This window comes from Francisella sp. SYW-9 (assembly GCF_008711465.1).
Classification (GTDB): Bacteria; Pseudomonadota; Gammaproteobacteria; order Francisellales; family Francisellaceae; genus Francisella.
Genome location: NZ_VXKQ01000007.1, coordinates 1 through 57,671 on the forward strand (window position 1 = coordinate 1; position 57,671 = coordinate 57,671).

Below are 57,671 nucleotides of genomic sequence, written 5' to 3' on the forward strand. Positions count from 1 at the left end.
TATTGATACTAATTCTGATGCAGTTCGTGCTGTACTTCCTGCTATAAATAACTCTATTAATTTGTCTTGTTTATATGAACTTAACCTACTTTTTCTCATCAAAACCATCCTAACATAACTTAGTTATCTAGGACAGCCCCAATAATAATATTGACTTTGAGATTATAAATTTATCACGAATTCATGTGTATTCTTAGTTTTTTTTAGCTTGGTACAATTTTTATCAGCATATTACTAAATAAAAGACTATACATCTTGAAATATACAAGTTCATATCAGTACTATATATCTCGACTGAATGCCATATTCCCAAAAACTTTATTGATAAAACCAATCTTTCTAGCCAAAAGTATAATAAGTGGATTAAAAACTTTTGTAAGATATGTCTTTTTACCTATATTTTTTCGATATTCTTTAATAAATTCAGAAGTACAAAAATACCTCTCATCTTGAGGCATAAAAGTACCATAACACTCATTTTCAACTATACTTTTAAAATGTTGAGATAGATTATCAATATGTAAAACACTCCGCTGGTTTTTTATATTTGGAAAAATAAAAGCATATTTTGCAAGCTTAACAAGCTTAGGATAATTTCCTTTTGAACCTTCACCATATATCATTGGTGGCCTAACTATTGCAACTCTAAAAGATTCTGATTCTAATTGCATTAATTTAAGCTCAGCTTGCAGCTTACTATCACCATAAAAATCATCCGGTTTAGGTTGAGTAAACTTATCTATGATTTTTTCTTGGCCAATAGGAGCACTATCTCCATAGACAATAATACTACTCATAAATATAAATTGTTTAACTCCATCAGATTTAGCCTTCTCAGCAATATTAAAAGTTAGCTCAGTGTTTACTTTATAGTACATGTCTTTTAATGCTGGATCTTTTGAAGTATGGGCAATACCTGCAACATGAAGGATTGAATCATATTTTGAAAAGTCTAAATCTTGCCACGCATCATCTTTTAAAGAAATTTTATCAATATCAAACTCATCCTTACAAAAAGATACAAATGAATTGCCTACATAGCTACTTAGCCCAGTTACTAAAACTCTTTTTTTCATTTCTAATCCTTCTTATCGCCTAAGGATCCTGTACCACCTTCAACAACCCCCCTCTTAGCAAAAACTGAAAAAACTGTTAGAAAAATGCATTTAAAGTCCAACCAGGTGCTTTTATTTTTAACATAATCACCATCAAGTTGTGCTTTTTTAGGAATTGGTAATTCATCACGACCATTTATTTGAGCCCATCCTGTTAAGCCAACAGGTATATCATTAGCCCCATATTTATCTCGCTCAGCAATTAAATCATCTTGATTCCATAAAGCAGGCCTTGGCCCAACTATACTCATTTCACCTTTTAATATATTTATAATTTGAGGTAGTTCATCCAAGGATGTTCTACGTAAAAAGCTCCCCACTTTAGTTATACATTTCGTAGGATCTTGAAGTAAATGTGTTGGCATATCTTTAGGAGTATCTATATACATAGTCCTAAACTTATATATCATAAAGTGTTTCTTATGCTGACCAACCCTTTTTTGTTTAAAAAAAATTGGCCCTTTAGAATCTATCTTTATGAAAATAATCAACAAGATAAAAACTGGACTCAAAAGCACTAGCCCAATAAAAGATAAAACAATATCTAAAAACCTTTTTAGAACTTTATATAACATAACTATTACCCATTCAATTTATGATCAAATTCCGGAACAACTTTCTTTAATAACTTTATCTGTCCTTCTGTCTGCTCAGCGAACAATTCATCAAGAGTTTCTTCTAATATTTTTATATCATAGAACGTCCGTCTACCAATAAAAATATCTCTATATTCAGTACTAATGTCATTTTCATCAACAAGCAGCTCTTCATAAAGCTTTTCACCAGGGCGCAACCCTGTTATTTTAATATCAATATCATCTCTTCCTGATAGTCTTATAAACTGTTTAGCAAGATCTAATATCTTAACTGGTTGACCCATATCTAATACAAAAACTTCTGAATTTTTAGCAATTGCACCAGCCTGTAAAACCAACTCACAAGCTTCTGGAATAAGCATAAAATATCGAGTAATCTCTGGATGTGTTACAGTGATAGGACCACCTTTCCTAATTTGTTCTTCAAACTTTGGTATAACACTTCCACTACTACCAAGAACATTACCAAAACGTACTGCTGCAAGCTTAGTCTTTTTTGACTCAACATTCTGTAAATATAACTCACAAATCCTTTTAGTAGCTCCCATAACATTAGTTGGGCGTACAGCCTTATCTGTTGATATTAAAATAAATGATTCAACTTCTGCAGCAATAGCTAAATCTATAGCATTCTTAGTTCCAAATATATTGTTTCTAATAGCTCTAGAGATGTTTTCCTCAACTAAGGGAACATGCTTGTATGCTGCAGCATGAAATACTATATCAGGAGAGTAGTTCTTAAAAACTTTAGCAAAAGATTCTTTATCACATACTGAGCATAAAACACTTTTAATATTGTAGTCATTACACTCTTCTGTAATCTTATACAAATTAAACTCACTATGATCAAGCAAAATTATCTGTTTTGCCTCGTATTTAACACACTGTCTAACAATTTCAGAACCTATACTTCCACCAGCCCCTGTAATTAAAATGATTTTATCCTTAATAAATCTTGAAATAGATTGAGCATCTAAATTCTTAGAATCTCTAGATAGCAAATCATATACAGAAACTGGCTTTAACTGAGACATAAAACTCTCATCTTGAAGCACATCCTCAAGAGGGGGCATAATTCTAATTTGATTAAAGTTTTTTTCTAATTTTTTATAAATTTTCTTAACTATATTATTAGCACTTTTAGGTAATGCAACAACTAGTAAATCAAATCGTGAAGAGCGTAACTCTTTACGTAATCTTGAACTAGATAAAACTCTTTTCCCATCGATACTTCTTTTCTGCAAAGCCTTATCATCATCAACGAAAAACTTTATGCGATAACCAGTAGTTGATAACTCTTGAGCTATTTTAGTTCCAGCCGCTCCAGCTCCATAGATAACTGCTGTTTTTGTTTTTTGTATCTGACTCCTATTTGTTAGATACCAATAGAAATATACACTTAAATTAATCAAAAAAACATAAGACAAGAATTCAGAGAAGGTAAGTGCAAATCTAACCTTTCCATAAAAAGCAAAAGCTACTATAAAAAATACTGGGACATTTATAAATACTTTACGTAAGAATGTTTTTTGTGTTGATTTTCTCCAGCTCGCCATATAATCACGTAAAAGCAAGAAAGATGATAAACATCTTAGAAAAAGAATAGAAACTAAAAAATATATATTAACATCTTGCTTAAAAATATAAGAGGTCCAATTCACAGTTATAATAGTAAGAACTATAATAACTGCAAAATTTAGAACTCTTTTATCATAAAAATATTTCATAAAGCAAAAACAATACCCACAGTTAATTAATTATACCAAAGTATCTTAACTATATCTCATTTATGTAAGCTAAAATCTTCTTATATGACACAGACTCACTAGTTCTAATACTCTGCAAATACCAAGATATCCATAACTCTTGTATTAGATTATAGATCTTCATAATAACGAATTCATTTTTATTAAGGTGCTTAGCTTTAATTTTCTTATCTAGTTTCGATCTAAGTTCATCTATTTCTATTTGATACCCTTTATCTCTTTGCAAATTTGATTTAGCTTTTTCCAGCCTATTTTCTAGTGCTTGAATATAATGTTTGTAGCGTTGTAAGAATTTAACTGGTTGAGATAGATAATCATCAGGAAAAAGCTCTTGCAACTCACTTTTAATATCCGTATAAAGTTGAATAAAATTAAAAGGTACTTTTTTAATGTTAAGCTCTTTTTCAAGCTGACCTTTATATTTAATTATTTCTGAAACTAACGATTCAACTTTAGATTTATTTAAGTCAAAACTTTCCAATCCATTACTATAAAGCTTTTCAAATCCAGCTTTTGTATAAGGCAGTTCAATATTATCAAAAAAACTTAAATCTATCGCCTTATCGAGAATATCATCTTTTGAGTTACTGAGTTTTAGTGACATTGATAAACTCGCTAAATCATTACTTTTAATATTTTTTGACAAATGATCATGCAAGCGTAACTTTATTAATTTCTTTAATGCTTTCTGCATACAGCTTTTAGCTTCTTGTTCAGTTGCTTTGTAAGAAACCTTTACACCATCATTATACTCTTCAAGACAATTATATACTTTTACATTTATACCATATTCTTTGATCTGACTTGTATATTTAAAATCGTTAAACTCCCAGCCATAATAAGTCCTATCATCTATCGTTTGCTTTGGTTTTTGGACTTGATACTGAAGCTTTTGTTTTAAAGTATTTACGTCTTTATCTATAGCTAATGCTTTACCGTTCTCATCGACTACTTTAATATTTAGTATTAAATGCTTTTCTAACTCTTCGCTTTGCCAAACAGTTTCATCAACTATATAACCAACTATTCTTGTAATATGTTTTGCAATAACTGACTTTAATGGCTTATACCTATCTGTCTCAAAATCTATTGACTCAAATATAGCTTGAGCATAAGTTGGTACTGGTACACAGTTTTTACGGATATTTTTTGGTAAAGCCCTTAACAACGCAACAATTTTATCGTATAAAAAACCATATACCCCCCACTCTAATACATTAGGGTTCATGTCGTTTAGAAAAACAATTGGTACTATAACTGTTGCACCATCCTTTTCATCCAGAGGATCAAAGTGATACTCTAACGGTAAGTGCATTTCCCTAATAGCTAAAGCATCTGGAAACTTTTGTTGCGTAACATCTTTTGCATCATGTTGCATCAGACTATCTAAATCAAAAACTAATTTTTGCTGTTGATCGTTTGAAATAGTTTTTAACCATTTATCAAAAGTCACACCATTACAAACATCTTCTGGTATAAGCTTATCATAATGCTCATACATTACTTGTTCATCTACTAAAATATCTTTTCTACGCGATTTATTCTCAAGATTTTCGACTTGATCTATTAATTTTAAGTTTTGCTGATAGAAATATGCCTTTGATTCAAAATCACCATTTACTAGAGCCTCTCTAATAAATATCTCTCGCGCCTCTTGAGGGTTTATTCTTGAATATTGAGCAGATCTTTTTGAGATTATTTCTAAACCGTAGAGTGTAACTCTTTCATTTATCACTACAGATCTTCGCTTTTTACTCCATATAGGCTCATCATAATGTTTTTTAACAAGATGTTTAGCTAAAATCTCTAGCCACTCTGGCTCTATTTTTGCAACATTACGTGCATAGGTTTTTGTTGTCTCAACAATCTCAGAAGATAACATCCACTTTGGTTTTTTCTTAAACTGTGAAGATCCCGGGAATATAAAAAACTTAAGTCCTCTAGTTCCTAAATACTCCGCGTTTTCATAGTTAAAACCAATATTACTTAAAAAACCACTTGCTATAGCTTTGTGTAGATTTTCATATTTAATTCCATCACCACTATCGCTTAACTTCCATCCAAATCCATGAATAACTTCAATAATTTGTCTATAAATATCATTCCACTCATTAAATCTAACTGGTGAAATAAAATTCTTTTTGAAATATTCTTTCTTCTCTCTATTTGATAAGTCTTTTAGTTCAGCGTTGAGCCTATTGGCTAAATTTAATATTGCGATAAAGTCAGAAGATTTATCTCTATCAACAGAGTGCTTTTCATCTGCTTTTTGTTGGAAGTTCAAAGGTCTTTCACGAGGATCTTGGACACTTAAAAAACTAACAATTGAAACTATTTCTTTAAGCGTTTTTTGTCTATATCCTTCGATAACTATCTTTGCCAACTTTGGATCTAAAGGCATAATAGCCATTTTCATTCCATCAGCTGTGATTTTAGGTTTTGAGTAATTAAGCTCTGATATAGCTTGTAATTCAAACAGCAGCTTAAAACCATCCTTAACAAATCTTGAGTCAGGAGGATCTATAAATGGAAACTCTTGAATGCTACCTAATCTCAAAAACAACATTTGTAGAATAACTGATGCTAGATTTGTACGCAAAATTTCAGGATCTGTATGCTCTTTACGATTATTAAAATCTTCTTCACTATACAGTCGCATACACACACCAGCTGATAATCTTCCACAACGCCCAGCTCTTTGATTTGCACTAGCTTGGGATATTTTTTCTATAGGTAAGCGCTGCACTTTAGTACGATAACTATATCTACTAACTCTAGCTAAACCAGAATCAATCACATATTTTATCCGTGGAACAGTTAAAGAAGTCTCAGCAACATTAGTAGCTAAAATAATTCTTCGCACAGAACCTTCAGGATTAAAAATCTTATTTTGATCCTTATTTGATAACCTTGAAAATAAAGGTAAGACTTCTGTAAATCTAAGATCTTGCTTATTCAAATATGCTAAAGTCTCATGAATATCTCTTTCTGTTGGTAAGAAAACTAAAACGTCACCTTTTCCCAGTTCATCAATTGCATATAAAATTCTTTCTTGCATTGAAAACTCGTCAAAATCTTCATCGTCTTGATAACGAATCTCTACAGGATAAGTTCTACCACTTACTGTGATTTCTTTAGCTTTCTCAAAGTAACTTGTAAACTTTTGATGATCTATCGTCGCTGAAGTTATAATAACTTTTAAATCAGGTCTAAATGGTAAAATTTTCTTTATGCAACCTAAAAGAAAATCAATATTCAAACTTCTTTCATGTGCCTCATCAATTATAATGACCTCATATTGAGATAAAAATCTATCGTTTTTAATTTCAGACAGTAACACACCATCTGTCATCACTTTAATCAAAGTATTTTCAGATGTCTGATCAGAAAAACGTATTTTAAAAGATACTTTTGATTGATCCCCTATCTCACTAGCAACTCTATTTGCTATAGATCTAGCAGCAATTCTTCTTGGTTGAGTATGGCCTATTAAGCCTCGTTTACCCAAACCTAAATCTAAGCAAATTTTAGGTAACTGTGTTGACTTCCCTGAACCAGTTTCACCAGCAACAACTATTACTTGATTCTCATCAATAAGCTTTTTAATATCATTAACTTTATCTGCAACTGGTAAATCAGGGTAAGTTATCTTAGGTAATTGCTTTTGATCTACTTCCTCTATTATTTTTTCAAGCTCAAGAATCAAATTTTTTTCAGGTATTTTTTTACTCCTGAAAAGTGATATATATTTACCACGTAATTTAGTTGGGATTTGATTAAGATAATCCGCATATTTTTTCTTATCTACAGTCATAAGCTATTGCATTAAACGCTTTTTTATACCTGTCTTTTTTAGAATTGCATTAATTATCCGCATAAGAAACATAATACATTTACTAACTAACACAAAAATAGCTAAAAAGAATAAAATGAAAATATCTAAAAATATATTCCAGAAAAGCTCTGCTAAAGAGAACAATGTTTTTATTTTCATAAAAATTTGAATAGACTTCTATACTTAAAAGTTAATTATAGCATAATTTAAGAATGATTTTTGACGAAAGAAATTAAAGCTTTGCTATGATGCTATTCAAAGTTTTACTAGGACGCATTACACTACTCAGTTTAGCTTTTTCTGGATAGTAATAACCACCAATATCAACTTTTTTGCCTTGAACATTTGCTAGCTCTTTAACAATCTTATCTTCATTAGCTGCTAACTCTGCATAGACTGGTTCAAACTTAGCTTTTAGCTCAGCGTCACTTGTTTGTTCAGCTAAAGCTTTAAACCAATAAAATGCTAAATAAAAATGACTACCACGAGTATCAAGCTCACCAACTTTACGTTTTGGAGATTTATCATTGTCTAAAAACTCTTGGTTTGCTTGAGCTAAAGCCTCAGCTAAAACTTTAATCTTAGCATCTCTAGTTTTAATAGCTAAATCTTCTAATGATGCTCCTAAAGCTAAGAATTCACCTAAAGAATCCCATCTTAGATGATTCTCATTGATAAGTTGCTCAACATGTTTAGGAGCAGATCCACCTGCACCAGTCTCAAATAATCCACCACCTGCTAAAAGAGGTACAATTGAAAGCATCTTAGCAGAAGTACCAAGCTCTAAAATTGGGAAAAGATCTGTTAAATAATCTCTTAAAACATTACCTGTAACAGAAATTGTATCTTTTCCTTCTTTCATTCTCTTCAATGAATATTTAGTTGCTTCAACAGGAGCTAAAATTTGAATATCTAAACCTGTAGTATCATGATGAGTTAAATACTCATTTACTTTAGCAATTAGATTTCTATCATGCGCTCTATTTGAATCCAACCAGAAAATGGCAGGATTCTGTGTAATTCTAGCTCTATTTACTGCTAATTTCACCCAGTCTTTTACAGCGATATCTTTTGTTTGGCATGCTCTCCAAATATCACCTTTTTCAACCTGATGCTCAAATATTACATTACCTTCAGCATCGATAACCTCTATTTTACCTTCAGCTTGGATTTCAAAAGTCTTATCATGAGAACCATATTCTTCTGCTTTTTTAGCCATCAGACCCACATTGGAAACATCTCCCATAGTAGCAACATCAAAAGCACCATTTTCTTTACAGAAATCGATAGTTGCAGCATACACACCAGCATAACATCTATCTGGAATCATTGCCTTCATGTCTTGAAGCTCATTATTTTTATTCCACATCTTACCAGATGAACGAATAGCTGCAGGCATAGATGCATCAATAATTACATCACTTGGCACATTAAGGTTTGTGATACCTTTATCAGAGTTAACCATCGCAATATCAGGCTGCTTAGCAAAGACTTTTTCAATATCAGCATTAATCTTATCTTGAACATCTTGAGGAAGCTGCTTAATTTTCTCAACAACATCACCCCAACCATTACGAGGATTTACACCTAGCTCTTTGAACTCTTTAGCATATTTCTTGAAAACATCTTCAAAAAATATCTCTACAGCATGACCAAATAATATTGGATCAGAAACTTTCATCATTGTTGCTTTTAAGTGAAGTGAAAGTAGAGTTCCTTCTTTTTTAGCTTTTGCAATTTCAGCATTATAAAACTCTCTTAAAGCTTTTACAGATATCTTAGTAGCATCTAAAATTTCCTTTTCTTCTAAAGTAAGGCCTTCTTTAAGAACTGTTTTAGCTCCTTTAGGACATGTATGTACTACTTTTACAGTAGTTGCTTTTGGCACAATATAAGACTTCTCATTAGCATAAAAATCATTATCAGCCATACTAGCTACGTGTGACTTTGAGTCTTTCGTCCACTCACCCATTGAATGAGGATGTTTCTCAGCGTATTTCTTAACAGCATCAGCAACTCTACGATCAGAGTTTCCTTCTCTTAACACAGGATTAACTGCACTTCCTAAAACTTTTGCGTAGCGTGCTTTAATTTCTTGCTCTTTATCATCTTTTGGCTCAAATGGATAATCAGGTATTTTATATCCTTTTGACTGAAGCTCTTTAATAGCTGCTGTTAATTGAGGTATCGAAGCACTAATATTAGGAAGTTTAATAATATTAGCATCTGGAGTTTTTGCTAGATTTCCTAATATAGCCAAATCATCTGAACATTTTTGCTCATTTGAGAGGTAATCACTAAAATTAGCTAATATACGTGCAGCAAGAGATATATCTTTAGTTTCTAATTCTATATCTGCTGTTTTTGTAAAACTCTCAACAATTGGTAAAAAAGATCCTGTTGCTAAAGCAGGCGCTTCATCTGTGAATGTGTAAAATATTTTATGCATAAAAAAATCTCCTATAAATAGAATTTAATATTTGAAATACTAGCACAAAACTAGTAAGTATTTAATATTTCTGTAATTTTATCATCAGATCTTGCTACTACAGCAAAATCATTATGCTCAATTATTGGGCGCTCTAGAAGTTTAGGGTTCTTAGCAACTATCTCAATAAGCTGGCTATCAGTAAGCTTTTTACCCTTAAAACTTTCCTTCCAAATATCTTCTTTAGTGCGAATAATATCTTTTATAGAGAGTTTTAATTTTTTAAGTAAAGATGCCAAGTCTTTCTCTGATAGGGGATCATCTAAATATAGATGTGTATCGTAGCTTATATTACTTTGATCTAAGGCTTGTTTAGCCTGTCGAGACTTCGAACATTTTGGATTATGATAAATTTTCATAACAATACTAAATAGACTATTTCTTGTTAATATGCATAATTATAAATGAATTGAAAAAGAAATGATAAAAAAGTTTCACCACAATCGCACACTAAATTAATAGAAACAACAACATTAAAATAATTTAATAATTTACATGATTAAATTTGTAAAAAAATTTGCGGGTAAGATTAAATATCTAATATAATAAAATTGTAAATATAGATATTTTAAGTTAGTAGCCATAATACAGGAGGATTTAAGTAGGGGGTTAAAAAAGTTCAGTAAGTAATAGGAGATTTAAAATGCCTAAACCATGGAAAGAAAACTACCCAAAACAAGTAAGTCCTGACATAAGCATACCTAATATTACTCTAAACGATATGCTTAAAGAAACCACTGAAAAATTTTCCGCTAAAGATGCTCTTACCTGTCACGGTGAAAAACTAACCTTTAAAGAAATTGATAATTACTCAGATCAATTTGCCGGATTTATACAGAACAAATGGAGTATCCAGAAAGGTGATCATATCGCAATTATGCTACCTAACATCCTGCAATTTCCCATTATTATATTTTCACTAATAAAATTAGGTTGTATTTTCATAAATGTAAATCCTCTATATACAAGTAGAGAAGTCAAAGGAATACTTAGAGATTCAAAAGCAAAAGCAATAATTGTCCTTTCATCTTTAGCTCATAATGTTGAAGTTATTGCTGATGAATGTGAAGACCTACAACACAAGATGGTTACAGGTATTACTGATCTATACCCTTTCCCTAAGAAACAACTAATTTCTTTTGTTATTAAATATATTAAAGGTATGAAAGATAGATTCTCAAAAGATAAGTTTGATACTTTTGAAAACGCTATAAACTCAGGTGACAAACCTGACTACTCTAAAATTAAAATCAGCCCCGATGATATTACAGCACTACAATACTCCAGCGGTACTACAGGGACACCCAAAGGAACAATTTTACTTCATAAAAACATCGTTGCTAATATATATCAAATAAAAGCTTGGACAGAAGGTTTTTCTATAAACCTTAGCGAGCAAGTTGTCATAAACGCCCTACCGATCTACCATATTTTTAGTCTTACTGGAAACTTATTTCTTTTTTACTTCTCAGGTGCTTTTCAGGTTCTAGTTCCAAACCCTAGAGATATAAAGTCATTAGTTAGTGAGATGAGAAAAAATAGCTTCTCTACTATCTTTGGTGTAAATACACTCTATATCGCGCTTCTACATGATAAAAAATTTAGAAATAGTAAATTCCCTAACTTCCAGCTTTCTATAAGTGGTGGAATGTCAACTACAGAGGCTGTAGCCGATGAGTGGAAAAAAGTTACAGGAGTAAATATTAAGGAAGGATATGGTCTATCTGAAATGTCACCAGTAGTTACCGTTAACTCTTTAGAAGATGAGCCATTCAATGGAACTGTTGGTTTTCCTTTACCTGGTACAGATATAAAGATCTACGATAATAACGGTAAAGAATTACCTCAAGGTGAGACTGGCGAGATTTGGGTTACAGGCCCACAGAAATCTCCCGGATTTTGGAGTTTGCCAGAGATAAATAAAGAACACTTTACTGATGATGGTTGGCTTAAAACTGGTGATATGGGCTACTTAGATGAACTTGGTCGTTTAGTAATATCTGGGCGTATAAAACATATGATTATTGTCTCTGGTTTTAATGTCTTCCCTAAAGAGATTGAGCTTGTACTTATTGAAAAAAATGAGATAGCGGATGCCGCTGTTATAAAAGGCCACTCTAAAGAAACTGGTGAGATACCGGTAGCTTTCGTAGTTTTAAAACCAGATGCAAAGATAACTAAAAAACAAATATTCAAATACTGTGAAAGTAAACTAGCCCACTACAAACTCCCACGTAAAATAATTTTCATAGATGAACTTCCTAAAAATACTGTAGGAAAAATTGATGTGAATGCCTTACAAAAAGAATATACTGAGAAATATGAACAAGAGTAACTAACTCACTGCTTAAGGAGCTAAAAATGTTCAATAAGATTTATAAAATGGCAAAAAAATCAACTCCAAAAATTTCAAAAACTGAACAAACGGCCCTTAATGCAGGTGATAACTGGTTTGAGCAAGACTTATTCCAAGGAAAACCAGATTTTGACAAACTTCATAGTCTTAAAAAATTTGAGCTATCTACTGAGGAAAGATCTTTTCTAAATAATGAAACTACTGAACTTTGTGCTATGATTGATGACTGGAAAATCAATTATGAGGATAAAGATCTAACGATAGAAGCTTGGGATTTTATCCGTAAGAAAGGATTCTTAGGCTTAGTAATTGGTAAAGAGTATGGCGGCAAAGGTTTTTCTGCAGCGGCCCACTCAGAGATAGTAATGAAGCTAGCTACAAAAAGTGTCACCGCAGCAATTACTGTAATGGTTCCTAACTCTTTAGGTCCTGGTGAACTTCTAGTTCATTACGGTACAAATCATCAAAAAGATTATTATCTACCTCGTCTAGCTTCTGGAGACGAAATACCTTGTTTTGCATTAACAGGACCTACAGCAGGCTCTGATGCGACTTCTCTACCTGATAAAGGAGTTGTCTGCTACGAACAATATAACGGTGAAAAAACTCTCGGGATTAAACTAAAAAATATCAACAAACGTTATATAACTTTAGCTCCTATTGCAACACTTGTGGGCTTAGCATTTCAGCTACAAGATCCTGATGGATTATTAGAAGATACAGGCTCAGAAGGTATTACATGTGCTTTACTCCCTCATGATCATAAAGGTCTAGAGATAGGTAAACGAGGCTTTCCCTTAGGCCAAGCATTTATGAATGGCTATATAAAAGCTACAGATGTTTTTATACCGATGGATTGGGTCATAGGTGGTCAGAAAATGGCTGGAGAAGGTTGGCGTATGCTAGTTGAATGCTTATCTATCGGTAGAGCAATATCGTTACCAGCATGTGGAACGGCAAATACTTTAATGTCTACCGTAATCACATCAGCATATGCAAGCGTCCGTGAGCAATTTAAAGTTCCAATTGCACAATTTGAAGGTGTTCAAGAGAAACTAGCTCAAACAGCTGGTCTTGCATATATAGCTAATGCTACTCGCCAATTTACAGTAGCTGCTGTTGATAGTAATATTCGCCCTTCTGTTGCTTCTGCAATTGCAAAATATCATCTAACTGAAATGGGACGCACAACAATTAACAACTCAATGGATGTTCATGGTGGTCGAGCAATTATTATGGGGCCAAATAACTATCTTGCTATTCCATATATGGCTACGCCAATAGGCATCACTGTAGAAGGTGCAAATATTATGACGCGCAACTTGATGATATTCGGGCAAGGAGCTATGAAATGCCATCCATATATACGCAAAGAAATAGAAAGTCTAATGAATGATGGTGAAGAAAGTTTTACTAGTAACTTTAAAAGTCACTTTAAATATATGGCTCTTAATGGTTCTCGCACGTTATGGTATGGCCTAAGCGGAGGCTTTACAGCTACTAGCTATAGTTCAAAATTCAAACGCTACTATAGATATATTTCTCATATGAGTACTGCATATTCTTATGTTAATGATATATCTGTTACAGTTCTGGGAGCTGGTATAAAACGTAAAGAAAGATTATCAGCACGTCTTGGTGATATTATGAGCTATCTATACATGGCTTGTGCTGTTCTAAAATACTATAAAGATGCTGGTGAACCAATGAGTGATGATATTTTTGTTGATTGGAGTATTCAGCATTGCTTATACCAAGCCCAACAAGCAATGTTAGATCTATTCAGAAATTTTCCAAATAGAATATTTGGTACAAAAATGAAACTTTTTGTATTCCCTTACGGTAAGAAATTTAGAAGACCTTCCGATAAGCTTGAAGCACAAATATGCAAAGCCTTAAGCACAAACTGTGAAACTAGAGAAGCTATGAAAGCTTACTGCTATATACCTAATAATGATAATGATCCAACTGGTAGAGTTGAAAATGCATATTTAGCGGCTCTAAAAGTCACAAACATTAAGAAAAAAATTATCGATGCTATTAAAGCTGAAAAATTACCTAAAGTGAACTGGTCAGAATGTCTTGAAGAAGCTTTGGAAAATAAGATCATATCTGAAGAAGAGGCTCAAAATGTCAAAGAGATGTTAACTAAGGTTAATAATATCATCCAAACAGATGAGTTTGATGATTATGTATTAGGCCCTAAAAATGCTCACCCAGAATGGCAAACTAAAGGAGAAATTTAGATAAAAATACTCTGTTAAATGTTTTATACAAAAAATCGATAGTGATATCGACCTCAAGGAGGAAAAATGACTGAGTTAGAAAAAAAATTTGAAGAAATGCTTGTAGCTGTCCGCGATGCAACTATTGATTTCAAGCCAGATAATAGTCAAAAGCTCAAATTATATGCCTTCTACAAACAGGCTAAAGAAGGCGATAACAATACAAAAAAACCTTCGGCACTAAAGATGGTTGAGAAAGCTAAATGGATGGCTTGGGATGCTATCAAAGGTATGTCAAAAGAAGATGCCATGCGCGGTTATTTGAAGGTTTTTGGTGATGAATATCTTCCTGATAGCGAAAGTAATAGTTCTCAATCAAATATTGCAAAAAAACTAGAGCCTGTCGATCGTAAACCACAGCGCCAAGATATCGATAAAATAGCAGTACTTGGTGCTGGAACAATGGGGGCTCAAATAGCTGCTCACTTTGCAAATGCAAAATTTCCTGTCATTCTTTTTGACCTAAAATCACAAGATGGGCAACCAAATAAGACCATTGAAGATTCTTTACAGAAACTTACAAAACTTAATCCTGCTCCTTTTGGCTCAAAAGAATCAATCAAATATATTACTCCAGCCAACTATGAGGATAATCTAGAGTTACTTCAAGACTGTGATTTAGTTATTGAAGCTGTAGCTGAGCGTTTGGATATAAAAGAGAGTTTATATACAAATATCGCAAGTCATTTAAAAGAAAATGCTATATTAGCATCTAACACATCTGGACTAAGTATCACAACACTTGCAGAAGTTCTACCTGAAAATTTAAAAGTAAACTTCTGTGGCGTACACTTTTTTAACCCTCCTAGATATATGCCATTAGTTGAGTTAATTCCTTATAAAGATACTAATCTTGAAATTGTTGATAAATTGGAAACTTTTTTAGTAGAAAAACTTGGTAAAAGTATAATAAGAGCAAAAGATACACCAAACTTTATAGCTAACCGCTTAGGTGTGTTTTCTATGCTTGTAACTTGTCACTATACTGAGAAAATGAATATCCCACTAGAAATAGTTGATGAGCTTACAGGTAAAAAGTTAGGACGCGCTAAAAGTGCTACCTATAGGACTGCTGACTTGGTTGGACTAGATATATTATCACATGCAGTAGAAACAATGAAAGATAACCTAGAAGATGGCTGGCAGGATTTATATAAGACTCCTAGCTGGATCCAGAACCTTATTGATAATGGATCTCTTGGACAGAAAACTAAAAAAGGTTTATATATAAAAGAGTCTAATGGTATTAAAGTACTTGACTTAGATTCTAAAGAGTATCGTCCATCTGATAAAAAAGCAGACAAAGAAGTATTAGAAATACTATCTGAGAAGGATTGGGGCGACAAACTTGAAGGCTTACGTAATAGTAATAATATCCAAGCTCAATTTATTTGGGCAACATTTAGAGAAATGTTTCTATACGCTGCTCATCTTGTTGGAGATATCTCAAACTTCCCTAAAGATATGGATCTAGCAATTCGTTGGGGATTTGGCTGGAAACAGGGAATCTTTGAAATCTGGCAACTAGCTGGTTGGCATAAAGTAGCTAAATGGTTAAAAGAAGATATTTCCGCAGGTAAAGCTCTATCACAAAATAAACTTCCTGACTGGGTGAATGATTTAGATATTGGCGTCTATGAAAATAACAAAGAGTTTAGTTTTAATGATAAAGAACTTATATCTCGCGATAAATTAAACGTCTATGCTAGACAACTTTTCGCAGATACTGTTATTGAACATACAAGTGAAGTTAATACTGAAACACTCTATGAAAATGATGGTGTCAAACTATGGCAAATAGATGATTATAAAGGTATCGGTATCTTATCATTTAAGAGTAAAATGTGCTCAATTGGCGATGATGTACTAGATGGCATTGCTGAGGCTATAAATTATGCTGAAGAAAACTTAGATGGAATGGTTATATGGCAGCAACAAGATATATTCTCCGTTGGTGCTAACCTAGAAGAGTTCGGTATCAAATTTACCATGAATGGTGAAGCTGCAATTGAAGAAGTTATTCGTAAAGGTCATCAAATCATTACTCAAAGACTTCGTTATAGCAAGATACCTGTGGTTGCAGCTGTCAAGGGATTTGCCTTTGGTGGTGGCTGTGAAACTATTTTACATAGTGATGCTGCCGTTGCTGCGCATGAAAGCTATATTGGTCTAGTTGAGGCAGGTGTTGGAATTATACCTGGTTGGGGCGGCTCAAAAGAAATGGCATTCCGAGCTTCCAAAGCCCAAGATCCATGGAAAGACTTTGAAAAACGCTATAAAAATTTAGCTCTAGCACAAGTTGCTAAAAGTGGCTATGAAGCAAAAGAAATGGGCTTCTTACGCGAAAGTGACACTATCGTTATGAATAGTAAAGAAATACTTACTGTTGCTCTTAAAAAAGCTCAACTACTAGCATTTAGTCAATACCACCCTCCTCTTAAACAGAAAATTAAAGTATTTGGTGAGACTGGTATCGCAACAGTCAAAGCTTTGCTTGTAAATATGCGTGATGGCAATCAAATATCCGAACATGATTATAAAATTGCAGTAAATCTTGCAGATACGATGTGTGGTGGAGAAATTGAAAAAGATACTGAAGTTTCAGAAGACTGGATTCTTGAAAGAGAACTCATAAACTTCAAGGAACTTGCTATGTCTGAGAAAACCGAAGCTCGAATGAAACATATGCTAGAAACAGGCAAACCACTAAGAAACTAAGGGAGTACTGTCATGAGTGAAAATGTATATATAGTTGCTGCAAAACGCTCTGCGGTTACAAAAGGTAAAAAAGGTGGTTTTGCAAAAAAACGTCCTGATGAGCTACTAGCAGATGTTTTAAGAAAGACTGTTGCTGAGTCAAATATTAATCCTAATGATATCGGTGATATAGTTGTTGGCTGTGCTATGCCAGAGGCTGAACAAGGTTTAAACGTTGCTAGAATATCATCACTTCTTGCTGGTTTACCAAATACTGTGCCAGCTTTTACTATTAACCGTTACTGTAGCTCTGGGCTACAATCAATTGCTATTGCAGCAAATGAGATTGCTCAAGGTAATATGGATGTAGCTATAGGTGCTGGTATAGAAAGCATGAGTATGATTCCTTTTGGTGGTAATAAAATGTCTTTTAGCAAAGAGGTATTTGAAAAAGATGAAAATGTCGCCATAGCTTATGGTATGGGTATCACTGCAGAAAATGTTGCTAAAGACTGGAATATATCACGTCAAGATCAAGATGCTTTTGCTCTTAACAGCCATAAAAAAGCTGTTAATGCTATTGAAAATGATTACTTTAAAGATGAAATACTACCAATAAATGTTGATCATCGTAAACCAGATGAGCAAAGTGGTGAAATCATCAATCATAAGAAGACTATAGCTACTGATGAAGGTGCACGTAAAGATACATCTGCTGAAGCTTTAGCTAAGTTAAAACCTGCTTTTGCAAATGGTGGTTCTGTCACCGCTGGTAATAGCTCACAAGTATCAGATGGAGCTGGTGCTGTAATTCTTGTTAGTGAGAGATATCTCAAAGAACATAATCTAAAACCTTTAGGTAAATTTTTAGGCTTCTCAGTTGCTGGTGTTGATCCACGTATTATGGGTATAGGCCCAGTTGCTGCTGTACCTAAGATACTTAAGCAAACAGATCTAACAATCGATGATATTGATTGGATCGAGCTAAATGAAGCTTTTGCAGCACAATCATTAGCTGTAATAAATGATCTTAAACTTAATCCAGAAAAAGTTAATCCATGCGGGGGAGCTATTGCCTTAGGTCACCCTCTTGGTGCTACTGGTACAATCTTAACCGTTAAAGCACTACATGGACTAAGACGCACTGGTAAAAAATATGCTATGATTACAATGTGTATTGGTACAGGAATGGGTGCAGCAGGCATTATCGAAGCTTGCTAAAAATTGTTATATCCTCCTCTAGTAATAAATATTTTTTAAGCTAAACTACAAACTTATAAAAAATATTAGGTTAGCAACCTCTAATTTAATAGGTATAAAAAATGATAAATTTAGATAACCACAAACCAGTTGATTTTCCTTGGGATTTTACTTGTTTTAGTGATATAAAAAGAAATCCTCTAGGTGTTAAACTTCCGTTGTATCATCTTGGTGAACACATGTATACTAAGTTCAAATGTTTACCTAATCATGTAGGTTGGGATAATGTCATCCATGGAGGTGTTATTGCTTTAATATGTGATGATATTCTTGGTAAGCATGTTTTAAGTGTTAGTAAGTCATTTTGTATGACTCGTAACCTAAACATTAAATATCTTAAGCCAACTTATAGTAGGATTTCGCATATTTTTAAAACTAGTATTATTAGAAAAGGTCGCACAACAGTTTGGATAAAAGTTGATATTTATAACGAAAAAGGTGATCTATGTGCTTATGCAGATGCTGATTTTGCCCTTCTAGAAGAGCATCATGCAAAACAAAAAGATATAGCTAGTTATGCTTTAAAAGATCTAACTGCACATCTAAAGTAACTCGTCTAAAGAAGTTCCTTATTTGTCATTTCTGGCAAAAATTTATAAACTACTACTATAAATACAACTATGCAAACTCCCATAAAATATAGTATAGGTGCATAACCGTAATCATTGATAAGATCTAAAAAGCTCGAAATAAACATACTCTCAATTAAGGCTTTAGAAACAAGAGCAATAGATATACCTGTTGCTCTTATATGTACAGGTAAAACCTCTGATAAAACCAACCATATACAAACGCCTGGACCAACTGCTCCACCAAATACAACTATTACAAGCATAAACAATGCCATGTTATCAGAGCTACCAGTTATAAAGAAAACTGTCGCAAATATTGATAGAAACGATATAATTAGTCCGCCTATGATAAGTCTTCTTCTACCAATAACATCAACCAAAAACAATCCGATAAACGTAGCGATTAAGTTAACCAAAGTCATAGCTGATCCATAGTAAGTTGGATCACAGCTAGAACAGTTCGTAAGCTGTCCAAAAATAGTCGGACCATAGCTGATAAAAACATTTATACCAACAAATCCATTTAAAACAGCCATCAAACTAATTAAAGCTATTGAAAGATAATATTTCTGCTTAATTACAATCTTTATAAACTCGATAAATCCTATTTTATTTTTTTCCTTAAGAGATTGTTGAATCTTTAAGTCTAACTGCTCACCTATGATTGAAGCCTGATTATTTCTACCTTTTAAAACAAGCCATGATGGTGAAAATGGTGCCAAAAAACTAACTACAAATAAAGCTATTGAAAATGGAATAGCGCAAGCAAAAATAAATCTCCAACCGAAATCATTAACAAATATGCTAGCAAATAAATTAGCTAAAAATATCCCTGAAACTAAAGATAGTTGGAATATTGCCATAGCTCTACCTCTAAATCTTGCAATACTTGTTTCAGAAATATATACAGGAACTACTGTTAGTAAAAAACCAACTGAAATCCCTTGTAAAAGTCTTGAGAGCATAAGAGTTACAAAAGTATTTGAAAGCATCATTAATACCATCGATATGGTAAATAGAAATGCTCCAAAAGCTATAACATTTTTTCTACTCAAAAAATCCATTAATGGCCCAGATATTAACTTTGATAGTAAAGCTCCAAAAAAGACTATTCCTGCTATCTGTGATAACTGACTGAAATTTAGTGATAGCTCATCTTTTATAACAGGCAAAGTTCCTGATATAACACCTATATCAAACCCAGAACAAACTCCCGTAAGAACAATTAAACTAATCACTAATTTTTGATATCTTGTTACTAGCATTACTAAACCCTTATTAAATATCCATAAACTTGGACTATAACCTATAAGCTCTACTAAATTTGTAACAAAACTTCGTAATTACTAAATACGTTAGCTTAAAACGGTATATATAAAAAATAAAAATATATAGAAAATATACTAGATAAAGATAGTTATTACTAGAAATTAGATTTAAAAAATACGTATAAGATAATTATAAATTATTAAGATTATTTTGAATATTAAGATTTTAAAGCTTTGTAGATTACGTCTTTAGCTTCTAAACGTTGTTTTTTAAGATTCTCTAATTCAGAATCTTCAAACTTACCAGTACTTTCCAGATTAAATATTTTCTTATCTAATTCTTCATAATGCTTCATTTGCTTACTGATATGATGATCCTCTTTAATATTATGAATTTGATCTTTAAGTTCAGGGAACTCTTTTACTAATGGGTGATGTTCTAACATAACTATTTCCTTAATTTTATTAATGTACTAACAATACCATTTATATGACTAAAAAATCAATATTTTATTACATATTACGAATTTGTTTTAAGCTTTGCTCAAAGAGTATTTGCCCATTTTCATAATATGTCTTTAGCTGACTTTGTGGATGATACTCTCCCAAAGAATAATTTTGGTCTAATTTAATTGTTTTATAGTCACCATTTTGATCTTTTATAAGATCTAGACGACCCTCTTTTGATTTTTTAGATAAATCAGTAACAGGTTCTTTCTTAACTCCGGAAATAGTATCCGCTCTTCTAATAGCAGAACATTTAATCGCAAATTTAAAACTATCTCTATTAATAGAAGATTCAAAATTTCCTTGCAACAATGCTCCACCCATACCAAAGGCAATATTTTCAGCTGAAAAACCATTTTCTTTCATAGCATTTAAGATCTTTTTGGCTAAGCTAATACTCACACCATCACCTTGAATCAAAGCAACTTTTTCTAACACTTTATAGCCTTTTAAATTAGTTATGCTACCATATGCTTTCTCAAGTTCTTTTAATGCATAGATAATATTATCTACAGCATCACCAGAGTCCGGACGAATAACTAAGTTAGCTTTTTTTGCTTTAACTTTATCTTTTAGATCAATCCAAGTTTGAATAGCTTTTTTAAAATCCCAACTATCAGAAACACAAGCATATAAAACACTATTATCACCAAACTGCTCTACCATATTTTCAAAAGCTTGCTTCTCGCAATCTGATCCTACACCCCAGCTAGTAATCGTTGAGTGCTCACTCGCAGGGATTGAAAAGCCTGCCATATCTTCATTATAATACTCTTTACAAAAACGTAGTGTTGCTAAAGTATCAGTTCCTAAAAAATTAGTTAAATGAGCAGCTCCGCCAATTGCAGCAGACTCTTCTGAGGAAACTCCCCTATAACCAAAGTCATGCAACATAAAGCCAAGTTTATCAAGGCTATCTGCGGTTTCTAGGAGATATTCTTTAATAACTTTTTTAATATTAAAACTAATAGTTGCTACAGTCGTTGGATACCATACTTTTAAAAGTAAAGTTTCTAGCATACCAGGCAACCATGCCAACTCAGCATCTGTACTTTCAATAGTCATTAAGGCATTCTTTAATGGAATCATACTTCCTTCAGCTACAGCTCTTATTCTAACTGGAAAGAAGCCGTTATGTTTTTCTATGATCCTTTCGAAACCTGATCTATAAAATGTTAAACCATGAGCTTTTACAATACTTTCAGCCTCATCTATCATTTGATACGTTAGAGGTTTAGAAAGATATTTTTTTATATAATACTGCAAGCCAAAAAACCGCGTATAAGAACCAAGAACAGAATTTGCCGCACCACGGCTTTCTAGATAAAAGTGAAGATAATTAGTATCATCCGGATATTGAAAAGGATGAGAATGCTTATAACTATCAGTCATCAAAAGAATATTGCTATCACAATTCATTAGGATGATAAGTTTGTAGAGATTTAATAAATATAATATTAACAGAAGTTTTGTATATAAACTATTTTTGTGGAAGATTTTTTATGCTACTTTCTACCAACCTTAGTAGTTTTGTCATATAGTTTAGAGATACTTTAGTTTTGTCAATTAAAGGATTATATTCAGCAACCTCAAAACATACTAAACTATGGAAATTTATTTTTTCGATAGTCTTATAAAATACTTGTGGATCTATACCATTCTCAACAGGCGTACCTACAGCATCAAGATTAGTTGGATCTAATCCATCTAAATCAAAACTAATACCAACATTACCTTCTGTTGCTCTCTCTAGACGTTCAAATTCTTGTAAAAATAAATCTTCAAAATTTCTATCAGTTAAATCTGATTGATAATAAACCTTAACACCTAATTTTTCTAAAAGTTCTCTTTCAGGTTGCTCATACGAACGAATCCCAAAAAATACAATATTCTCAGGCTTTAATTTAGGATTTTTATTAAGAATACTTTTTAGCTCTTCATAACCATAACCCAAAAGATGAGCTACAGGCATACCATGAATATTTCCCGTATCAGAAGTATCTGGTCTATGACTATCCATATGAGCATCTATCCAGATTAGACCTAAATCCTTCTTTTGATCTTTTAAGTAATCATAAACACCACTCCATGTAGCTATCGCACATGAATGATCACCACCAAGAGCTAAAGGGAATTTACCTTCATTAAGAGTTTCTGATACTTTTTTAGCAATCTTGCTAAAATATTTACTCATCGTCTCTACTTCTGCTCTACCACCAATATAATTATAAATCTGAGCATCTATTCTTCTATCTTTAAGCTCATTTAGAAGAGTATAAGGAGCTCTACCGCACCCTATTTCTCTACCAGCATTACCAATTCCAATACCAATAGCTTCTACTTTTTTCATTAAAATCTCCTTTTAAAACCTAAACTTATAATGCCGAAAATAAATTTTTTGGATCTTTTATCGGTGGGACCATATCCATTTGACTACCAATATCATACCTTTCAGCTAAATCTAAAGTTAGGCGTAAAGCTGAGAAATCTTCTACGGCAAAACCAACAGAATCATAAATAGTAATCTCATCATCATTCTCACGCCCCTTCTTCTTACCTGTTAAGATTTCCCAGACTTCTGCATGTAAAACTTTTTCAACCTCTTGAGGAGATAAGTTTTGTATTTCACCTTCAATCATTGATTGTTCTTTATATTCAACTACTACTTTACCTCTAAAGAGAATACTCATATCTAGTTCTGTCTTACCAGGACAATCGCCACCTAGACCACTAATATGCACACCTTCTTTAACCCAGTCATTTTCAATAACAACAGCATGAAGTTTACAAGCAGTACAAACGACTATAATGTCAGCATCTTGGCAAGCCTCTTTAGCACTATCACATGCTACAAACTTAAGATCTACATCTTTCATATTATTAGCATATTTTTTCATAGCTTCAGGATCTGTATCATAGTATTTAACTGTATCTATAGGTCGTATTAACTTATGGGCTAATGTTTGGAACTCACTTTGTGCTCCTGTTCCGATCAATGCCATAGTTTTACTATCTTTACGAGCAAGATAATCAGTTGCCAAAACAGTAGCCGCAGCTGTTCTTAAAGCAGTAAGAACAGTCATTTCAGATATTAACAAAGGATAGCCATATTTAATTTCATTTAGCTGACCAGTTGCTACAACAGTCTGCTTGCCATCAAAAGGGTTTGCTGGATGTCCATTAACACACTTGTAAGTAAAAAGCTTATTATCCGCTGTTGGCATAAGCTCTAATACACCACCTGGTACATGAGCAGCATACCTAGGAGATTTATCAAACTCATTCCATCTGACAAAATCTTCTTTTGTATAATCTACAAGGTCTTTTATGAAATTGTTAAACCCATGTTTTTCTACTATTTTAGCCATATCTTGGACTGATAAAATTCTCATACTTTTCTCCAAAAATATTTTTTTACTTTTATATTTGTTTAAGTTTTAGAAAGTTTAATTTGCAAAGCACTAGACTATTGTATTTGATCAAAAGACACAACAAACCTCTTCGCAAATTCAGCTTCAGATAAAGGTTAAGCTTATAACTTTCTTATTCCGAATAAAGAAATAATGTTTAACTTTATTATACTTCTAAGATAATTTAAAGGTAAAGTTAAAAAATAGCACTATTTATTAGAAGTTTTTATAGTTTTAATAAAAAATTTAACCAGACTTATAATACTCCATTAAATAAAACTTTCTCAAACTTTTGCTCTTTAACAACCCAAACTAAAGTAACTCTTTGAGGTTTAACTGAAACCTTTTGTGTTTTATTGCCAATCTTTATAGTATATAGGCCTTGATCTAGATCTGTTGAGTATAGATCAACACTTCTTGGTAAAAGGTTCCAACTTCTTTGATCTGCTTGAGTAGTAGCTAAGTTATATATCGAAGTTCCTATAGCTGCTAAAGCTCCATAATCACCTGATGCTTTTATAGCAGCAACAGACATTGTTGTCTTTGCTATCAATCGTAATATTTCACGAGTAACAATCATAGCATACCTATCAGATAATGATTTTGCTGCCATAGCTGTTGTATCAACCAATAAAGCAGTCTGACCCTGTGTAATTTCTTTATCATTTTTATACACAACTACATTAGCAGGTCTTCCTAAACTATAAGGTGCATAATATGGTAATGAAATCTTTTGTACGCCTGCATATTGGACAAATATAATAATTGGTAGATCAAACTTCTGGATTGGTTCAACCCAGCCATTTTCATATATTACAACAAGTTTACCTTGCCCTTTTTTATAAACAGATCCTCCTTGATCAAATGCTTTATGTATCTGTGCATAATCTTTTTGAACATAGGGATTATCAGGAATAATACGCAATGCATTTCTCATTGAAAGATTAGCATTGTTTAAATTTGTATCATATGATTGATAGATAATAGCCGCCAAATAATAGCCAAAACCATTTTCGTAAGAATTGCTAACTTTATTAGCAATATTATATAGTTGCCTATATTGTTTTGAGCTTGATAAATCCGAGTAGACTTTATTAGAATTAACATGATTATAGTTACTTAAATTAGCATTATTTGATAAGCTTTTTGATTCAAAAGTTGCATATTGTGCATATGAAAGGTTTCTAATACTTACTGCAGCATTTTCAAGATCATGCTTCATCAAATAGTTAAGAGCCTGATAAGCATATAAAAAAGTTACCTCATAATCAGGTATATAATAATATAGTTCTCTATCACTTGTTAATGTTGCTTGAGCATCTTTTAAAATATTCCTAACTCTAATCTTTGCTTCAAATTCTGATTTAGAAACATAATCTGTAGCTTTTGAGTATTTATATAAAGATATACGATCATTTTTTAGTAGCTGCTCAAACCTACCAGTTTCTAAATAATCCAGAGATTCATTTATACCACTATTATTAAAGTTTTCTAAAAAGCGTGCTTCTATCATTCTAGGATGATTTTCATCAATACTTTGTTTTACTTTAGCCATTTGATGAGGATGACTACCACTAAAAGTAGCACAGCTAGATACCGCTAAACATAAAGAACTTATTAGATAATGTTTAAACTTCATTATTTGATTTTGTTAAATATGCACGTAAACCTTTGTAGATTTTTGTTAAGCTACCATCAATCACGACGCCTATAGAATATTTAGGCATTATATCTGTAATTCTTACTTTAGCTAAAACTTTACCATCTAATACGATATGTTGACCTGTAGCTGGGTCTATTGTAACGCCTCCTTCTTGACGAACTTCATAAACATTGCCTTTAATAACCCTGTTACCACCTTGATTAAAGTATACTTCTCCATCATCTACTTTTAACACTTGTAAAGGATAGATAGCACCTACAACCTGGTCAGATATAATTTTACCAAACCTCTTCCCAAGGTAGTTTAATAGCTCAAAGTAATTACCATTATTCGATTCAACATATTGATTAGCAATATTTGCTGGAACATTTATTGTAACAACATTTGACCATTTGACTTCCATAGTTGCTAACTCTACTACCCTATATGCGATACTTGCTGATACATGATATGATGTAAATTTCTGGCCATAATATGTAGTATGCTTTTTAGTTATACTTAAGCCTAAGATATCTCCAGTAAGTATAAAATCAGCTCCTATTTTCTTATTAAGCTTATTTTTCTCATTATCTGTGTCAGAGTTCATTATTCTTTGAGTTTCTCTCTCATAAGCTTCTTGATCTTTAGCATCACGATTCGAAACCCTAAACTTACGCGACTGAGTGATTTGTGCAATTATAATATTATTTAAGCCATCTTGTAATTGTCTCACTCCCATATTAGCAGCTCTAATCTTAGCGTTATGAGCATCAAATGGCAAAATTGCTATCTTAAACATATTTAATTTATTACGCTCATCTACTCCTTTATATTTAGTAGAGCTACCAGAAACAACATTAGTACTACCTGAGCTCATAGCAGAACTGCCTGAAGCAGCAACTGTTGCAAAAGCTACTGATGAATATAAGAAAATAGATAATGCTAAGAAAGAAATTAGAGTTTTTTTCATTTTAAAACCTTAAAACTGATTTAGATATTTATTATCATCACTTTGTCTAATAATGATTTTTCCATCTAAAGAGCTAGAAGCTGATGATGATTTTGCGTGTTTTTTACGATATTCATCATAGTTAAAGTTTTTGATTTTATTAGCTGTTGCTACTTGTTTAGGATCCCACTTAAGAACAATCCCATAAACTGTATTTTTTGTACTTGGTAATTGGTAACGCCATTTTTTTACTGTTTTAAGACCAACAATATCTAGATTTGCTTTAGTTTTATAGTAAGTCGATAAAGTTTTCTCAATATCTGTAGCATCTATTCTACGTGTTTGCTCTGTTTTAGTATTTTTTGCTAATGTGCTAGAAATATCTTCAGACATTGTTAATGCCTCTTTTGTCGACATTTGTCCTGCTATCAAAGTAACAAGATTTGCCCTTGCCATAATAGCAGCTTGCTTATATCCATAATTACCTGATGATACACCTTGAATATTAGGGCCATTATATGAGCCTTGACCATAAGATAAAATATATGGCTTATTATCTTTACCAAAGCCCACTCTAATACCATAATCTCCCATCATATCCTCACCAGTTTTATCTTTATATAAAGCTGATGGTGACTCACCGCCCTTACCAACTATTACTGGCTCGTTACCATGTTTAATATCTTCGAACATTCCTTTGATTTTCGCTGAGTAAATAACAACCACGCCAATTGCTGCGTTACCATTTTTCTCAACAACAAAAGTCTTGATAGGGAGTAAGCCAGATAAGTTCCCAAAACCTGTTGTTAAACTTTTTATTGTCATTTGTTGACTTAAAAGAGCTTTTTTCTTTTCTGAAACTGATGTGAAACTATTTGGATCTAAACCTTGTTTTTTAAGTTGTTTATTTAATTTTGCTTCTTCAAGAGCTTTTTTCTTGGCATCAATAGCTGCTTGAGTACCCTCTTTAGGTTTATCTGAATCAGTATTTATCTCGTTTGCCCCTGTACCTTGAGTACTATCAACGCTAAAACTCTTATCAACTTTAGTATTTGCAGAAATAAATGATATATAATCAGCTTGGGCTTTTATTAGAGCTTTTTCAAAAGCCATTTGTGCACTATCAACATAGTTTGAATTTGTTTGATTTACAGATGCTACTCCAATAGCTGAGCCAACATACTCATACTTATCTCTTAAATCATCTTGATCTATGTAGCCTTCCATCATATCACTTAGGATTTGTTCAGCAGATCTACTATCAACATCAGCATTTTCTGCAACAAATGGCGCTGAATTAGCAGAAATCCCATTATTTAGAGTAGTTATATCTGTGCTCATATCAGCTTTTGATTGCTGTTGCGTTGGAGAATTTTTAGCTAAAGAAACTTTTTGTGATGATCCTGAACTCGACACATTAGTCTTTTGAGCATTAGAATCTTCAGCAAATAAAGGGCTAACTATTAATGATGAAGCTATTAATGAAGCTATAATTTTCTTTTTCATATAAATTTCTCCTATTATTCAAAAACTACCAACCAAACATAGATCTAGTTTGAGATTTAAGAATTTGTTTTTCACCTTGCCATACAATTAAGTTTGTCTTTAAATCTAACATTTTCAAAGTAGCTAAGAAGTATTTTGATCTTCTATCTTTATCAACACTTACATTATTAATATCTTGGATACTGCCATACACCATGTATCTAGCCCCAATGTTATGGCCAATTCTTGTTGCAGTACTTTGATCAACCATACCACTATTTGCTTGATAACCTAATTGTTCACGGATATTTTTAATTTGAGTCATATCTGTAACCTGGAACAATCCAGAATTTACAATTTGAGTTTGCACAGTATTAGATAGCATTGTTGTATTAATATGCTCATTTGTTTCATTACGGATATTACTAAAGAATAAAGTAGGTGTATCCATCGCTGTAATCTTCTTAACCCCACGTGAGTTAAGCATATTATCGGCCATCTTTTTAGTAATTGCTTGCAAATCAGTAGAGCTAAAATCTATTGATGTTGTATCTATACTATCAGGATCCTCATATGCCACTTTCGTACTACATGAATTAAGTGTAAATAATGTACCTGCACAGGCGATAGCTATTAAAAAATTTTTTTTCATATAATTTTATTAAAAATTACTTATACTGCGATTATAACAAAAATTATTAGTAATGTTATTTATTATGAACAATAAAGATTCTGTATATTTAAAAATTTTTAAATGAAATAAGGATTATATTAATGTAGAGCTTTTTTAGATATAAAAAGCTATTTTACTACTTATGTATTTAAGATGATTGACTTACTTTATTAGTTGCTGCTTTAGTAGATGTATCTTGTTTATCTGAACTAAACATATCTTTTCTTCTATCTACACGGCGCTCTAATCTATTTTTTCTTAATGGTGATATAAACTCGCGAGATGTTCTAACATTTCCTTTTTGCGCTGCACTAGTAGCATCATTTACTTTAGCTGTTTGAGCTACTGCTGTATTACTATTTGCTGTAGCTGGTGCTTGATTACTAGTATCTGCAAAAGATACTCCACATATTAATACTGATGCTAAACTTGCTGCTGTTAGTTTTTTTAAAATACTCATGATTTTTCTCCTTTTAACTATTCTCTAAATTCAACCTTCATTTTTTAATTGTTTTTTTTTAATTATTATTATTGTTAAATTTCAACAACAACAATAATAATACTATGATTTTTATAAATATACAAAATAGTTTATAAAATATTCAAATAAGTACATTTCAAAAAAATATTATTTAGAACTCAAAATTAATGATGTATCACTAAAATTATAAAAAGTAGAATGTCATTTTCAGGCTTGACTACAGAGTGCTGATTTAATACCTATTACCTTTTACTCATAAGACTAGAGTATTATTAAATTAATAGCATTAAAGAATACTTTTAAAACCATATTTTTGACTAAAACTCCAAAAGCCTTTAATTAATTAGTTTGATTAGAATCTATTTAGTTATTTTATTATTGGTTGGCTCATTACATATAAACAAACAGAGCCAACCTTCTTGGTAGAGTATCTTTGAAAATTATTACTTATATATTTTTCTATAGATTCATATGAATCATTGACATTATCAAAAATTCCTTTTGAATTAAACTTATTAGCAATTTTTACAGCTAGTTTTGAATCATACTCATTAATTATAGTTGAGCCAAAAGCTACCCCATTAGGTTTAAGCATTTTTGCAATATTTTTAAAAACAACTTCTTTATTACCATTATCCGGTAAACAATGAATCAAGTAATTACAAGAGATAGAGTCAAAACTAGCCACAAACTTCTCATCAATATCTTCTAAAATATCAATCTGATATGTCGAAACATCTTTACCTTGAAGAAAGTTCTTAACATATTCAAGACAATCTAAGTTTAGATCCATTAATGCTACTTTTTTTAGCTTATAACTTAGCTTTTTTAAATAATACCCAGAGCCTACACCTATATCAAGATGATTTTCTGAAACATTTTCACTATATTGTTTCAATAGTTTTACTGTCTTACACTTCCAAACAAAAGTATTATTAAAAAACAGTACAACAAAATTATACAATTTCAAAGTAATCTTAGTGTAGACCCTTTGACCTGCATGAGTAGATTTATTCATTTTTTACCAAAACATATTTGAACGCATAGGTTTAATAGCAAAGATTACTATTAATATTACATATACATACCATGGAACCAGTATTAATATAGGGATTAAAACTGTAAGCATACACGCAAAAAAGAACATACTAAAAAATAGTAACACCTGATACGATGGCTTATTTGTTTTAAGGTACATTCTAGCTTTTTCAATATATGATCCTTCAAATGAGAATAAATGGATCACTATTGGAAATGCTGCTACCAAAAACATCAACAAATAGAATATCCAGCTAATCGAAGTTAACTCTAGATAATTAGTTGCTATCAATAAACCAACCAATAAATAAACAATCTTAACTAATGCTATATCAACAAGAGTGAAGTGCTGTAATTTCTCTGATAAGAACTCTTCTTCATACATAACTATCCCCTTAAAGTTATTGTGGTTTACCCAACATTAATAATAACTTATTTTGTCATTTTTTTAAAATCAACTAGGGAATATCTTTTTAAAATTCAACTTTGAATATTTATATTTGCTAATTGATTTGCAGGAATTTCTTTTTCAACAGTTTTAACATTGCCATTTCCATCTTGTGTTTTTTTAATAACCTTTGCTGTCTTACCATTAGAATTGATAGTAATTGAGCTGAACTCTTTAAATACTTTAGGTTTACCCTTTACAACGGTTGAACCTGACTGATTTGCTAATTGAGCAACATTATTATCAATATTAGATACGACACTATTAAAATGTTGGTCTAACATTTGTTGTTGCTTTTGGAAGTCAGCTAGCATATTAGCAACCGGATCATCCTGGCTTGTCACAGATGTTTTAAATTTAGGCTTCTGTTTAACCCAACCTACTTGACCACTCTCATTATTTACAATCTCCACCCAACCCTTTTTAAAAAAGATTGCTTGAAACTTAGGATCTTGATCGTCAACCTGACCTAACTTTTGCGCTTTCTCATCTGATTTAGCATACATTGTGTAGCTTTTAGCATAAACACTAGAAACTATAATTAAACCTAATATTGTCACTAAGACTTTTTTCATTTTGACCTCCAGTTTTTCAACGTACTAGTTTATACATAAAATATTTAATAATTTAAATAGATTCTATAGCTATTTTTTCAAGATACTACGCCATTAATTGGTTATAATTAATTAAATATATTTAAAACAATCTTACAGCATGAGTAATAAATTTAAAGTTTTAGTTGCAGATGATGACAAGCAAATTGGTCAATTTATCAAGACAAATTTTGAAAAAAACAATATAGAAACTACTCTTGCTTTCGATGGTAAAGAGGCTTTATTTTTAATAAATACAAACAACTACGATATAATAATTATAGATTGGATGATGCCATACCTTGATGGTATATCACTACTTAAAATACTACGTAAGCAAAATATTGAAACACCTATTATCATACTAAGTGCCCTAGATAGCACTGAAAATAAAATTGAAGGCCTAAAATCTGGTAGTGACGATTATCTTACAAAGCCTTTTTCTATTGATGAATTGCTTATTAGAGTTAATATTCTTTACAATAGAACTAAGCAAATTACTCAGGCAAAAACTCATAAGCTAACCTGTGGCGACATTGAACTAGATGAACTTGCCCATGAAGTCAACAGAAATGGTCAACCTATAGTTCTACAGCAACGAGAATATAAAGTTTTACACCTTTTACTAAAACATAAGAATGAAGTAATAAGTAAGTCTATGATTCTTAAAGAAGTATGGGATTATGATTTTGACCCACAAACAAATGTCGTAGAAGTACATATTTCTAGACTACGCACTAAGCTCACTGAAGATGGACTAAATGACCCAATAAAAACAGTTCGAGGTTTTGGATATGTCATCCAGGAATAAACTAAATGACACTATTCAACGTAGGTACATAATCAGCTCAAGCTTTAAAATGGCTATGCTTTTTACAATATTGCTTGGATTAAGTATAGCATCTTGGATTTATATAATTCTGTCATCATTAGGAGATAGAATTATTGAACATATTATACCATTAACCATTGGAGTAACAGGTGCTGTTTGTGTTGTAATTATTAGTTACCTTATAAGTGTCTTTGTGGTAAAAAAAATAAATCATATTGCAAGTTCGGCAGCATCGATTGTAAATACCCAAGATTTTAGCCAAAGGATAAAGTCTGACACTAATTGGGATGACCTTAGTAACTTAGCAAATATTTTAAATATCCTTTTTGGTAATATTGAGGATTTACTTATTGATATAAAAAGCGTCTCAAATAATATTGCACATGATCTAAAAACCCCATTAACAAGGCTTAAAAACAGGTTAGAAAATCTAGCTCAATCTAATCCTAATGAAGATACATTAGAGGCTCTAGCTGAGTGTAATAAACTTCTAGATATTTTTAACAGTCTACTCAGGCTAAATCGCTTAGAACATGGGCGTGAAAATTTATCGAAAAGACGTATAGATATTAAAAATATTATCAATGATGCTATTGAACTTTATGAACCAATGTTTGAACAAAAAAACATACTTTTAGAAATAAGTATTGAAGCTAGAAATATAAATGTTGATAAAAATCTAATTTTCCAAAGCATTACAAATATTCTTGATAACTGCTACAAGTACTCTGAGCAAAATACTAAAGTTAAAATAATAAGTAAAATTGAAAACTCTAAATATAAAATTGAAATTATTGATCAAGGTATTGGTATAAATGATAAAAATGCTAATAAGATTTTTGATAGATTCTTCCGTGAAGAAAAAAGTCGTACTCATACAGGTAATGGCTTAGGTTTATCATTAGTAAAAAAAATAATTCAACTCCATGATGGTAATATCACTGCTCAAAATAATATTCCAAATGGTTTGAAGATAACTATCCTTCTGCCATTACATTAACAATTTTTAACTATGTTTTTGTAACTTTTAAAACTAAGCTATTACTAACAACACATCTATAAGATAATCAAAATAGTATGGAAAAAATAGCTGTAATAGGAAGTGGGATATCAGGACTAGCTCTAAGTTATCTACTAAAAGACAAATATGAAGTTACACTATATGAGAAAAACAACTACTTTGGTGGCCATGCTCGTACTTTAGAAGTTAATAATGTTTCTGTAGATACAGGATTTATAGTTTTTAATTACCATACATATTATCACCTATCTAGACTTTTTAAGCATTTAGATATTCCTGTTGCAGAAAGCAATATGTCATTTGGAGTATCTATTAAAAATGGTACTTTTGAATATGGATCAAGTAGCTTTAAAAGCTTATTTGCTCAGAAATCAAATTTACTAAAGCTAAGCTACTACAAAATGATAAAAGATATCCTCAAGTTTAATAAGATATCTAATGGACATCTAAATAACGGAACTCTAAATGAAAATATTACCTTAGCAGAGTATTTAGATGAAATTAAAGTAGGGAAATGTTTTAGAGAATATTATCTATTAGCTATGGGTGCATGTATTTGGAGCACTCCTCTTGAGAAGATGTATGAGTTCCCCGCCCTTAGCTTTATTAGATTTTTTAGTAATCATGGTTTACTCACAACTACTAAGCCAGTTCAATGGTATACTGTAAAAGGCGGTAGTAAAGCTTATGTTAATAAAATTATCAAAGAACTAGAAAATGCTAATGTGAAGTTTGCGCCAATGGCAAGAGTAGTTTCAAGATCAAATAAAATCTCCATAACAGACAATCAAAGTAATATTAATGAGTTTGATAAAGTTGTATTTGCTTGTCATTCGAATGAAGTTCTAGAGCTACTTGATGATCCAAATCAAAATGAGAAAGAGCTAATCTCTGCAATTAAATATCAACCTAATACAGTTATATTACATACAGATTATACTATTATGCCAAAACGCAAAACTGCTTGGTCAAGTTGGAATTATCTAAGTGCTGAAACAAAAGATGAACGTAACGCTGTATCTCTAAGCTATTGGATGAATAATCTACAACCATTGGATACAAGTACAAACTACTTTGTAACCGTAAACCCAGACCAAAAACCAGATCAAAAGAAAATCATTAATGAACATGTTTTTGAGCACCCAGTTTTTGACAAAAAAGCAATACAAGCTCAACAGCAAATTGATAAAATACAAGGTGTAAATAATACCTACTTCTGTGGTGCATATTTAAGATATGGCTTCCATGAAGATGGTATACTTAGTGCAGTAAATGTTGCAGCAAAATTAGGAATTGGTACTCCATGGTAAAGGATTTTGTTTTAAGCTCGAAAGTCTACCATAAAAGACATCTCCCCAAACAAAACTCTTTTAGATATAGGTCTTACTATATAGTTCTAGACATGCTTAATCTAAACAGCGAAAAACCAAAAATTTTTAGTTTAAATAAACCAAATTTTTATAGCTTTTATGATAAAGACCATGGCTATCGAGATGGCTCAAACTGCCTAAGATGGGCTACTAATTTACTTGAGCAAAATAACCTAGAGTATGACAATATTAAACTTATGACTATGCCACGAATTCTTGGCTATCTTTTTAATCCCGTAAGCTTTTGGCTTTGTTACAATCAAAATAAACTTATAGCTGTAATTGCTGAAGTAAATAATACCTTTAAAGAAACTCATAGCTATATTTGTCATAAATCTGGTCAAGAGATTACAAATAAATGTTGGTTTGAAGCAGAAAAAGATTTTCATGTATCGCCCTTTTACCCTCGTAAAGGTTCTTATAAGTTCAACTTCTCATTAAATCTAGAAAATAATGCTAAAAACCAAATCATTATTAACTACTATGATGATAACCAATTACAACTTGGTACAGCTATAACAGCACAAGCAAAACCGTTAACTAGTACAAATCTAATCAAAGAGTTTTTTAGATCTCCATTATTAACTTTAAAAGTTATCTACTTGATCCATTGGCAGGCTCTAAAGATTGTATTTAAACGCATTAAATATATTCCAAATCCTGAGCAAAAAGATATTAAAGTAAGTCTTGCTAAACCACTTAAAACTTCATGTAATATGTAAATATTCGTATTCCTTTTTTGATAAAACATTTATTAACAAAATTTAATTTTGCAGCAATATTACCACAATATTTTTTTGGTAATATTTAGATAAGTTATAAAACTGGTATCTGCAAAATGTTTGAAAAGTTAGTAAAGAAAAATCTCCTTGAATCACTAAATAAAATAGAATATGGTGAGCTACATTTGACCACTCCCGAAGGTGATACAATATTTACACAAGGGGCTAAACCAGGGCCAACAGCAGATCTTAAACTTAAAGACTGGCGTACAGTTGTAAATTTAAAGCTAAAAGCTGATATTGGTTTTGCAGCTGACTATCGTGATGGCTACTGGGAAACTTCAGATCTAAAATCACTAATTTTACTAGGTTTAGAAAATGAGCAAGCTTTTGGACAATATATGGAACCAAATATACTTTTCAAAATACTCCAAAAACTTGGTTACTTAACTAAACGCAACAACATCAAACAAAGCAAAAAAAACATCCATGCACATTATGATCTAGGTAATGAGTTTTATATGTTATGGTTAGATAAAACTATGACCTACTCTTCTGCTTTATATAAAAATAATGATGAAACACTAGAGCAAGCACAAATAAATAAGTATCAAAATATTATCGATAAATTTGATAAAAAAGATGGCTCAATTATTGAAATCGGTTGTGGTTGGGGTGGCTTTGCCGAGACTGCTTTAAATAATGGCGACTTTTCTGTCAAAGGTATCACCTTATCTCAAGAGCAACATGACTACGCTAAAGATCGCTTAACTGGTAAAAATGTCGAGATAGTTATCGAAGATTATCGTATTCAAGAAGGTCAATATGACTACCTAGTATCTATTGAGATGATCGAAGCAGTTGGTAGAGAATACTGGAGCACATACTTTTCAAAACTTAAATCACTAATAAAACAAGATGGTAAAATCATTATCCAAAGTATAGTTATTGATGACAAACTTTTTGCTGACTATGCAAAAGGTACGGATATGATTAGAACTTTTATATTTCCTGGTGGATTCTTACCATCTATAGAACAAATAAATCTTGAACTAGATAAAGTAGGACTTAAGTGTGTCAACAAAGAGTTTTTTGGTAAAGATTATGCTAAAACTTTAGATGAATGGGATAAAAGTTTTATCAATGTGGAACAAGATCTAATCAAACTTGGTTTTGATAAACGCTTCCAAAGAATGTGGCGTTTTTACCTAAACTCATGTAGTGCAGCATTTACACATGGTCGTATTGATGTTGCCCAACTGGAGATAGTCCATGCTTAGGAAACTACTAATAATAGTATTTATCAGTCTTCCACTTCTAGCTACTGCTAAACCTTTGACTTTAACACAGGTAAAAAAACAAGAGTCTCATCAAGTTGGTAAGATACATTTTACAAAATGGTTTTTTAGTATATATGATGCGACCCTTTTTACCCAAAATGGTACTTTTAACTGGAGTAAACCTTTTTTACTAAAAATTCATTATCTAAGAAATATTAGTGGACAAACTATTGCTAAACACACAGTACAGCAAATCTATGAACAGCATCCCATGGACGTTAATGATAACTCTAGAGAATATAGTAAAGTATTTAATAGGCTAATTCCTAATGTTAAAAAAGGTTCTAACCTCTACGGCTACATGAATAAAGATGGCAATGGTTATCTATACTCAGACTCAGGATTAGTTGGTGAAATACCTTCTAAAAAACTATCTAAATATTTCTTTGAAATATGGCTAAGTGATAGATCATCAAACATTAAGCTTTCGAAGAAACTAAGGGGATTATTATGAAGAGATTAATATACAAAATAGGAGTAATTATTATGGCATTAGGACTTTTTGGATGTTCTGCCGATATTTCTAGCTACAAAGGTGAAGGTCCAAAGCTAGACTTACAAAAATACCTACAAGGTAAAATAGTCGGTACTGGAATTATTCAAGATTATAAAGGTAAAGTTATTAAGAAATTTGATTTCTCTGGTACTGCTAGCTGGGATGGTGATACTGGTACATTTGATGAAAATATGGTTTATTACAACGGTGAAAAAGATCATAGAATTTGGAAAATCAAAAAAATATCTGATAACTACTATGAGGGAACAACTGGAGATGTTATTGGCAAAGCTAAAATTCATGTCGAAGGTAATGCTATGAACTGGCAATATCAAATGAATATTCCAGTTGGTGATAAGAAATATAAAATCAGTTTTGATGACTGGATGTATCTAATGCATGATGGAGTATTAATAAACAAAAATACTTTCAAAAAATTTGGTATAACTGTTGGATCACTAACACTATTTATGCATAAAGAAAATACTGGAGAGTAGTATGCAAAAATTTGCAAATAAAACCATATGGATAATAGGTGCTACAGATGGCATAGGCAAAGCACTTTTGCAAAAGTTAGATGACTCTATACAAGCTAACTTTATAATATCTTCTCGCTCTGAAGAAAAGCTTCAAGATATTGCTGACCAGCTAAAAAATAAAGCTGAAATAATAAATTTTGATGTCGCTAACTTCTCAGAGTTTGAGAAAGCTGTTAAACCTGCTCTATCCTATAATCCAGATTTTATAATTTACCTACCAGCTTTCTATGAGCCATCTTTGATTAGTGATATTGCTATTTCAAATCTAGATAAGACAATACAGACAAATCTTACTGCCGTATTTTATCTAATTAGATTTGTACTACCGTATCTAAAGAACAATCCTAAATGTCAGTTAGCTATTACAGCAAGTGTCGCAGGCTATATAGGGTTACCAAGATCACAACCTTATGCAGCAAGTAAGGCTGGTGTTATCAATTTAGTTGAAAGCTTAAAGGCAGAAAATCCTGATTTAGATATCCGTTTAATTAACCCTAGCTTTGTAAAAACTAAGCTAACGGATAAGAATAATTTTAAAATGCCTGCTCTACTTGAGCCACAACAAGCAGCAGATAGTATTATCAAAGGTTTACAATCTAATAAATTTGAAGTTCATTTTACAAAAAAATTCACTATAATTCTAAAACTAATTGCAGCATTACCTTACAAACTATACTTCAAAATTGCAAAAAAAATGATCTAACATGGAGAGCTTATGCAACAACAGTCAAATAAATTCACAATAATAGCTTTTAGCACAATGCACTTAGCATGCTTAGCAATATTTTTTGTGAATTATAATATTACGGCTCTTTTAGTATTTCTTATAACCTTTAGTATAAGAACATTTGCCCTTACTGCTGGGTATCACCGCTATTTCTCTCACAAGGCTTTTCAAACATCACGAGTATTTCAGTTTATATTAGCTTTAGTAGGTACATGGGCTTCACAAAAAGGTCCTCTTTGGTGGTCAGGACACCATAGATATCATCATATCCACTCAGATAAAGAAACAGACATGCACTCTCCTAAAAATGGTGTTTTTCAAGCCCATGTAGGCTGGGTCTTTGAAGCAAGAAGTGATGATGTTGACCCTAAATTTATCAAAGACTGGGTTAAGTACCCTGAAATAGTCTGGCTTGATAAATATGCTCATGAATCTTTTGCATTATATTTAGTTGGACTTTTTATATTAGGTAGTTGTATTAGTTATTTCTATCCGACTCTTGAAACTTCTGGACTTGCTTTTGTATTTTGGGGTGGTATATTAAGTACAGTACTACTTTATCACACCACTTTTAGTGTAAATTCAATTTGCCATATTTTTGGATCTAGAGATTACCAAACTACAGACAATAGTCGCAATAATTGGTTAGTTGCGCTAATAACATTTGGTGAAGGTTGGCATAATAATCATCACAAATTTGCCTATTCAATAAGAAATAATCTTAAGTTCTGGCAGATAGATATAACATATATAATTTTATGTGTACTTAAAAAGTTTAGAATTGTTTGGAATTTCAAACAGCCTAAAAAAACTATCTAAGTTCATATAATAAGTTTTAATTTATAAAAATTAAGAATGCTTTGAGTAAAACTCTTTCCAGGTATCTATCAAAGCCTTGTAAGATTTACCTGTAACCTTTCTACATAAGTCTCTTGTATTGTGGCAGCCTGATTCTGTAGTATCACCTGATTCAAGACGGTTAACTTCAATCTGTAGCAAATGAAAATTTCTACGGTTAACTGCAAACTTTAAAGAAAATAAGAATCCTATTACAATAAGTACTAAAGGAACTAATATAAATACCCAATGTAAATAAAATAAAGTCTCTACTGATTGAACCGATGCATTTTTCTTATATCCAATCACTGTCAACAAAAGTCCAATTCCTGGTAAAATAAGCACACCTTGAGAAAACTTTCTAGCAAATGACATTGCACCAGCATATATTCCAGTTCTTCTCTTACAACTCATCAAAGTATCAACTTCTGTAACAAAGCTAAGCATCGTCATCGGCATTACATAACATGCTGATAAACCTAAACCAATCAAGCCAAAATGAAGACTTACTGTAAATGGAGAAGCATTCTCAGGAGTTAAGTTTACTAATGCAACTACAGCCAAGAACCAAATACATGCTCCTATCCTATAAGCTGTTGCCTTACTATATCTACTTGCAATAAATATATACACTGGCAAAACTATTAACTGAACAATCCACATTGAGCTAACATACGACATAAGCTCAGGTTTATTCAAATAAACATTTATGTAATAGGCAGAAAAGCTCATAAGTATATCTAAACCAGCAAATGCAAATAGATATAGTCCCAAATGATAACGGAATGTTTTATTTTTAATCGCCGAGAAAAAGCTAATAAATCCACTTAATGGCACCATAAACCATCTTAGGCTTTTCTCTTTATAGTTATTTTTCGGTGGAATCTCACTTGTACCTAGAAATACTATGACCCAAACACTTGAATAAAGTATTGCAAATACAGTAGCCATAACCACATAAGCTTTAGCACTATATGAAAAACTAACTAAAAGCAAAGGCGCTATGGCTGTAGATAATATCGCTGAAAACTGAGATGATCCCATTCTAAAAGCTGATAAATATACCCTCTCCTTATAGTCATGACTCATATCAGCAGCTAAAGAGGCATAAGGTGTATCAAGTATTGAGTATATAAAGTCAAATACACAATACATCACCAAATAATATATAAACACATGAGATTCATTAGAATGATCTGCATTAACATGCATAGGGGTCATCCATAAAGGAATAAATGTAAATAATATAGGAATAAACCCAATCAGAAAAAATATTCTTCTACGCCCAAAACGTGAGCGAATTCTATCTGAGAGATTCCCGACAATAGGATCTACGATCGCTAGCCAAAAACGCCCTAAACCAAATATAAGACCCGCTAACCACGGAGATAAACCAACATTATTTGTTAAAAATATTAAAAAGAAAGTCCCTATAAGAGTAAAAGCGCCTCCTCCGAAGACATCACCCAAACCATAGGCAAAATAATTACGTAATTTCAATTTCATTAATCATGTACTCCAGAATTATTCATTAGAAATATAAGTTATAAAACTTACTCTTACTTATTGAGATATAGATGCACAAATCTTTCTTTCACCTTCATAAGGCTGGCGAGAATGTAAAACTGTATTGTTATTAATCCATAACACATCGCCTTTATGCCATTTAAATGCAACCGCATCTTTTTCAGCTGCTTCTACTAATCTTTGCATAACTTTAGAATCTAAATATTCACCATCTCCTGTTACTACAGACTTTTCACCAGAGTTTCTAGCATCATTCCAACCTGTATAAACAGCTATCATTGAATTAAAAAATGTCTTTTGTTGTGTTTGCTCATCAAATCTAACTGCTGGTAAAACTGCAGTAATTGTTTTTAAATTATCATTTTCTAACCATTCCCATTCTGTACCAAGCTCTTTCATTACTTTTTCAGCTTCTTCTTTAGTCTCACATTGAAAGGTTTCTTTCCATGATCTTCCAATAGCTGATTTAGCATCTGTCTCAGGAGGCATCACACGAACATATCTAACACCTTTGTTCTCTATCATCTTTGCATACTCAGGATCTATTTCAATAAAACTTTTATAAAGTAGGTTTGATTGTACGATTGGTGTAGCCCCGCCTTTTTCTGCAGCAATATGGCAATAGAAAAAAATATTTTTAGGCGGGTTTGGAGTCTGTGCCATTTCATGATGAAATGGTATACTTTCACTAGATGGCGACTCATTAGCTGTTAATACTCTACCACTTGTCATTTTATTACGTGGTGCAGCACCTCCTACATATCCCATACGAGGAAACTCAGCTATATCTAGCATTTCTTCAAAAGTCTGTGGCTCACCTACCGGAAAGTTTCTAAATAATACGGCATCATGATTTAATAACAAGTCTTTTAGTGAGTCTTTATTTTCTTTTATCCAGCCTAAAAACTCTTCGCTAGAAGTTACCTGTCCATCATTCTTTAAGACATACGGAAAAGGTTTGCCATTAGTAGTTCTTTGCTCTTGTATATGCTCATTTTTAAATACCATAATTAAACTTCCTTTAATGTAAATAAAACAACTATTTAATCTAAATTATCACTTAGTAATTTGTTAAGGAAGGATTTTTTATTGTAAATTAGTATTTTTTTTTATAAGATTTTCTTAATCAAATATGTTTCCACTTCTAAAAAATTAAGGAAAAATTATGTTAAGACACAATTTTGCTCTAGGTTTTTGGCGCCTAGATGATGCTAAGCTTTCACAACAACAAACTATTGAACTAGTTGAAAAAGCTCTAGATTTAGGTATCACAACAATGGACCATGCTGATATTTATGGCGAATATAAATGTGAAAAGCTTTTTGGTGATGCTCTGCAGAACCACTCTCACCTACGTGATAAGATGCAAATAGTAAGTAAGTGTGGTATAAAATTTGAATGTGATTTTACACCAAATAATAAAGTTAAGCACTATGATTTATCTCCTGCAAGCATTATAGAATCTGCTGAAAATTCTCTAAGAAATCTTCGTACTGATTATTTAGATTTATTGCTTGTACATAGACCTAGCCCTCTTATGAATGCTGAAGCAATTGCTGAGACTTTTGAAACACTGCGTAAAGAAGGCAAAGTAAAAGAATTTGGAGTTTCAAACTTTACTCCTTCACAATTTAACTTATTAAATAGCTATATCCCGCTAAAAACAAACCAAGTTGAGATATCAGTACTACATACAGATACTTTTTATGATGGTACTCTAGATCAACTACAACAACACAAGGTTCGTCCTATGGCATGGTCGCCTTTAGCTGGTGGAAAAATTTTTAATCCAGAAACAGCTAAAGAAAAAGAGCTTGTTGCATTTATGCAAACTCTAGTTGCTAAATACAATGTAAATAGCATTGATCAAATTGCTATGGCATGGCTACTTAAGCATCCTACTAAACCTCAAGTAATTATAGGTAGCCAAAATATCTCAAGATTAGAAAACACTGTAAAATCTCAGGAAATAGATTTAGATATTCAAGATTGGTTTAAGATTTTAGAAATATCAAATGGACATGAAGCCCCTTAAGCTTTGCTTACTTCTTTTTTACTAGAATTATTCTTTTTTCTACGTCTAGCTCTCTTCTTTTTAACCTTTTTATCTTTCTTTGGTTTTCTAGCAGCTGGTCTCTTAGTAGAGCTAGCATCAAAAGGCTTACTAGTACGAGGATCATATAATTCAAAATCAATATGTATCCTATCTAAGTCAACCCTAACAACTCTTACTGTTATATCTTGACCGATTTTATAAACCTTATGAGTCCTTTTGCCTATAAGTATATCTTTTGTTTCATCATAGATATAATAATCCCCAGGAATAGCTGAGACATGTATTAGACCTTCTATATACATATCTTTTAGCTCAGCAAAAAGGCCTAAACCATTGACATGTTTAATTTGAGCTTCCAAAATATGGCCAATGTAATCTTGCATAAAGTAACATTTCAGCCAATTTTCCACCTGCTTAGAAGCTCCATCAGCATTGCGTTCTTGCTGTGAGGCATTATCACAGATATTAGCTAGCTCCGAAGCTTTATAGTCTGCACCACCATGCTTGTATTCATTAATGATTGATTTAATAATTCTATGCACTACCAAATCAGGATACCTTCTAATTGGTGAAGTAAAGTGAGTATATTCACTATATGCTAAACCAAAGTGTCCATCATTGTTTATACTATATACTGCTTGATTCATACTTCGCAAAGTCATCATTTGAATATCATCATAATCAGCACGATCTTTTATACTTTCAAGCATCTCAGATAAAGCTTTTGGCGTAACCTTACCATCTTTACCATAAGCTAAATGTATACCATGCCTTGATAGATATTTTTTTAAAGTTTCCATACGATCTTCTTTAGGTTCGCTATGGACTCTAAATGGTGAAGTCTTTTTATGCTTAATCATAAATTTAGCGGCTGCGACATTTGCTACAAGCATACATTCTTCAATCAACCTATGAGCATCATTTCGGTGTCTTGGTACAATTGATTCTATATGATTGTGCTCGTCTAATATAATCTGTGTTTCAACAGTATCAAAATCTATCGCACCTCTTATTTCCCTAGCACCATGCAATACTTTAAATAACTCATATAGATCAAAGAGATTAGGTACTAATTTAGGAGTCTTTTCAACGATAGTGTTCTGTTTCTTATCTAAAAGCTTAGCAACTTCTGTATAAGTAAGTCTTGCTTTTGAGTTAATAACAGCTGAATAAAAATTATACCTTGATAATTTACCTTGTTTACTAATATTCATTTCACAAACCAGTGAATATCTATCCTCTTCTGGTCTTAGTGAACATAACCCATTAGAGAGTTTCTCAGGCAACATAGGTATAACATACCCGGGAAAATAAACTGAAGTTGAGCGACGTTTTGCATCTAAATCTAATGCTGAATCTTTTGCAACATAGTTAGATACATCAGCAATTGCAACATATAACTTCCAGCTACCACTTTTAGTCTTATGCGCATATACTGCATCATCAAAATCCTTAGCATCTTCACCATCTATAGTTACAAAATGCTTGTCACGTAGATCAATTCTACTACCAACAGATACAGCTTCAGAGATATCATCTAGGTATCTAAGTGCCTTTTTGCTCCATTGTTCAACTAAATCATACTTCTGCGTAGCCATCATCATCGCCTCTTTGACAGGCGATACAGCTTCAACTTCTTGTTTAAACTTAGCAACCGCGCAACTATTTACACTTGGTTGAACTACTATTTCTGCTTCTATTAATGAGTTATGTTCAATCTTCTCTTTTGGCGGAAGAAGAACAATATCATTAGTTATATTTTTACTTATTGGTTTTAGAAAGTGGCAATCAAAACTCTTATAATAATACCCAGTGACAGTCTTTTGAGCTCTTGAAACAATAGTTTTTATTTCAGCCTCAACTCTGCCTCTTTTATTAACACCTAAAACTTTAGCTGTAACCTCATCACCAACCATTACTAATTTTGATTGATGTGATAAAATGCTAACTTTAGTATTTAAAGTATTACTAAATAATTCTAAACGAGAATCTCTATCAGATGTAACTTTTGAAATTATATAAATAGGAACCATCTCTGGCAGGCTATAGTATGACTTATCTTTCTCTAACTGCTCATCTCTAACCATCGCTCCAAGACGATTAACTAACCCATCAAATAAACTTTTCTTAAAAATTTCTAATGCTGTTGCTATATTTTCGATACTCACAGGTAGTTTAGTATCTTTTATATAATTTAATATAACCTCTCTACTTGGTATTGGGTTATCGTATTTTTGTGCTTCTAGATCCCTATTTGGATCATTTTGTATGCTATATTTACTCACTTATTAATATATCCTGATCAAAAAATTTTTTACTTATTAATTTACCTTTCTCAAATTCAGCTATAGCAACAAACTTTCCATCATCATATATTCTAACTGTTTTATCTAAGTTTGGTTTATCTGCTAAGAGCCCTCTTTTATATAAATCATCCTTCTCTTTTTCTTCAAGAGAATATATCGGCTTATCAACAAACACACTCTCTATATTAGCTATACTAGCAATTTTTTCTTCAAAGTTTAAATCTTTTAGTTGCTCAAGGGTAAATGCTTGATCTAAATCAAAAGGACCGCTTTGTGTTCTTTGTAAAGCTATCAAATGACCTCCACAACCTAATTGTTTGCCAATATCTATAGCTAAACTCCTGATATAGGTTCCTTTAGAGCATTTAACTCGTACTCTTATGGTGGTTTCAGAGAAACTTAGCAGTTCTAATTCATATATTTTTATACTACGTGGTTTTATCTCAACTTTTTTACCTTCTCTAGCAAGTTTATACAATGGTTGGCCATTATATTTAAGGGCTGAATACATTGGAGGTACTTGAGAGATTTCACCACGAAATTGTCCTAACACATTATCAATCAAAGATTCTGTTAAGGTTGGTATACTATGATTTTCAGCGATCACTTTACCTTCAGCATCACCACTATCAGTCTCAATACCTAACTTAATAGTTGCAATATATTCTTTATCCGCATCAAGCAAATATTGAGCTATCTTAGTTGCTCTACCAAAACATATAGGTAAAACTCCTGTCGCCATAGGATCTAATGTACCTGTATGACCAGCTTTTTGTGCATTAAATAAATATTTTAGTTGTTGAAGAACTTTATTTGAACTAATATCTTTAGATTTATCGACTACTATTACACCGTTTAGATTTAATCTATTTTTTTTCATGTAAGCCTTGCTTTGCTAATATTTCTATCATTTTCCCAGCAGCTTGTTGCTCTGCCTTTCTACGTGATGTCCCCTGAGCCACCACATCAATATTTAACTCCCTTGAACTCGCCTTAACAGTAAAAACCTGCTCATGATCTTTACCTTCTATAGTCTCAATACTATATTCAGGCAGACTTAGAGAGTTTTGTAAGAGAATTTCTTGAAGCTTTGATTTGTTATCTTTTATTTTAACACTATCTATATTGATATTTGCCACTATATCTTTATACCAACTAAGCACAACTTTCTTAACAGTTGCAAAATCACTATCTAGATAAATAGCTCCAATTATAGCTTCAAAGATATCTTCAAGTATCTTTTCTCTTTTTTGTCCACCTTGTTCACTTGCACCTAAGATAACATATTCATCTATCTTAAATTGCAGAGCTAATTGAGCTAATGTTGCTCCTTTAACAAGCTTTGATCTTATTTGAGACAGCTTACCCTCTGCCATATCTGGAAACTTAAGGTATAGCTCTTCTGCTATCACAAAGCCAAGTATTGAATCACCTAAGAATTCTAACCTTTCATAATTTTTCTTTGTTTTGCTACGATGAGTCAAAGCTCTTAATAAAAGTGTTTGATCTTTAAACTTATAACCAAGAATATTGTAAAATCTAGAGTATTCAGGAGCCATTTTATCTAAAAGACCTTTCCGATTTGATCCCAACGAACTTTTTTATCTATTTTATTCCAGCTCATCCATACTAGCTTAGCCTTACCAACCAAATCTTGCTCTGGAACAAATCCCCAGTAACGACTATCTTCACTATTATCACGGTTATCACCCATAACAAAGTAATGCCCTGCAGGAACTTTTAAATTTTCAAAATCATTTCCTTTAACAGATTCTACCCAATCAACCTTATGTTTAACACCATCTAAATCTTCAGTGCAAACGGTATCACCAGCCCCATTTGACATAGATTGGTTATAGTAATTTGTAACATCTTTATCACAACCACTATATTTAAGCTTGTGACCATTTATTGTCAACATCTTATCTTTGTAAGATATTACATCGCCAGGAAGTCCTACTACTCTTTTGACAAAATCAACATTTGGATTCACAGGAAAATGAAATACGACAATATCTCCACGTTTAGGCTCGCCCATATTTATTAGGGTATCATTAGAAAATGGCGCTCTTATACCATATGCTGTTTTATTCACAAAAATAAAATCGCCCACAGGTAAGGTTGGCGTCATTGACGCTGTTGGAATTAGAAAATTTCCAATAAAAAATGTCCTAACAAAAAATACTATAATAAAAACACTAAATAGTGATCTTGCCTGATCCGCTATAAATGGTGCTTTTAAATCATTATCTTTATAGAACTGTCTTTTTTGTTTTTTATTAAGTCCATCTAAATGATCTTTATAAGGAGCTAATCGAGATTTTTGAAAAAAGAAATAATCTATAGCATAGATTAAACCACTAGCTATAGTTAAAAATAACAACCAAAATGTGAAACCTAAGTCTAAGAAATAATTAAATAACTCCATAAGATTACTTAATTACTTTATCCTTTTGTACAAAATAGCCAACCCCTCTTATTGTTTGAATAAAGCCTGGGATGTTTAGCTTCTTTCTTAAATTATGCATATGTACTTCCAAAGTATTTGTATCCATTTCCTTATCTGTTGCATAAACTTCTTCTAAAAGCTGTGTTTTTGGTACTACTCGACCAGCATTTTGCACTAAGATAGTCAAAAGTGCTAGCTCTTTTTTCGATACGGAAATGATAACACCATCTTTAGTAACTGTTTCTGAACTAGGATTAAAGCTATAATCGCCGAACTTAATCTCTTCAGTAATTTTCTTACCAGTTCTCTTGTCAATCCTACGAGAAACAGCTTTAATTCTAGCTATTAACTCTTTAAGCTCAAATGGTTTCGTCAAGTAATCATCAGCACCCAAATCTAAACCCTTGATTCTATCTTCTAAACCATCTCTAGCCGTTAGTAAAAGAATAGGCACTTTTACTCCCCTATTTCTTATATTTCTAAGGACTTCTAAGCCTGTTTTAATTGGTAAACCAATATCTAATACTACTAAATCATAAAGACCAGACTCTATAAAAGTTTGAGCCGCCTCGCCATCAGAAACCAAATTAACGATAAAACCTTCCTTTTGTAATGCCTCTAGCAATCCTTCTCCAAGATTTAGATCATCTTCCGCCAATAATAATCTCATAGTTCTTATATACCTTTATATTTTATTAAAAATCAATCATATTTAGGCAGTACACCTATCATTATAAGTATACCGCACAAGGTAACTAAAGCAAATGTTTATTTACGTTTGAAATAGTTATAACTACTGACATTATCTTAGAAAATAGCTTAGTAAAATTATAAGCTTTTACTAAATTCTTGAGTTAACTCTTTTGCTCTATTCATATTTGCTTTCACTGCTTTATCTACAATACCGCCAAGATCAAAACTTTCAAAAGTCTTTAAAGCCTCAAATGTTATACCATTTTTTGATGTGACATTTTTTCTTAATGTTGCAATATCTTCATCACTATTTAAAGCCATTTGTGCTGCCCCTAAACATGTTTGAGCAACTAGCTTCTCAGCTTGAGATTTTGCCAAACCTTCTTTTACTGCAGAATTAATCATATGCTCCATAAACTGAAAATAATATGCAGGCCCAGAACTAGCCACTGCAGCGATAATATCAATTTCGCTTTCATCACCAACAACTGTTACTACGCCCATAGTTTTCATAATATCAATAATTAAATTTTTATCTGTATCTTTTACATTATTATTAAAGTATATCCCAGTAGCCCCAAAGCCTAAGCTACTTGGTGTATTTGGAATACTTCGAACAAATGCTATTGTTTTATTAAAAAGCTTTTCATATGCACTAGTTTCTATACCTGCGGCAACTGTAACTATTATTTGTTTAGTAGTAACTAAATCTCTAATCTCCTTAATAAGCTCAACCATTCCTTGTGGTTTAATTGCTAATATCAATATATCTGCTTGTTTAACTGTTTCAACCAAAGAATCTGATGTAGCAATAGAATGTTTTTTATTTAAGCTCTCACGTTTCTTATCATTTCTATCAAAAACAATAATATCACTAGCATTATAGCCATGTGCTACCATCCCAGCAATCATCGCTGATGCCATATTTCCACCACCAATAAAACATATTTTCATAACAACCTCTTATTATTTTTACTTTAATTTCCTTAAATCACTTAAAGAATAACATTTACAACAAATATTGCTAATATATATACAATTGCTAATATATATACAATTGCTAATATATACAAATGAATAAAACTATCTGAGCTTATCAATATGAAAGAAATAGTTCTTGCATCAAGCAATAAAGGAAAAATAAAAGAATTTACAGAAATATTTGCAAAAATAAATGTAAAAATAATACCTCAAACTGAATTTAATGTCCCAGATGCAGATGAAACTGGTCTTAGCTTTATTGAAAATGCTATTTTAAAAGCTCGTAACTGCTCTGAACATACTGGCTTACCTGCAATAGCAGATGACTCAGGACTAGAAGTTTTCTCCCTAAATGGAGAGCCTGGTATATATTCGGCAAGATACTCTGGAGAGCATGGTAACGACAAGGCTAATATCGACAAACTTTTGGCTAAAATTAATCATACTTCATGTAAAAGTGCTAGGTTTGTCTGTGCCTTAGCTTATGTGAAACATCCACTAGACCCAACCCCTGTTACTACTCTAGGATTTCTTAATGGAGAAATCTCTGATATGCCAAGAGGTGAGCATGGATTTGGTTATGATCCAATTTTTACATTACCTGAGCTAAATAAGACTTTAGCTGAGATTTCTCTTGAGCACAAAAATAAAATAAGCCACAGAGCTATCGCTCTTAAAAACATCCTTAAGGTATTAAGCTAAATTTAATCACATATCAGATTATCTAAATCTTAGATTATATGTTAAAATACTTTGACATGTAGGTGCTATCAATAATAAAGCTTTAGGTTGGAATGTGAAACATTTAAAAACTTTTATTTATTTTACTCTATCTCATATATATTCTAGCCTTTTTACTATTTTCATACCTGCTATATACCTAAAGAAGCTACGTCGCAGCCTAAAAAACCCTAATTATAGAAAAAGATGGTCTGAAAGGTTTGGCCAAACCAAGATACGTCTTAAAGATTGTATCTGGTTACATTCAGTATCAGTTGGTGAAACAGTTTCTGCAGAACCTTTAGTCAAAAAGCTACTCGAAAACTATCCTGATGATAATTTTGTAATCACTACGACAACACCAACAGGTAGTGATGTTGTTGAACGATTATATTCAAATTATAAAAATGTTCATCATCTTTATATCCCATATGACATACTACCATTTATAAATAGTTTTTTTACAAAACTAAATCCAAAAATCTTCATCATAATCGAGACTGAGATATGGCCAAATATATTAAATAAATGCTTTGCCGAAAATATCCCTGTAGTAATAACTAATGCAAGACTATCAAAAAGATCTATGCGCAATTATACAAAACTACCTTTTGCTAAAGAATTTTTATTTAGTAAAATCTCTCTTGTTAATGCTCAAACAGAAAAAGATGCTAAAAGATATCATTCTTTAGGTATTCCTAAAGATAAAATATCATTAACAGGAAATTTAAAATACAACCTTATCACTCCTGAAAATTTACAAGAAAAAATGTCCGACTTGAAGGCGAGTTTGGGAAATAGAACTGTTTGGATTGCTGGTAGCACACACCAAGGTGAAGAAGAAGAGATACTTAAAGCTCATAGAGAGATTTTAAAAACATACCCTGAATGCTTATTAATTATAGTCCCTAGACATAAAGAAAGGTTTCTAAGAATTGAAAAACTTATAAATGATGAATCTTTTTCATATCAAAAAAGAAGTTTATCAAAAAATAAAATACTAAGTAATACCCAAGTATATCTTGGTGATACAATGGGCGAACTTTTAGATCTCTACTATATTTCTAATATCGCTTTTGTCGGAGGTAGCTTGATAGATAATGGTGGTCACAATTTACTTGAGCCAGCTGCACTAGCAAAACCTATAATTAGTGGAGCAAGCTTATTTAACTTTAGTAAAATATCTAAAGAGTTAACAGATAACCATGCATTAATAAAAGTGAAAGACAATAAAGATCTATCTAAGAATATACTAAAAATCCTAAATGATAACGCTCTTAGAGTTAAAATGTCTTCAGGATCACTAAAAACCTTTAGAAAACATAGTGATGTTCTAGATAAGCAATATGATAATATTATAAAATTCTTATGAAAACCAAAAATATCTTAATAGACTTCAACAACTTTGCTGAAAATATTTTTAGAAGCATCTTATGTCCGTCAAGTACATTACTAGAGGCTATGAAATATAGCTTTTTTAGTGGTGGCAAAAGAGTAAGAGCCCAATTTGTTTATGCCATAGGTGAGATATTTAATATAGATATAAACAATTGTCATAGAATTGCCTTCGCTATAGAAGCAATTCACACATATTCATTAATTCACGATGATTTGCCTGCTATGGATGATGACAATATACGCAGAGGTAAACCAACATGTCATATCAAGTTTAATGAAGCTACAGCAATTTTAGCTGGAGATGCGCTTCAAGCTTTAGCTTTTGAGATAATTCAAGATATTGAAGTAAACAATATTGCACAACTAAAAAATATCACCAAGATCTTTAGCAGATGTAGTGGTTCAGCTGGCATGGTATCAGGCCAGCAACTTGATATTGAAGGTGAAAATAAACAGCTACAATTAGATTCTCTAGAAGTTGTTCATATAAATAAAACAGCAAAAATGTTTACAGCAAGCATACTTTTGCCTTACTTAACATTAGACAACCACTGCTCTAGCACAAAAACTTCTTTAATTAAGCTTTCAGAATTAATAGGTTTGTGCTTTCAAATTAAAGATGATATTTTAGATGTTACAAAGACATCTGATGAATTAGGTAAAACTAGTGCTAAAGATATTTTTTCTAATAAGTCAACATATGTTTCCTTAATGGGGTTAGATGAGGCTAATAATTATCTCAGTAGCAAAAAAAGACAAATTGACGATATATTAAATATTTTAAAGAAAGAAAACTTGAACCTTGCAACGCTTGAAAAGCTGATTAATCTAGTTATTAATAGAAACTATTAATTATTTTTGCTACAATTCCGTAAATTTACTTATAAAAAACAATCAAAATGCAGACATTTCAGAAAATATATGCCTGGCTAGTACACCTTTTTACATCCTTAGGTGCTGTATTTGGTATATTAGCTATCATTTTTTCAATTGAAGCAGCAAAAGCTAGTGTCACTGGTCAAATAAGTCTACACCATCACTATATTAAGCTTTCTATGTTTAGTATTATTATGGCTATATTTATTGACTCCATTGATGGAAGTTTAGCCAGATTAGTCGATATTAAAAAACTTGCTCCATTAGATGGTGCACTTTTAGATAACATTATTGACTTTACAACTTACTCTATCGTGCCTTGCATTTGGATATATGTTTCTGGTGTAGTAAGCCAAGATTGGTTAATACCAATAGTTGTAATGATAACAATTTCATCATCATATCAGTTCTGCCAACCTAATGCTAAAACTAACAATAACTTCTTTGTTGGCTTCCCAAGCTATTGGAATGTTATTGTAATGTTTATGCTATGCTTCCAATCTTCGCAATTAGTTAATGAACTTACTATAGTAATATTAACAATATTTTCATTTATACCAATTAAATACATCTACCTTTCAAGGACAGAAAATATAAGTAATAGCAAAGCTGTAAAACTATTTACTTTCACATTTACTATGTTAGCCTCAGCATCAACATTTTTAGCTGTTATTCTTTACCCTATGAAAACACCTTCACCAATTATTAGCATTATAGTTTTATTTATGATTTTTTATATACTATTTAGCTTTAAACTAAACGTAAAACCTGTAAGAAATTAACCTATCTATTTACTATCTCTATATGCTAATATATTACTCAAATCAATTATTTGAGTGTTGTTTATGAAAGTTCTAAGTCAAGAAGAGCGACAAAAACTTTTTGTTGAAAATATTTTCCCATATAAACATAAAATACCTCGTAAAGTTTATGAGAAACAGAAGCATCACTTACAAATAGAGTTATTAAAATTCCAACGATGGGTAAAAGAAAACAACAAAAAAGTATTAATTATTTTTGAAGGTCGTGATGCCGCTGGCAAGGGTGGAACCATTAAACGTATGATGGAACATCTTAACCCCCGCGGTGCTAAAGTTATTGCTCTTGAGAAGCCTTCTGAAAGAGAACGAAACCAATGGTATTTCCAGCGCTATATTGAACATTTACCATCTGGAGGAGAAATAGTCCTCTTCGACAGATCTTGGTATAACAGAGCAGGTGTAGAAAGAGTTATGGGGTTCTGTACTGAAAGAGAGTATTTCTCATTTCTAGAGCAGGCACCACAGCTTGAAAAAATGCTTGTTGATAGTGGCACTATGATAATTAAGTTTTGGTTCTCTGTAAGCCAGCAAGAGCAAAAAAATAGATTTACAGCTAGGGAATCACACCCTCTAAAACAATGGAAGCTTAGTCCTATTGATAAAGCATCCCTTGATAAATGGGATGATTATACTGAAGCTAAAGAGAGAATGTTTATTTATACAGATAAACCATACGCTCCTTGGGTAATCGTAAAATCAGATGATAAGAAAAGAGCAAGATTAAATGCTATAAGACATATTTTAAGTATTGTAGACTATGATAACAAAGATTCTGAAGTAGCCATTTCCCCAGATCCGCTCATTGTTGGAACCTCTTCAAAAATATATAAATAAAAAGCGAATAAATTCAAAATAAATATTGACTACTAGCATTATTTTAAATATAATTCTGCTTATGTTTTGGGCCTATAGCTCAGTTGGTTAGAGCGCCGGACTCATAATCCGTAGGTCGTAGGTTCGAGTCCTACTGGGCCCACCATTACATTCTAATAAATCTAAGTTATTTCCTTATAAAAAATTATCTATTTCTCCTTATCGGGATAAATATTTGAGCCTTTATGCTTTTTTTCATCCCAAATTTCTTCTTCTGTTAAATAAGTTTCTATAAACTCAATTACAGCACCATTTGATTCAACTATTGCAACTCTAAATCCTTCTATAGGAAAGTAAGGACCCAGAAGAATATTTTTATCCCTAATAACCTCTTCTAAATCTTCTACCTTATATGCTATATGAGGTTGTGTTTGAATTAGTTTATCTAATGGACAATTAGGTCCAAACCTATGATACTGTATCCTTCCTGGCAACTCTCCTCCTGAAGTATACATATCCATAACTTGACTATAACGTTCTCCTTGACGAGGTTCTGTAACAGGGATTCCTACATGATGGTATTTGTATTTCATTCTAATTATATAGCTTTAATTTATTTTCCTATAGTATAAACCTTTTATCTGAGATTTTTACTACAATTATTTCATCAACTATAAACTTATAGTTTATAATTAAATTAAGTTTTATAGTTTGTATATCTTTAATATGCTAAATTACTCTCAAATAAAATACTTCTTAAAGGTCGCCCAACATCTAAACTATAAAAATGCTGCCGATGATTTATGTATATCGCCAACAGCTGTTAGCAAACAAATTATTGCTTTAGAAAATTACTTATCAGAAAAGTTATTCTATAGAAATACTCGAAATGTAGAGTTGACTCCATTTGGAATAATAATGTTAGATAAGTGTAAAAAATTAATCCAAGAAACTAATAATCTAGAAGAATTTATTGAATCTAGGCAGGCAACTCCTCAAGGTAAATTAACCATACTTGTATCAAAAATACTTGCTAGAAAGTTTATATTAGAACATTTAAATGACTTTGTAAAAAAATACCCCTTAATTCAATGTGAATTAATATTCTCTGAGCATGATTCAGATTTAGCAAGAAAAGACATCGATATAATGGTCGGATTTCCACAGATCCCTCCAATTACAGATTCTTTTAGATATAAGAAAATGCAGCCAATCTCAAATATATTATGCGGATCACCAAGACTAATCAAAGAATATGGCTTACCCAGATCAATAAATGATCTGTTAGACTATCCCTTTATATCCCACTCTTTAAGAAAGCCTGCCACAAAACTACCATTAAAAAATGGGGATTATACCCCTGCTCTGCACCAATATTATTTATTGATGATTTTAGTGCTCTTAATGAAGCCTGTAAGAAAGGTATTGGACTTTTTTTAACTGGGGATAGATTAGTTGAAAAAGACATCCAAAATGGCTATTTAATACAAGTATTACCAGAAGTTAAATTTAGAGAATATGAGATCTTTACTTTTTATCAATCTCACGAATATGATATTCCAAAAGTAAGAGCTTTTTTAGATTTTTATCTTTGATAAATAATAGTTATTGATTATAGTATAGCTTCTAGATAATTTTGTTTATCTTTATTTGTAAGCCTAATTCTATGTTCATTCATCAATGTACCATGAAAAGATTTCCCCATAGCCTCTAAAATATCCATCATCAACTCATAACAAGTTTTAACATCATATTCCATACTAGCTAACTTTCTATAATTCATCACAGCAATAATACCATCTACTCTACCCGTTTTTGTATCAGCAAACACTTGCTCTTCATTATCAGGTAAAACAGTAAATATCACATCGTTATAATTAAGTTTTTGAAATACTTTCTCATCAGTATATTTAACTCCATAATATTTTAAGAATGTAGCCAAATCTTTTACTTCAATTTTTTCTATTCCTTCAAAATAGAATAATAAGAAGCCATCTCTTAATAATGGATATTCACGTTGTACATTCTCAATATATGCATATTCAGATGAGCTTCTTGCTTTTTCTAGAAGTTGTTCACTATCTCTTTGTTGAGTGCCTTCAAGAATATCTTTTTGCTTAATGCGAAGACTTTTACGATATAGATCTACTATAATCAACACCACTAAAATTAAAACTAAAACCAACATTAATGTCATTTATCACGCACCTAATAAGTATATTTTTTTCTACACAAGTATTATATATATAAAGCTTATAAAAATTAAGATTTTTCTAATAACATAGTATCTAATACTTCGATTATTTTATCATCAGTATCCACGATCATACTTTCATGGATTTTTTCAAACTCTTGTACAATATAATCATTTCTTTGCTTGTCATCAAATAATTTTCTCAATTCTATAAATAAATTATCCGCAGTACAATCTTCTTGAATTAATTCTTTAATAATCTCACTCTTATGCAAAATATTAGGGAAAGCCCAATAACTATGACTTCCTACCAATAGCCTTCCAAGAAAAGCAGAAATTGTTGATAATTTATAACCAACAACCATTGGCAATTTACACAACATAGCCTCTAATGTAGCCGTTCCTGAAGCCAATAAACTAAAATCTGAAGCTTTCAGAACATCATGCGAGTTTGTTTTATAGACTTGTATACCAAGGTTATCAATCTGCTCTTTATATTTATCAAACAAAGGCTCTAATGATGGTTTTGCCAAAGGCATTATTGCTTGAAAACTATAACCTGCTTTTACTAATTTATCTAACGCATTTAAGAATAAAGGCAAAAGCCTTGTTACTTCTGTACTTCTGCTTCCTGGCAATACTGATAATATAGGCAAAGAAATATCACTTAATCCAAGATTTTCTCTATAACTAGATCTATCTATCTTGACTGGTATATCTTTTGCTAATGGATGACCAACATATATTGCTTCGAAGTTATGTCTTTTCTTATAGTAATCAACTTCAAAAGGAAGTATTGCCAAAATCTTATCTGTAGCCTTTCTAATCTTTTTAATACGGTATTCACGCCAAACCCATATTTTAGGACTAACATAATGGATAGTCTTGATACCAGCAGCTCTTAAGTCCTTTTCAACTGTAAGATTAAAATCAGGAGCATCGATACCTATAAAAATATCAGGTCTATTCTGTTTAAAATGATTGATAATTTTTTTACGGATAGCTAGAATACTTAAGCCTTTTGATATAATCTCAAAAAAGCCTATTAAAGAAAGAGAATCCATAGGGTATAAGCTTTTGAAACCTTGAGCCTGCATCTTAGGACCACCGATACCTTCTATAATAGCATCAGGATATTTTTGTCTAAGAGCTTTGACTAAGGTTCCTCCTAACTGATCGCCAGATAACTCGCCTGCGACAATACCTATTCTCATTATCTTAAAATACCCCTTCTAGAAGTACTTATAACATCAACAAATGGCTCTAAAATAGGATTATCTTTTGCCATATCTTTAATAACTTCTGCTGACTCCTTCATCATTAACCCGCGACGATAAAGAACTTTATAAACTTCTTTTATTTTCTTTATATCTTCTGGAGTAAAGCCACGACGCTTCAATCCTTCGGTATTAATTCCACAAGGAGTAGATCCTCCTGTAACTGCTGTTACCATAAGATACGGAGGAACATCTTTACCTATTAATGCTGC

The 57,671-nt window shown here is 31.8% G+C and carries 53 protein-coding genes, 1 tRNA gene and 1 pseudogene (1 of these 55 running past the window's edge); 23 read left to right on the forward strand and 32 right to left on the reverse strand.

All coding sequences use genetic code 11. The annotated features are described in order from the left end of the window. The 7 genes and pseudogenes from F3D62_RS01970 to F3D62_RS02000 all read right to left on the reverse strand — a co-directional run. Positions 1-99, reverse strand: a pseudogene (locus F3D62_RS01970) (IS1595 family transposase); the annotation flags it as partial. Between the two features lie 182 nt (positions 100-281). After that, entirely contained in the window at positions 282-1,076 is a 795-nt protein-coding gene (locus tag F3D62_RS01975) for an NAD-dependent epimerase/dehydratase family protein (protein ID WP_150466580.1), read from the reverse strand. 2 nt (positions 1,077-1,078) lie between these two features. Beyond that, positions 1,079-1,690, reverse strand: a complete 612-nt coding sequence (locus tag F3D62_RS01980) for a sugar transferase (RefSeq protein WP_150466581.1) — start codon at positions 1,688-1,690, stop codon at positions 1,079-1,081. A gap of 5 nt (positions 1,691-1,695) precedes the next feature. After that, entirely contained in the window at positions 1,696-3,438 is a 1,743-nt protein-coding gene (locus F3D62_RS01985) for a polysaccharide biosynthesis protein (protein ID WP_150466582.1), read from the reverse strand. A 49-nt stretch (positions 3,439-3,487) separates the two neighbouring features. Next, on the reverse strand, positions 3,488-7,291 hold the full coding sequence (hrpA, locus tag F3D62_RS01990; RefSeq protein WP_150466583.1) for an ATP-dependent RNA helicase HrpA: 3,804 nt from the start codon (positions 7,289-7,291) through the stop codon (positions 3,488-3,490). Between the two features lie 253 nt (positions 7,292-7,544). Further along, positions 7,545-9,761, reverse strand: coding sequence for an NADP-dependent isocitrate dehydrogenase (locus tag F3D62_RS01995; protein ID WP_150466584.1), 2,217 nt, complete (start codon positions 9,759-9,761; stop codon positions 7,545-7,547). Between the two features lie 50 nt (positions 9,762-9,811). Next, on the reverse strand, positions 9,812-10,159 hold the full coding sequence (locus tag F3D62_RS02000) for an ArsC/Spx/MgsR family protein (protein WP_150466585.1): 348 nt from the start codon (positions 10,157-10,159) through the stop codon (positions 9,812-9,814). 284 nt (positions 10,160-10,443) lie between these two features. Here F3D62_RS02000 and F3D62_RS02005 point away from each other — a divergent pair, with 284 nt between their 5' ends. The 5 genes from F3D62_RS02005 (at position 10,444) to F3D62_RS02025 (ending at position 18,949) form a co-directional block, all read left to right on the forward strand. After that, complete coding sequence (locus tag F3D62_RS02005) at positions 10,444-12,135, forward strand: long-chain-fatty-acid--CoA ligase (RefSeq protein WP_150466586.1); 1,692 nt, start codon at positions 10,444-10,446, stop codon at positions 12,133-12,135. 26 nt (positions 12,136-12,161) lie between these two features. Next, positions 12,162-14,402, forward strand: coding sequence for an acyl-CoA dehydrogenase (locus tag F3D62_RS02010; RefSeq protein ID WP_150466587.1), 2,241 nt, complete (start codon positions 12,162-12,164; stop codon positions 14,400-14,402). A 66-nt stretch (positions 14,403-14,468) separates the two neighbouring features. Beyond that, positions 14,469-17,159 carry an acyl-CoA-binding protein gene (locus F3D62_RS02015; protein WP_150466588.1) on the forward strand — a complete coding sequence of 897 codons (2,691 nt, stop codon included), beginning with the start codon at positions 14,469-14,471 and terminating at the stop codon, positions 17,157-17,159. A gap of 12 nt (positions 17,160-17,171) precedes the next feature. After that, positions 17,172-18,359, forward strand: a complete 1,188-nt coding sequence (locus tag F3D62_RS02020; protein WP_150466589.1) for an acetyl-CoA C-acyltransferase — start codon at positions 17,172-17,174, stop codon at positions 18,357-18,359. Positions 18,360-18,460: 101 nt separating this feature from the next. Further along, positions 18,461-18,949, forward strand: a complete 489-nt coding sequence (locus tag F3D62_RS02025; protein ID WP_150466590.1) for a PaaI family thioesterase — start codon at positions 18,461-18,463, stop codon at positions 18,947-18,949. Positions 18,950-18,954: 5 nt separating this feature from the next. Here the strand turns inward: F3D62_RS02025 and F3D62_RS02030 are convergent, their stop codons facing one another. From F3D62_RS02030 to F3D62_RS02090, 13 genes are all read right to left on the reverse strand, one after another. After that, positions 18,955-20,235, reverse strand: a complete 1,281-nt coding sequence (locus tag F3D62_RS02030) for an MFS transporter (RefSeq protein WP_150466591.1) — start codon at positions 20,233-20,235, stop codon at positions 18,955-18,957. A 221-nt stretch (positions 20,236-20,456) separates the two neighbouring features. Next, entirely contained in the window at positions 20,457-20,684 is a 228-nt protein-coding gene (locus F3D62_RS02035) for a YdcH family protein (RefSeq protein WP_150466592.1), read from the reverse strand. A 67-nt stretch (positions 20,685-20,751) separates the two neighbouring features. Further along, complete coding sequence (locus F3D62_RS02040) at positions 20,752-22,164, reverse strand: nicotinate phosphoribosyltransferase (RefSeq protein ID WP_150466593.1); 1,413 nt, start codon at positions 22,162-22,164, stop codon at positions 20,752-20,754. 61 nt (positions 22,165-22,225) lie between these two features. After that, positions 22,226-23,095 carry an arginase gene (locus F3D62_RS02045; protein WP_150466594.1) on the reverse strand — a complete coding sequence of 290 codons (870 nt, stop codon included), beginning with the start codon at positions 23,093-23,095 and terminating at the stop codon, positions 22,226-22,228. Between the two features lie 25 nt (positions 23,096-23,120). Next, positions 23,121-24,137, reverse strand: coding sequence for an ornithine cyclodeaminase (locus F3D62_RS02050; RefSeq protein ID WP_150466595.1), 1,017 nt, complete (start codon positions 24,135-24,137; stop codon positions 23,121-23,123). 274 nt (positions 24,138-24,411) lie between these two features. Next, positions 24,412-25,794: a COG3014 family protein gene (locus F3D62_RS02055; RefSeq protein WP_150466596.1), complete on the reverse strand. Its 1,383-nt coding sequence runs from the start codon at positions 25,792-25,794 to the stop codon at positions 24,412-24,414. Next, on the reverse strand, positions 25,784-26,767 hold the full coding sequence (locus F3D62_RS02060; RefSeq protein ID WP_150466597.1) for a CsgG/HfaB family protein: 984 nt from the start codon (positions 26,765-26,767) through the stop codon (positions 25,784-25,786). The genes F3D62_RS02055 and F3D62_RS02060 overlap by 11 nt, the downstream gene beginning before the upstream one ends. 9 nt (positions 26,768-26,776) lie before the next feature. Beyond that, entirely contained in the window at positions 26,777-28,252 is a 1,476-nt protein-coding gene (locus tag F3D62_RS02065) for a DUF6844 domain-containing protein (protein WP_150466598.1), read from the reverse strand. Between the two features lie 25 nt (positions 28,253-28,277). After that, a complete protein-coding gene (gene lpoB / locus F3D62_RS02070; protein WP_150466599.1) occupies positions 28,278-28,883 on the reverse strand; it encodes a penicillin-binding protein activator LpoB in 606 nt (201 codons plus the stop codon). A gap of 169 nt (positions 28,884-29,052) precedes the next feature. After that, positions 29,053-29,364, reverse strand: a complete 312-nt coding sequence (locus F3D62_RS02075; RefSeq protein ID WP_150466600.1) for a hypothetical protein — start codon at positions 29,362-29,364, stop codon at positions 29,053-29,055. Positions 29,365-29,752: 388 nt separating this feature from the next. Beyond that, the gene (locus tag F3D62_RS02080) at positions 29,753-30,403 is read right to left on the reverse strand and encodes a methyltransferase domain-containing protein (protein ID WP_150466601.1); all 651 of its coding nucleotides are present in this window, start codon (positions 30,401-30,403) and stop codon (positions 29,753-29,755) included. A 3-nt stretch (positions 30,404-30,406) separates the two neighbouring features. Beyond that, on the reverse strand, positions 30,407-30,808 hold the full coding sequence (locus F3D62_RS02085; RefSeq protein WP_150466602.1) for a hypothetical protein: 402 nt from the start codon (positions 30,806-30,808) through the stop codon (positions 30,407-30,409). A gap of 95 nt (positions 30,809-30,903) precedes the next feature. Continuing rightward, a complete protein-coding gene (locus tag F3D62_RS02090; RefSeq protein WP_150466603.1) occupies positions 30,904-31,446 on the reverse strand; it encodes a hypothetical protein in 543 nt (180 codons plus the stop codon). Between the two features lie 139 nt (positions 31,447-31,585). Here F3D62_RS02090 and F3D62_RS02095 point away from each other — a divergent pair, with 139 nt between their 5' ends. The 9 genes from F3D62_RS02095 to F3D62_RS02135 all read left to right on the forward strand — a co-directional run bounded on the left by F3D62_RS02095 (position 31,586) and on the right by F3D62_RS02135 (position 39,330). Then, complete coding sequence (locus F3D62_RS02095) at positions 31,586-32,275, forward strand: response regulator transcription factor (protein ID WP_150466604.1); 690 nt, start codon at positions 31,586-31,588, stop codon at positions 32,273-32,275. Next, positions 32,259-33,296 carry a sensor histidine kinase gene (locus F3D62_RS02100; protein WP_150466605.1) on the forward strand — a complete coding sequence of 346 codons (1,038 nt, stop codon included), beginning with the start codon at positions 32,259-32,261 and terminating at the stop codon, positions 33,294-33,296. The genes F3D62_RS02095 and F3D62_RS02100 overlap by 17 nt, the downstream gene beginning before the upstream one ends. 77 nt (positions 33,297-33,373) lie before the next feature. Beyond that, positions 33,374-34,627, forward strand: coding sequence for an NAD(P)/FAD-dependent oxidoreductase (locus F3D62_RS02105; protein WP_150466606.1), 1,254 nt, complete (start codon positions 33,374-33,376; stop codon positions 34,625-34,627). After that, positions 34,621-35,409: a DUF1365 domain-containing protein gene (locus tag F3D62_RS02110; RefSeq protein WP_150466607.1), complete on the forward strand. Its 789-nt coding sequence runs from the start codon at positions 34,621-34,623 to the stop codon at positions 35,407-35,409. The genes F3D62_RS02105 and F3D62_RS02110 overlap by 7 nt, the downstream gene beginning before the upstream one ends. A 116-nt stretch (positions 35,410-35,525) precedes the next feature. Next, positions 35,526-36,689, forward strand: coding sequence for an SAM-dependent methyltransferase (locus F3D62_RS02115; RefSeq protein ID WP_150466608.1), 1,164 nt, complete (start codon positions 35,526-35,528; stop codon positions 36,687-36,689). Further along, positions 36,682-37,203, forward strand: a complete 522-nt coding sequence (locus tag F3D62_RS02120; protein WP_150466609.1) for a chalcone isomerase family protein — start codon at positions 36,682-36,684, stop codon at positions 37,201-37,203. The genes F3D62_RS02115 and F3D62_RS02120 overlap by 8 nt, the downstream gene beginning before the upstream one ends. Continuing rightward, entirely contained in the window at positions 37,200-37,742 is a 543-nt protein-coding gene (locus F3D62_RS02125; protein ID WP_150466610.1) for a DUF3833 domain-containing protein, read from the forward strand. Before F3D62_RS02120 ends, F3D62_RS02125 begins: the two co-directional genes overlap by 4 nt. A gap of 1 nt (position 37,743) precedes the next feature. Then, positions 37,744-38,487 (forward strand): SDR family NAD(P)-dependent oxidoreductase, encoded by a 744-nt coding sequence (locus tag F3D62_RS02130; RefSeq protein ID WP_150466611.1) that lies wholly within the window; start codon positions 37,744-37,746, stop codon positions 38,485-38,487. Between the two features lie 12 nt (positions 38,488-38,499). Continuing rightward, positions 38,500-39,330, forward strand: coding sequence for an acyl-CoA desaturase (locus tag F3D62_RS02135; protein ID WP_150466612.1), 831 nt, complete (start codon positions 38,500-38,502; stop codon positions 39,328-39,330). Positions 39,331-39,360: 30 nt separating this feature from the next. On the opposite strand, the gene F3D62_RS02140 is transcribed toward F3D62_RS02135, so the two are convergent. Then, positions 39,361-40,854 carry an MFS transporter gene (locus F3D62_RS02140; RefSeq protein WP_150466613.1) on the reverse strand — a complete coding sequence of 498 codons (1,494 nt, stop codon included), beginning with the start codon at positions 40,852-40,854 and terminating at the stop codon, positions 39,361-39,363. 57 nt (positions 40,855-40,911) lie between these two features. Continuing rightward, positions 40,912-41,883, reverse strand: coding sequence for a TauD/TfdA family dioxygenase (locus tag F3D62_RS02145; RefSeq protein ID WP_150466614.1), 972 nt, complete (start codon positions 41,881-41,883; stop codon positions 40,912-40,914). Between the two features lie 157 nt (positions 41,884-42,040). Here F3D62_RS02145 and F3D62_RS02150 point away from each other — a divergent pair, with 157 nt between their 5' ends. Then, on the forward strand, positions 42,041-42,910 hold the full coding sequence (locus F3D62_RS02150; protein WP_150466615.1) for an aldo/keto reductase family oxidoreductase: 870 nt from the start codon (positions 42,041-42,043) through the stop codon (positions 42,908-42,910). On the opposite strand, the gene rnr is transcribed toward F3D62_RS02150, so the two are convergent. The 6 genes from rnr to proC all read right to left on the reverse strand — a co-directional run bounded on the left by rnr (position 42,907) and on the right by proC (position 49,333). Then, complete coding sequence (rnr, locus tag F3D62_RS02155) at positions 42,907-45,216, reverse strand: ribonuclease R (protein WP_150466616.1); 2,310 nt, start codon at positions 45,214-45,216, stop codon at positions 42,907-42,909. The two genes, F3D62_RS02150 and rnr, sit on opposite strands and share 4 nt — an antisense overlap. After that, complete coding sequence (truB, locus tag F3D62_RS02160) at positions 45,209-46,117, reverse strand: tRNA pseudouridine(55) synthase TruB (RefSeq protein WP_150466617.1); 909 nt, start codon at positions 46,115-46,117, stop codon at positions 45,209-45,211. Before truB ends, rnr begins: the two co-directional genes overlap by 8 nt. Further along, on the reverse strand, positions 46,104-46,796 hold the full coding sequence (gene rnc, locus F3D62_RS02165; RefSeq protein ID WP_150466618.1) for a ribonuclease III: 693 nt from the start codon (positions 46,794-46,796) through the stop codon (positions 46,104-46,106). The genes truB and rnc overlap by 14 nt, the downstream gene beginning before the upstream one ends. 5 nt (positions 46,797-46,801) lie before the next feature. Further along, a complete protein-coding gene (lepB, locus tag F3D62_RS02170; RefSeq protein WP_150466619.1) occupies positions 46,802-47,665 on the reverse strand; it encodes a signal peptidase I in 864 nt (287 codons plus the stop codon). A 4-nt stretch (positions 47,666-47,669) separates the two neighbouring features. Then, the gene (locus tag F3D62_RS02175; protein ID WP_150466620.1) at positions 47,670-48,356 is read right to left on the reverse strand and encodes a response regulator transcription factor; all 687 of its coding nucleotides are present in this window, start codon (positions 48,354-48,356) and stop codon (positions 47,670-47,672) included. Positions 48,357-48,514: 158 nt separating this feature from the next. Continuing rightward, positions 48,515-49,333: a pyrroline-5-carboxylate reductase gene (proC, locus tag F3D62_RS02180; protein WP_150466621.1), complete on the reverse strand. Its 819-nt coding sequence runs from the start codon at positions 49,331-49,333 to the stop codon at positions 48,515-48,517. Between the two features lie 147 nt (positions 49,334-49,480). Between proC and rdgB the strand changes: the two genes are divergently transcribed. The 6 genes from rdgB to F3D62_RS02210 all read left to right on the forward strand — a co-directional run bounded on the left by rdgB (position 49,481) and on the right by F3D62_RS02210 (position 54,154). Then, positions 49,481-50,062, forward strand: coding sequence for an RdgB/HAM1 family non-canonical purine NTP pyrophosphatase (gene rdgB, locus F3D62_RS02185; RefSeq protein ID WP_150466622.1), 582 nt, complete (start codon positions 49,481-49,483; stop codon positions 50,060-50,062). A gap of 94 nt (positions 50,063-50,156) precedes the next feature. Beyond that, on the forward strand, positions 50,157-51,452 hold the full coding sequence (gene waaA / locus F3D62_RS02190) for a lipid IV(A) 3-deoxy-D-manno-octulosonic acid transferase (RefSeq protein ID WP_150466623.1): 1,296 nt from the start codon (positions 50,157-50,159) through the stop codon (positions 51,450-51,452). Continuing rightward, positions 51,449-52,330, forward strand: coding sequence for a polyprenyl synthetase family protein (locus F3D62_RS02195; RefSeq protein WP_150466624.1), 882 nt, complete (start codon positions 51,449-51,451; stop codon positions 52,328-52,330). The genes waaA and F3D62_RS02195 overlap by 4 nt, the downstream gene beginning before the upstream one ends. A 41-nt stretch (positions 52,331-52,371) precedes the next feature. Beyond that, on the forward strand, positions 52,372-53,136 hold the full coding sequence (locus F3D62_RS02200; protein ID WP_150466625.1) for a CDP-alcohol phosphatidyltransferase family protein: 765 nt from the start codon (positions 52,372-52,374) through the stop codon (positions 53,134-53,136). 63 nt (positions 53,137-53,199) lie between these two features. Next, positions 53,200-54,009: a polyphosphate kinase 2 gene (gene ppk2, locus F3D62_RS02205; RefSeq protein ID WP_072711535.1), complete on the forward strand. Its 810-nt coding sequence runs from the start codon at positions 53,200-53,202 to the stop codon at positions 54,007-54,009. A gap of 68 nt (positions 54,010-54,077) precedes the next feature. Then, positions 54,078-54,154 (forward strand) — tRNA-Ile (locus tag F3D62_RS02210). A 43-nt stretch (positions 54,155-54,197) separates the two neighbouring features. On the opposite strand, the gene F3D62_RS02215 is transcribed toward F3D62_RS02210, so the two are convergent. Next, positions 54,198-54,581 (reverse strand): helicase, encoded by a 384-nt coding sequence (locus F3D62_RS02215; RefSeq protein WP_150466626.1) that lies wholly within the window; start codon positions 54,579-54,581, stop codon positions 54,198-54,200. Between the two features lie 133 nt (positions 54,582-54,714). Here F3D62_RS02215 and F3D62_RS02220 point away from each other — a divergent pair, with 133 nt between their 5' ends. Continuing rightward, positions 54,715-55,428 carry a LysR family transcriptional regulator gene (locus F3D62_RS02220; protein WP_150466627.1) on the forward strand — a complete coding sequence of 238 codons (714 nt, stop codon included), beginning with the start codon at positions 54,715-54,717 and terminating at the stop codon, positions 55,426-55,428. Continuing rightward, on the forward strand, positions 55,371-55,583 hold the full coding sequence (locus F3D62_RS13230; RefSeq protein WP_411961310.1) for a LysR substrate-binding domain-containing protein: 213 nt from the start codon (positions 55,371-55,373) through the stop codon (positions 55,581-55,583). Before F3D62_RS02220 ends, F3D62_RS13230 begins: the two co-directional genes overlap by 58 nt. Positions 55,584-55,600: 17 nt before the next feature. On the opposite strand, the gene F3D62_RS02230 is transcribed toward F3D62_RS13230, so the two are convergent. The 3 genes from F3D62_RS02230 to lpxA form a co-directional block, all read right to left on the reverse strand. Continuing rightward, positions 55,601-56,185 (reverse strand): cell division protein ZipA C-terminal FtsZ-binding domain-containing protein, encoded by a 585-nt coding sequence (locus F3D62_RS02230; protein ID WP_150466628.1) that lies wholly within the window; start codon positions 56,183-56,185, stop codon positions 55,601-55,603. A 65-nt stretch (positions 56,186-56,250) separates the two neighbouring features. Further along, complete coding sequence (lpxB, locus tag F3D62_RS02235) at positions 56,251-57,396, reverse strand: lipid-A-disaccharide synthase (RefSeq protein WP_150466629.1); 1,146 nt, start codon at positions 57,394-57,396, stop codon at positions 56,251-56,253. Then, positions 57,396-57,671, reverse strand: partial view of an acyl-ACP--UDP-N-acetylglucosamine O-acyltransferase gene (gene lpxA / locus F3D62_RS02240; RefSeq protein ID WP_150466630.1) — the 3' end only. The gene runs 504 nt beyond the window's last position; only the last 276 of its 780 coding nucleotides appear in the window; its start codon lies beyond the right edge, outside the window; it ends in the stop codon at positions 57,396-57,398. Before lpxA ends, lpxB begins: the two co-directional genes overlap by 1 nt.

Excerpts from the sequence above, each read along its gene's own strand:
- F3D62_RS02125 (WP_150466610.1), top strand. The coding sequence starts at position 37,200 with ATGAAGAGATTAATATACAAAATAGGAGTAATTATTATGGCATTAGGA.
- F3D62_RS02140 (WP_150466613.1), bottom strand. The coding sequence starts at position 40,854 with ATGAAATTGAAATTACGTAATTATTTTGCCTATGGTTTGGGTGATGTC.
- ppk2 (WP_072711535.1), top strand. The coding sequence starts at position 53,200 with ATGAAAGTTCTAAGTCAAGAAGAGCGACAAAAACTTTTTGTTGAAAAT.
- F3D62_RS02025 (WP_150466590.1), top strand. The coding sequence starts at position 18,461 with ATGATAAATTTAGATAACCACAAACCAGTTGATTTTCCTTGGGATTTT.
- F3D62_RS02195 (WP_150466624.1), top strand. The coding sequence starts at position 51,449 with ATGAAAACCAAAAATATCTTAATAGACTTCAACAACTTTGCTGAAAAT.
- F3D62_RS01975 (WP_150466580.1), bottom strand. The coding sequence starts at position 1,076 with ATGAAAAAAAGAGTTTTAGTAACTGGGCTAAGTAGCTATGTAGGCAAT.
- F3D62_RS02045 (WP_150466594.1), bottom strand. The coding sequence starts at position 23,095 with ATGAAAAAAGTAGAAGCTATTGGTATTGGAATTGGTAATGCTGGTAGA.
- lepB (WP_150466619.1), bottom strand. The coding sequence starts at position 47,665 with ATGGAGTTATTTAATTATTTCTTAGACTTAGGTTTCACATTTTGGTTG.
- F3D62_RS02105 (WP_150466606.1), top strand. The coding sequence starts at position 33,374 with ATGGAAAAAATAGCTGTAATAGGAAGTGGGATATCAGGACTAGCTCTA.
- F3D62_RS01995 (WP_150466584.1), bottom strand. The coding sequence starts at position 9,761 with ATGCATAAAATATTTTACACATTCACAGATGAAGCGCCTGCTTTAGCA.
- F3D62_RS02065 (WP_150466598.1), bottom strand. The coding sequence starts at position 28,252 with ATGAAAAAGAAAATTATAGCTTCATTAATAGCTTCATCATTAATAGTT.
- F3D62_RS02135 (WP_150466612.1), top strand. The coding sequence starts at position 38,500 with ATGCAACAACAGTCAAATAAATTCACAATAATAGCTTTTAGCACAATG.
- F3D62_RS02095 (WP_150466604.1), top strand. The coding sequence starts at position 31,586 with ATGAGTAATAAATTTAAAGTTTTAGTTGCAGATGATGACAAGCAAATT.
- F3D62_RS02020 (WP_150466589.1), top strand. The coding sequence starts at position 17,172 with ATGAGTGAAAATGTATATATAGTTGCTGCAAAACGCTCTGCGGTTACA.
- F3D62_RS02080 (WP_150466601.1), bottom strand. The coding sequence starts at position 30,403 with ATGAATAAATCTACTCATGCAGGTCAAAGGGTCTACACTAAGATTACT.
- F3D62_RS02130 (WP_150466611.1), top strand. The coding sequence starts at position 37,744 with ATGCAAAAATTTGCAAATAAAACCATATGGATAATAGGTGCTACAGAT.
- F3D62_RS02145 (WP_150466614.1), bottom strand. The coding sequence starts at position 41,883 with ATGGTATTTAAAAATGAGCATATACAAGAGCAAAGAACTACTAATGGC.
- F3D62_RS02110 (WP_150466607.1), top strand. The coding sequence starts at position 34,621 with ATGGTAAAGGATTTTGTTTTAAGCTCGAAAGTCTACCATAAAAGACAT.
- F3D62_RS02090 (WP_150466603.1), bottom strand. The coding sequence starts at position 31,446 with ATGAAAAAAGTCTTAGTGACAATATTAGGTTTAATTATAGTTTCTAGT.
- F3D62_RS02060 (WP_150466597.1), bottom strand. The coding sequence starts at position 26,767 with ATGAAAAAAACTCTAATTTCTTTCTTAGCATTATCTATTTTCTTATAT.
- rdgB (WP_150466622.1), top strand. The coding sequence starts at position 49,481 with ATGAAAGAAATAGTTCTTGCATCAAGCAATAAAGGAAAAATAAAAGAA.
- F3D62_RS02120 (WP_150466609.1), top strand. The coding sequence starts at position 36,682 with ATGCTTAGGAAACTACTAATAATAGTATTTATCAGTCTTCCACTTCTA.
- F3D62_RS01980 (WP_150466581.1), bottom strand. The coding sequence starts at position 1,690 with ATGTTATATAAAGTTCTAAAAAGGTTTTTAGATATTGTTTTATCTTTT.
- F3D62_RS02150 (WP_150466615.1), top strand. The coding sequence starts at position 42,041 with ATGTTAAGACACAATTTTGCTCTAGGTTTTTGGCGCCTAGATGATGCT.
- F3D62_RS01985 (WP_150466582.1), bottom strand. The coding sequence starts at position 3,438 with ATGAAATATTTTTATGATAAAAGAGTTCTAAATTTTGCAGTTATTATA.
- rnc (WP_150466618.1), bottom strand. The coding sequence starts at position 46,796 with ATGGCTCCTGAATACTCTAGATTTTACAATATTCTTGGTTATAAGTTT.
- F3D62_RS02085 (WP_150466602.1), bottom strand. The coding sequence starts at position 30,808 with ATGTATGAAGAAGAGTTCTTATCAGAGAAATTACAGCACTTCACTCTT.
- proC (WP_150466621.1), bottom strand. The coding sequence starts at position 49,333 with ATGAAAATATGTTTTATTGGTGGTGGAAATATGGCATCAGCGATGATT.
- F3D62_RS02035 (WP_150466592.1), bottom strand. The coding sequence starts at position 20,684 with ATGTTAGAACATCACCCATTAGTAAAAGAGTTCCCTGAACTTAAAGAT.
- truB (WP_150466617.1), bottom strand. The coding sequence starts at position 46,117 with ATGAAAAAAAATAGATTAAATCTAAACGGTGTAATAGTAGTCGATAAA.
- F3D62_RS02075 (WP_150466600.1), bottom strand. The coding sequence starts at position 29,364 with ATGAGTATTTTAAAAAAACTAACAGCAGCAAGTTTAGCATCAGTATTA.
- F3D62_RS02040 (WP_150466593.1), bottom strand. The coding sequence starts at position 22,164 with ATGAATTGTGATAGCAATATTCTTTTGATGACTGATAGTTATAAGCAT.
- F3D62_RS02220 (WP_150466627.1), top strand. The coding sequence starts at position 54,715 with ATGCTAAATTACTCTCAAATAAAATACTTCTTAAAGGTCGCCCAACAT.
- F3D62_RS02055 (WP_150466596.1), bottom strand. The coding sequence starts at position 25,794 with ATGAAGTTTAAACATTATCTAATAAGTTCTTTATGTTTAGCGGTATCT.
- F3D62_RS02030 (WP_150466591.1), bottom strand. The coding sequence starts at position 20,235 with ATGCTAGTAACAAGATATCAAAAATTAGTGATTAGTTTAATTGTTCTT.
- F3D62_RS02175 (WP_150466620.1), bottom strand. The coding sequence starts at position 48,356 with ATGAGATTATTATTGGCGGAAGATGATCTAAATCTTGGAGAAGGATTG.
- F3D62_RS02005 (WP_150466586.1), top strand. The coding sequence starts at position 10,444 with ATGCCTAAACCATGGAAAGAAAACTACCCAAAACAAGTAAGTCCTGAC.
- F3D62_RS02215 (WP_150466626.1), bottom strand. The coding sequence starts at position 54,581 with ATGAAATACAAATACCATCATGTAGGAATCCCTGTTACAGAACCTCGT.
- lpoB (WP_150466599.1), bottom strand. The coding sequence starts at position 28,883 with ATGAAAAAAAATTTTTTAATAGCTATCGCCTGTGCAGGTACATTATTT.
- F3D62_RS02000 (WP_150466585.1), bottom strand. The coding sequence starts at position 10,159 with ATGAAAATTTATCATAATCCAAAATGTTCGAAGTCTCGACAGGCTAAA.
- lpxB (WP_150466629.1), bottom strand. The coding sequence starts at position 57,396 with ATGAGAATAGGTATTGTCGCAGGCGAGTTATCTGGCGATCAGTTAGGA.
- F3D62_RS02230 (WP_150466628.1), bottom strand. The coding sequence starts at position 56,185 with ATGACATTAATGTTGGTTTTAGTTTTAATTTTAGTGGTGTTGATTATA.
- F3D62_RS02100 (WP_150466605.1), top strand. The coding sequence starts at position 32,259 with ATGTCATCCAGGAATAAACTAAATGACACTATTCAACGTAGGTACATA.
- hrpA (WP_150466583.1), bottom strand. The coding sequence starts at position 7,291 with ATGACTGTAGATAAGAAAAAATATGCGGATTATCTTAATCAAATCCCA.
- F3D62_RS02115 (WP_150466608.1), top strand. The coding sequence starts at position 35,526 with ATGTTTGAAAAGTTAGTAAAGAAAAATCTCCTTGAATCACTAAATAAA.
- F3D62_RS02015 (WP_150466588.1), top strand. The coding sequence starts at position 14,469 with ATGACTGAGTTAGAAAAAAAATTTGAAGAAATGCTTGTAGCTGTCCGC.
- F3D62_RS02010 (WP_150466587.1), top strand. The coding sequence starts at position 12,162 with ATGTTCAATAAGATTTATAAAATGGCAAAAAAATCAACTCCAAAAATT.
- F3D62_RS02050 (WP_150466595.1), bottom strand. The coding sequence starts at position 24,137 with ATGAGAATTTTATCAGTCCAAGATATGGCTAAAATAGTAGAAAAACAT.